Source organism: Plantactinospora soyae, from assembly GCF_014874095.1.
In the GTDB taxonomy this organism is placed as follows: domain Bacteria; phylum Actinomycetota; class Actinomycetes; order Mycobacteriales; family Micromonosporaceae; genus Plantactinospora; species Plantactinospora soyae.
On the sequence record NZ_JADBEB010000001.1, the window covers coordinates 7,289,651 to 7,346,044 of the forward strand.

The window sequence follows — 56,394 nt, forward strand, 5'->3', positions numbered from 1 at the left end:
CTGCCCGGCTGCATGTCCTTACCCGGCCGGAAAGCGGTGATCACCTCGTCGGCGACCGTCATCCGGCCCACCTCGACGGTCTCCTTGTGGCCGACCGCCCGCTCGTGGCTGTAATGCTCGATTTTGCCGTTGCTCTCGGTCTCGATCACGAAGCCGACCTCGGTGCTTTCCCGCTTGTTGAACTGGTTCACCTCGATCCGGTACTCGCCGTTGGGGACGTTGTCGGTCCAGGTGACGTTCTCCACCGGCTCGCGCGAGAACGTCCCGCCCGCGTTCATGTCGACGTCCAGCTTGTTGCGTTTGTCCTTGTACCAGATGTGGTCGCCGTTGGGTTCGAACACGTGCAGGTCGAGGTCGTCGTGGTTGAACCAGGACAGGCTCACCCGCAGCTTGCCGGTGACGTTGCCGCCGGCCCGCTTGACCTTGTCCTTGATCGAGTCGGTGACGTTGCCGTTGTAGGACCAGCCGAAATCGTTGTCCCAGGTGAACAGCCGCGGGGCGGCCGGGTGCCGGCCGGTGGTGAGACTGACGAAGTGCGGTTCGTGGCTGTTGGCGACCCACAGGTCGATCGTCGCGGCGCCGGGCAGGATGTCTTTCATGAAGGTGACCACGGGAATCTCCTCGGGCTTCGCGTCACGAAGGCGCCCACCTGCCGACCTCATGGTGGCCGCCCGCATGAGCAACCCTTCGATGCCGTCCTTCATCCGCGACTGTGTGTCGTTGTCGACCCACAGCACGTTGGTGACCGACACGTCGGACAGCCGGGCGAACCGTCGCTGCAACGACTCCTCGATGCCCAACTCGTCGATGGTCTTCATGGCAGCCTTGACCATGGCCGGGGTGATCAACGCCGTGGGGCGCTGGTAATTCTGCGGTGCCACCTTCGTCTCGAACGACCGGACCGCCTGCTCCAGGTCGACGCCCGCGGAGAGATCCTGGACGAGGGTGCCGATCACCGTGTTGCGGAACCGGGCCGCCGGGTTCATCGCGTTGGCGAAAATGAAGGCCTGTCCGTCGGCCGCCTTCGTCCACCGGTTCTGCAGTGACCGGAACTCGGTCACCGCCCGACGATGCTCCGTGCCGCGGTAGAGGGCATTGTCGTCGATCAGGTCGACGACGGTGTCCAGCGCGTGCTGGGCCAGCTCGGCCAGGCCACGCTGGAACACCTGCACTGCGGCGTCGAAGGTGCCCCGTGCCGCGCCGACGTCTTTGATGCGATGCCGCTTCTCCACCCGGCCGTACAGGTGGTGCCACACCTCGACCTGGCCGTCGCGCAGCGTCCGGGTCGTCCTCGCCCCGTACTGCGCCTCGGTGGACCGAAAAATGGTGGAAATCGGCAGCGTGCTGACGAATTCGTCCATCGCGGCGGCGACGACGGAGAAGACCGGGTCGGATGCAGACACCCCGGACCAGACGGAGCGGACCTGTCCGTTGTGGATCTCGACGATGTTACCGAAGTTCTTGATGAACCCGCGGCAGGTCGAGCAGTCGTACTCGGACCGCTCACGGAACCGGAGATTGGCGCCGGCGGGGAAGGAATCGAGAAAGGTGAGCCAGAGTGAGTCCCGGTCGAGACCGTCGCCGACGACGTACAACTCGCCTTTGGACATTGCGGACAGACGTATGGTCACATCCGTCACGAACTGCTGGAAATCGCCCACTGTGTCATCCTCCTTGATCACCGGAGATCCTATGGAGTGCCTGCAATCGGAGAAACGCATTTCCGGCTGTCCCCACGGTCACGGACGGGCGCTGGTGGCCGGTGGCCAGTCGACCGGATTCGCGTACGGCGGTAGGATGCCGAGCCGGCGGTCAGCAGTTCCGCCAGTTGGCCGGTGGCGCCGTTGAGCAGACCCGGCTCACGCCGTGTTGCCTTCCCGGGCACCGGCGGACCCGGGTGGTCGGGGCATGCTCCGCAGGATGATTTTCCTCGTCACCAACAACTCCACCGACTACTGCGAGGAGACCGGTGTCCTCGCGCTCGAACTATGTGCCGAGATCGAGAGGGTCGCCTGAGACCTGACCCGAGTAGCGGATCTCGAACAGCTTCTCAAGCACGCCAGGCTCGCACCGAGGGACCGGGTGAAGGCGGGCTTGATCAGGTGCTCGCTCATGCCGCGTTGGTGCGCGGCGGCTGCCATCACCGCAGCGAGTGACGCGACCCCGTCCAAGCTCGTACCGCATCACAGGCCCACAGGGCCTCAGCGTCTCCGGCCTGCTGACCCGATGGACTACGAGGTCAACCCTGCGATCATGAACCTTATGGCAGAGGCTGCTCGGGACGTGCCGTCATACCGCGACCGTATGGCTGGCTATCGGCGGGTACTCGAGGCGCGTTCAGCAGAAACGATCCCGGAGCGCTTGCGAGGGCTGGCCGACAGCCCGGTCCGCCCGGTTCGGCTGTGGGTGGCTCGGAACCCGAGGACGCCACCGGACGCGCTGGACCGGCTGCTGCACGATTCGGACAGCTGGGTTCAATGGAACGCGTTGCTGCACCTGGACACACCCGGCACTGCCCTGGAGCGTCTCGCCGATGACGAAGCAGCGAAATACGGCAGCCGTACCTTTCACCACCGGAGCCTCGTTGCCCACCACCCAAACGCGTCGATCGAACTACGGCATCGCCTCGTGCGGCAGGGCGCGTGCCGTTGCCCGGACTGGTGCGCTGGCCAAGTCTTCGAGCGGATCAACTCACTCCGCTGACAGTTCCCTGCCGCATTCGCTCATGCCGCAGACGGTGCACGCCGCCGCCAGCTGAAGCCGTCACGCTCCGTGGGCGACCTCAGGTTCCGGTCGATGTCCGGTCCTGCCGATGAGCAGATGTCGACAAGCGGCGGCGTTGATCGAGGGATGTGAGCCATGAGGACTTCCGAAGGTTGAGCGGGGTTCGCGGCTGACGGCGGCTTGGGCGTAGAGGGCTCACAAATGTACCGGCCCGTACCGGCTGGGCCGCCTGACGATAATGCCCGAGTGTCGGTGGTAGTTGGTGGCGTCAGCGTGCGGGAGAAGTGCATTGCGCGCTTTCCTTTATCTGCCGAATCGGGGGGCGCTGTCGCCCAGCCGGCCGTCCCTGATGCCGCTACCAGATGATGATGCCGCCGTGTACCGCCTTGGCTCGCTCCACAGCGTGCCGCACATTGGCCAGGTTATGGAGGATGCGATCCGCGTCGTATCCAGTCGCGGCGGATAGTTGCTCGACGTTCTCTGCCAGGAGTACGCACTCCTGCTCGAAGGCGTCGAGCTGGCCGGGCGGGACCTGGAGATTCCCACGGTTCTCGACCGTGATGTCAGCAAGTTGCGGCAGGAACGTCGCGCCGAGACGCCGAGCGGCTACGGAACCCCACAACTTATGACGAAAGCCTTCAGCTCCTACTCCAGTGCTGGTGCCCGGCGGATCCACGACAACGTCCCGACCGGCGTAGGCGTCGTCGTCCGGTATCCACCGAGATATCGAGGCTCATCCTCACACTCCCGCCATTTCTCGAAGCACGGCTACTGTAAGCGATGACCAGGTGCGCTGGGTGGTCTCCGACCGGAGCACGAGGAGACGGGGAAGCCAGCTCGCGAATTTGCCTGAGGCCGCCTTTGACATGTCCGGATCTGCCACTGTACGGGCGTTCAGTGGGGAAACGCGCGCGGGATACGGGTGGAGATTTCGTTCCGGAACGCCGCGATGCGCCCGATCACCTGACGCCTGCCGATGGTGTTCTCGATACGGTCGAGGTAGAGGCATCGGGCGGCGAGTTTGTCGAGGTCGACGGTGAAGTAGACCGCCATCAGCGGATTGACGAACAACGCGCTGCCGCTGGTACGCCGGGTGAACTGGACATCTCCGAACGCGCCGCTGGTGGCGGCTGCGATCTGTCCGTTGACGATGCTCGGCCGCATCGGGGTGCCGGCCTGGGCGTCGGCGACGGCGTCGCGGTACAGCACCGCCTCCCGGCTCGCGCCAGGTATGGACAACGCGCCGAGGTAACCGCCGCTGCGGTCGAGCGCGGCGATGTTCTCCAGCACCTGAACGTGGTTGACCCCGTCGTAGGCGTCGATGCCGAAGCCGAGACAGGTGACCAGCTTCACCGGGATATCGAGGCCCGCCACGGCGGCGAGGCTGGTGATGTCCTCCACCGGCGTGCCGAGGGTGCTCTCGTCGCCGCGCAGCAGGACGTCGGTGCCACCGTCGACCAGCACCACCGCGTCGATGCCCAGGCGTTCCATCAGGTACCGGTAGGCGTCCCGCAACGGCTGGACACCGAGCGGAGGGAAGGCATACACCGTCGACGGCAGGTCGTGGGCCGCCAGCCATCGGGCCAGGGTGAGCTCGGGGAAGTACCAGTCCGGACTGGTCGAGTCCGGCGTGACCGCTGCGACGTGCTCGGCCGCCCACGAGTCACGGTCCATCAGTTCGAGTTCCGAGAACGACAGGTTCGCCAGGTGCACCCGCACGCCGCTGTGCCACAGCGCGAGGGCCAGCGGCAGACCCGCGTACACGTCGAATCCGCCGCCCGCACCGGCGATCAGGACGCTCCGGGCCGGAGCCAGGGCGGCGAACAGTGGTGGGGTGGCCAACGAGAACATGTCAGATTCCACGGGAGACGCGGCAGGGCTTATCACCGGTCCATGATCAGCGACCGACGCAACCCGCCCGGTGATCCCACCACCGACCGGCTACCGGCTACCGGCTACCGGCTACCGGCTACCGGCCCAGCCGACCAGATCGGCCAGCCCGGTCCGCGACCAGGTCGATGCCGGCACCGAGACCCCAGATAGCCGACGACTATCGCCTGATAGTGAATTTCGTTTTGACCGGCAGCTCTGGCGACAGGATGCTGTATACAACATCCCGCTAGCGAATGGAGCCGACATCATGGCGAAAGTGCTCTGCGTGCTGTACGACGATCCGATCGACGGCTTTCCCACCTCATACGCCCGGGACGACCTGCCCCGCATCGACCACTATCCGGGCGGGCAGTCCACCCCGACCCCGCGGGATGTCGACTTCACCCCCGGACACCTGCTCGGCAGCGTCTCCGGCGAACTCGGGCTGCGCCGCTTCCTGGAGGAGCGCGGACACACTCTGGTCGTCACCTCGGACAAGGACGGCGCCAACTCGGTCTTCGACCGGGAACTGCCCGACGCGGACGTGGTCATCTCGCAGCCGTTCTGGCCGGCGTACCTCAGCCCGGAACGGATTGCGAACGCCCGCAACCTCAAGCTCGCGATAACCGCCGGCATCGGTTCCGACCACGTCGACCTGGACGCCGCGATCGCCGCCGACGTCACCGTCGCCGAGGTGACCTACTGCAACAGCATCAGCGTCGCCGAACACGTCGTCATGATGATCCTCTCGCTGGTCCGCAACTACCTGCCGGCCCACCGCTGGGCGAGCGAGGGCGGCTGGAACATCGCCGACTGCGTCGCCCGGTCGTACGACGTGGAGGGCATGCAGGTCGGCACCGTCGCCGCCGGCCGGATCGGGCTGGCCGTACTGCGCCGACTCAAGCCGTTCGACGTGCGGCTGCACTACACCGACCGGCACCGGCTGCCCCGGGAGCTCGAGGAGGAACTCGGGCTCACCTTCCATCCCAGCGCCGCCGAGATGGTGCCCGAGTGCGACGTGGTGACGATCAACGCGCCGCTGCACCCGGAGACCGAGGGACTGTTCGACGACACACTGATCGGCAGCATGAAGCGCGGCGCGTACCTGGTCAACACCGCCCGGGCGAAGATCTGCGACCGCGACGCGGTGGACCGCGCGCTGCGGAGCGGGCAGCTCGCCGGGTACGCCGGAGACGTCTGGTACCCCCAACCGGCCCCGGCCGACCACCCGTGGCGGACGATGCCCCACCAGGGGATGACCCCGCACATCTCCGGCTCGTCGCTCTCCGCGCAGGCCCGGTACGCCGCCGGCACCCGGGAGATCCTGGAGTCCTGGCTGGACGGTACGCCGATCCGTGACGAGTACCTGATCGTCGACAAGGGCGGGCTGGCCGGCACCGGCTCGCACTCCTACTCGACCGGAAGTTCCACACCCGCAAAATAGCCGAGCAGGTCCCAATTCTGGATCGGAACCCGGGCGGGCCCGGCGAGTGGGGCTCGGACGGGTCCGTCGCACACCGTCGGAGGCACCGCAATGAACCGAACTGACGTCACCGAGCTTATCGTCGCCAGCCGCATTCAAAAGGGGATCAGCTGGGCGAGCATTGCGGAGGCGGTTGGCCTGAGCAAGGAATGGACGACCGCCGCCTGCCTCGGACAGATGACAATTTCCGCAGAGCAGGCGGCGATCGTCGTGAGCCTCCTCGACCTGCCCGATGAGGCGGCCCTCATCCTGCAGACCGTACCGTACAAGGGTTCGCTGCCGACCACCGTGCCGACCGACCCGCTGATCTACCGGTTCTACGAGCTGGTCAACGTGTATGGCACAACCTTCAAGGCACTCATCCATGAGGAATTCGGCGACGGCATCATGAGCGCCATCGACTTCCGGATGAATCTCACTCGGGAGCCGGATCCGGCGGGCGACCGGGTCAAAATCGAATTCAGTGGCAAGTATCTTCCGTACAAGCAGTACTGAACGCACGGCCCCTACGTCCCGGTGGCCGAGGCTCGGGAAAACTCCGTAGACCGTGTCCCCGGCTGGGGTGGCCGATATCCCCTGCGCTGCGCGCGGTGTTCGGCGGTGTCGACAGAGGAGGCATGCGGCCCGGACGCGCCGGGCACCGTGCCGTCAGGAGATCTTGCGGCGGTAGACGACCATCGCGAAGACGTACGCGACGACGAGGATGCCGAGGCACCAGCCGAGCGCGATCCAGATGTCGGTGCCGACCGACTGCTGTGTGAACAGGTCGCGAATGGTGTTGACGATGGCCGTCACCGGCTGGTTCTCGGCGAAGGCGCGCACGGGGCCGGGCATGGTGTCGGTGGGCACGAATGCCGAGCTGATGAACGGCAGGAAGATGAGTGGATAGGAGAACCCGCTCGCGCCGTCCACGGAGTTCGCGGTGAGGCCGGGGATCACGGCGAGCCACGTCAGTGCGAGGGTGAACAGGATCAGGATGCCGGCGACCGCGAGCCAGGCCAGCACTCCCGCTCCCGAGCGGAAGCCCATCAGGAGAGCGACGCCCACGACGACCACGAGCGAGATCAGATTGGCGACCAGCGAGGTCAGCACGTGCGCCCACAGCACGGACGACCGTGCGATCGGCATGGACTGGAATCGCTCGAAGATGCCGCTCTTCATGTCCAGGAAGAGCCGGAACGCGGTGTAGGCGATGCCCGATGCGATCGTGATCAGCAGGATGCCGGGCAGCAGATAGTTCACATATGTGCCCGTCCCCGTGTTGATCGCGCCGCCCAACACGTAGACGAACAGCAGCATCATGGCGATCGGTGTGATCGCGGTCGTGATGATGGTGTCCACGCTGCGGGTGACGTGCGTCAGGGATCGTCCCAGCAGGACGGCGGTATCGCCGAAGAAGTGCTTGGTCATCATGGATCCTCTACTTGTCCGCGTCGACGCTGTGGGCATTGGCGGCGCCGTCCTTGCCGTCGGCCCCGACGATGGCGAAGAAGACGTCCTCGAGGGTCGGCTGCTTCTCGACGTACTCGACCTTCGCGGGCGGAAGCAGTTGCTTGAGCTCGGTGAGGGTGCCGTTGACGATGATCCGACCCTGGTGGAGGATCGCGATCCGGTCGGCGAGTTGTTCGGCTTCGTCCAGATACTGCGTCGTGAGCAGCACCGTCGTACCCTGGCCGGCGAGTTTTCTGACGGCCTGCCACACCTCGATGCGCGCCTGGGGGTCGAGCCCGGTCGTCGGCTCGTCCAGGAAGATCACCGGCGGATTCCCGATGAGGCTCATCGCGATGTCGAGGCGGCGGCGCATGCCACCCGAGTAGGTCGACACCTTCCGCGCGGCCGCCTCGGTCAGCGAGAAGCGGTCGAGCAGGGCATCCGCGATCGTGCCCGGATTCTTCAGGTGCCGTAACCGGGCGACCAGGAGGAGGTTCTCCCGACCGGTGAGGATCTCGTCAACGGCCGCGAACTGCCCGGTCAGGCTGAAGGACTCGCGTACGTCCGCCGCCTGCGTGGCGACGTCGAAGCCGTTGACGCTGGCCGTCCCGGCGTCCGCTTTGAGCAGCGTGGACAGGATCTTCACCACGGTGGTCTTGCCCGCCCCGTTCGACCCGAGCAGGGCGAAGATGCTGCCCCGCTGCACGTCGAAGTCCACGCCACGCAGCACGTGCAGCTGCTTGTACGACTTCTCCAGACCCTGCACCCGGATCGCCGGGACCTGTGGTGCTGTCATCAGACTGCCTTCTCTTCCTCGGCGCGGGCGATGGCGTCGGTCAGCCTCTTCCGTGCACGGGTGGTGACGGACATGGTCAGTTGCCCCCTTCGTGGAGCTGTTCGAGCGGTTCCGCGAGGAAGTCATGGACCGTCTCCCCCGCCGCAAGGTACTCGGTGCTACTGACTACCGGTACACAGTAACACTGAATAGCGACGCCGCAAGCCTGCACGTGACGGTGGAAGGTGTCGGCCCCAACTATCGAAAGGGCCCGAACGGCGGGAACCGCGAGGTCTTCGAGGTCGACCCCGGCAGGCGCGGCCCGGCACGGCGGCGCGGTCTGATCACGGCACTATCCCCGGCGTCGACGACGGCCCGCCGACAGCGCCCGGTGGAGTAGGTGGCATCGTCGAACGCCCTCGACGGCGCCCGCCCTCCTCGGCGCGCAGGCCCGAGGCGCGGAGGGCCTCTTGGTGGCCGGCGCTCGTCATCGCGCTGACCGGCGACGCCTTCCGCCGGGTACGCCGCGTGACGGCCCGGCGGACGGACGGCCGCCCGGCGCCGTGGTCCGGGTGGACGTCGGGCGCCGTGGCGGTGTCACTCGCAGAACACCTGCACCTTGGTGTCGGGCTGGTCGACGTCGACGCTGAGATCGTCGAGGTGCTCGACGAGGTCCTCGATGTGCTGCGGTTTGAGCTGGGTGAGGTCGACCGGCACCCCTGATTTGCTCAGTTCCGCGTTGACCTGGGTGAGCGCCTGCGGAGGGATGAGGCTCGCGAGTCGGACCCCGGCGCGCAGCAGCTGCAGTGGGACCCGGATGTTGACCCGGCCCGGCCCGTCGCCACCGGCGGTGTCCTCCGAGTTCACCACCACGCGCAGGTACTTGGGTCGGGCTTTCGGGCGGGCCAGGGTCCCCGGCGCAGCCTCGGGCTCTTCTCGTTCGAGGGCGTCAATCAACCGCTCGGCCTCGTCTGCGTTGATCTTTCCGTCGACCAGCATCTGCAGGATCTGACGGCGCTGTTCGTTCATTTGTTGCTCCTCCCCCTCCGACTCATCTGACACTCACCAGCACGGCCATTTGGCCGTACTCCATTTCGAACCGGGTGCCGGGCAGCGCGCACAACAGTTGCCCTGCGCCGCGCAACGCACCCACCAGGCTGACCCGGAAGATGAAGCAGGCGACCACGCCGGCGAGCAGGGCGACCAGCAGCAGCGGTGACAGCACCAGCACCAGCGGCACGACCGGGACGTACAGCCGCAGCCAGCGGCCATCGCGACGGCGTTGGCGGTACGTCACCAGCTGCGGGATCATCGGGACCTCTCCAGCTCGGTCAGCGCCTCCTGGACGCTGATCTCCCCGCGCCGCAGGCGGTCGACGACGTCGGCGCCGGTGGGTGCCGGGTCGGTGTCGACGAAGTCGAGCTGCTCGGCGATCCGGTTCAGTCGGGACTTGATCGTTGGATAGCTCACCCCGAAGATCCGCTCCATCTCCTTGATCGATCCGTGCGACCGTACGAACGCGGCAACGAACACCTGGTCGTCGATGCTGAGCTGCGCCAGCTGGGGCGGCTCGAACTGACCTTCGACCACGATGCCGCTGCCGGCGAGACGAACCCGCTCGACCACGAACGGCTGTCCGCGCGTCAGGTCGGTCAGTTCCTGCCAGTCCACCTTCGGCTCCCTTGCCCTCACCGTCGCGCTTACTATCAATTTTTACCTTGATTTTTTTAAGCTGTCAACGTCGGGTACTTAATTTTACTGATTTGATCTTGAATAGCTCGGATCGCACGCCCTGTCATCCGCCCTCTGCCGTGGCCTCGACGTGTCCGACAGGTCGATCACCACGCCGCACGCCTCGGCCGGCCCGCTCGGCTCGTCAAGCCCTGAATGACCGCAGGCGGCGGCAGAGGCAAATTCGCCACAGGAGTCGCTGAGGACGCCAGGCCCTTGCTGCCGCTACCCGGACACCGGACCGGGGCGGTGGGCGCCGAAGCGGAAGACGTCGGCGGGGTCGTAGCTGGTCTTGATCTGCACCAGGCGACGACGGATGGCTTCCTCCCAGGTCGACGTCATGGTGGCACCGTCGTTGACATCGTTGCTGAAGTTGGCCTGCGGACCGCGTAGGGTCCACGGCGAGAGCGCGTCCAGGACCCGGGCCGCCGCGGCCGGTATCTCCGTCCCGAACAGATCCGGCTCCGGCACACCCGCGATGATGACGACGTAGCCCGCATCCCGTCCGCTGATCGCGTCCGCCAGCCGTGGCGTGGCTGCCATCACACCGCCCAGTTGCCGAATCTCCACCTCCATCAGCGGCACACCTGAGGCGGCCCCGGCGGTCGCGAGCACGGCGGCCGCGGCGTCGGCCGGAAACTCGCGCAACTGGCCGGAGGTGAGCCAGATCGGCAACGGATCGGGTGGATCGTTGTGGATGGTCCCGATCGCCGTGTACGGCATCCGACCGATCGTGCCGAGCAGGGGCTCGCCGATCGCCCGCAGCGGGGCGACGATCGCCTCGCCAGAGGCGTCCTCGCCGATGTGCGCGACTCTGATGTGGACGACGAAGCGGTTGCGAATCTCCGGCGGCACCACGGGCTGGTCCGCCAGCCTCAGCAGGGCCACCGAGGTCGTCGTGTCCTCCGACAGGCTCGCCGCCCAGTCCGCCCACGTTCGCAGCGCGACCTCGGCGAGGTCGGCGTCGAAGTACAGCCCGCCGCCGTACAGCGAGCGCAGGGGCACCAGATCCAGGTCGACCGAGGTCACGATCCCGAGCCCGGCCCGCCCGCCGCGAAGCGCCCAGAACAGGTCTGGTTGGGACTCCTGCGTGACGTGCTGAACCGTACCGTCGCAGGTGACGATGTCCAGCCCGATGAGCCGGTCCGACCCGAAACCGAAGGTCCGCCCCACCGGACTCAGTCCCCCGCCGAGAAGCCAGCCGACCACCCCGACACCGGGCGACGATCCGGTGATGCCGGCCAGGCCATGCTCGGCGACCGCCGGCATGAGGTCCGCCCACGCCAACCCGGCGCCGACGTGCGCCGTGGCCGCCGCAGGGTCGATCACCAGGTCGCGCATTCGACCCGTGGTGATCAGCACGCCGTCGGTGAACCCGGACCCGATCCCGTGCCCTGTCCCCTGCACTCGCACCGGCAGATCGTGCCGCGTCGCGTACGCGACTGCGGCGAGCACGTCCTCGACCCGCTCGGCCCCGATCGCTACGACCGGCCGGTTCTTCGCAAACGCGTTGTAGCCGGCCACCTCATCGGCGAATCCTGGATCCCCCGGTTCCAGGACCGGACCCCGCAACTGAGCGCGCAGCCCACGAACATCGGCCATCCCGGCTCCCCCAGGGCGCTCGCCCGATCGTCTCCCGCCGTCCGCACCCTACCCAGGCCGTTGGCCACCAGCCGCCAGCTTTCCGTAACCCCACCCCCTGGGATGATTCGCGGCCTTGTCCAGCGTGCCGCGACGGCGCCGCTCGCCCCGGTGATCATGCGGTCCATCCGGGCCGGCAGGCAGGGCCTCGGGCCACACCACGGCCTTGAGCGGTGATTGCGCCGACGGACCCGGGTGTGGGTGCCGTGAGAGGATGCGTCGATGTCGACCGATGGACGGGCCCTGGTGCTGGGCGGCGGTGGCGTCACCGGCGTCGCGTGGGAGATCGGCCTGCTGCACGGCCTCACTCAGTGCGGCGTCGATCTCTCTGTCGCGGACACCGTCATCGGCACCTCCGCGGGTGCGTCGGTGGCCGCGCAACTCACCGGCGGGACTTCCCTCGCGGACGTCTACGCCGCCCAGACCGACAACGGATCCGGTGAGCTCCCCGCCCGGATCGGCTTGGGAGTTCTCCTCCGTTTCCTGGTCGCGGCCGCGTGGCCCGGCGACCGGCGGCACGGCCGGGCCTGGCTGGGACGAGCCGCACTGAGCGCGAAAACCGTCTCCGAAGCCGAACGGCGAGCGGTCATCGAACGACGAGTACCCGACCGGCGGTGGCCCGACCGCCAGCTTCTGCTGACCGCCGTCGACACCCAGACCGGCGCGGACATCGTCTTCCACGCCGACAGCGGCGTGCCGCTGATCGACGCGGTCGCGGCCAGTTGCGCCGTCCCGCTGATCTGGCCACCCGTCACGATCAACGGACGGCGGTACATGGACGGCGGCGTACGATCGGTCGCCAACGTGGACCTCGCCGCCGGTCACAGCCGGGTGGTCGTGATCGCACCCACCACTGCGGCCCTGCGCCGCGCCGATCGTCCCCAGATCCAAGCAGCGGCACTCGGGGTGCCGAACATCGTCGTGACACCGGACGCCGCAGCCCGTGACGCGATCGGTGACAACATGCTCGACCCCGCGCGGCGGCCGGCCGCCGCCCGCGCCGGACGCGACCAGGCCGCATCGATCGCGGACCAGATCCGCGAGGTCTGGTCATGACGGGCCGCCCGGGTCCGGCTCACGTCGCCGGCCGATCCGTTCCGGTACGCCTCGAACGGCCCTGGACGACACTGACCACGACCAGCGTAACCAGCAGGACGGCCAGCGCCTCGATCGACGCCGGCACCAGCGGGGTCAGCAGCGCCAGTACGACACCCAGCGGCATCGCCAGCAGCGCCGGCCCGGACTGGTGCGGACGCAGGTGCAGCAGCCAGACGAAGAACAGATAAACCGCAACCGGTACGGCGATCGCGTATCCCGCCCGTACGTCCGAGATCTTTGAATGGTGCGCCGCGTGGTCGACCGCCACGCCCAGGCCGGCGCCGACGGCCGCCGCCGACGCCAGGATGAAGTAGTGGCCGTAACTCCACAACAGCGACATACGCAACGAGGTCAGCAGGATGTGTGCGGGCCGGTCGAAGTAGAGCCACCAGAGCAGGAACACGATCACCAGGCCGGCGACCGCGACCCGCAACAGGGCGCCCACGTGGTCGCCGCCCTCGTTCAGCGCGGCGCGGAAGGCAACCGTGGACGACGCGACCGCCTCGCCCAACACGATGATGGTGAAGAGTCCGTACCGCTCGGCGATGTGCCGCGGATGGAACGTGGTCGGTCCGCCGGGGGCGGCCTCGGCCCAGATCGGCACCGCCAGTTCGAGCACGATCAGCACGGCGACGGTCGGCAGGAACAGGCCCGAGTCGGAGGCGACGAACAGGTGCAACAGCCAGAGGCTCTGGATGGCGACGACGTCGATCGCGTACCGGGTGGCGGTCTTCCTGCGCTTCTCGTCGGTGCGGGCGGCGCGCAGCCATTGGCTTACCAGCGCAAGCCTCATCACGACGTAGCCGATCGTGCTCGTCCGCATGTCGCCGGTGGCGAAAGCGGGGCCGATACCCGCGGCCAGCACCAGCGCGCCGGCGATCTGTACCAACGTGGTGACCCGGTAGACCACGTCGTCGGTGTCGTAGGCGCTGGCGAACCAGCTGAAGTTCACCCACGCCCACCAGATCGCGAAGAACACCACGAAGAACCCGCGCAGGCCGTGTGCCACGTGGTTCTCGGCGATGTCGTGGTGCAGCGGGCCCGCGGCCTGCGCAACCGCGATCACGAAGCAGAGGTCGAAGAGCAGTTCCAGCGGCGTCGAGGCGCGATGTGGTTCGTCGGCGGCACGCGCCCGCATCGGGGTCATGAGCCTGCGGTGTGGTCCGGTCATGCGCCCGCTCCTCGCTCGTTCCCGATGGGCAGGACGAACGTCGAGCGGCGACGTTCACCGATGGCCGGCAGAGTCACCCGGATCACACTGGCAACCTTCCGCCGGTGCGGCGGTGGTGCGCGTCTGCGCCCAGGCCCGAGCGCAGACGCGCGTCGCCCATGGCGAATTCCTTGAGATCGTTCACGACTGCCCCTTGAGGATCAGCTGGTGCATGGGGGTGTTCGGCCATCGGGTCGAGGAGAGGTCTGCGCGCGCGACCGAACCGCCTGGCGAAGGTCCAGGCACGGCATCCCGGCCAGCACGTCCACGGTCAGACCGTCGAGGACGACCGGTGTGGGAGCTTCTGTGGGCGGCCGGGGTTGCCCGCGCCGAGCCCGTTCGAGAGCGATACGGGTGCCCACCAATGTGGACCGCTCAACAGCGGTGTGCCGTTCATCTGATGCGGCTTCAGGCCCCGGAGTGGTCCCGGTGCTTGGCCAGGAAGTCGGCGAAGCTGAGCCAGTCCGGGTTGATCGAGCGCATCAACTCGACGTCGCGCCGCCCCAGGTACGACTCCGGGAACTCGGCGTAGTACTGGAACATGTTCCCCAGCTCGACCGCGCCCGGGAAACCCAGCGCGCGGAACTGGTCGTGGCTCAGTGGCCGGTAGGCGACCGGCTCGCCCATCACCCTGCTGAAGGCGGCGGCGAGCTGGTCGCCGGTCAGATGTTCGCCGGCGATGCCGAGGGTGACGCCGATCGTCTCGGCGGGCCGTTTGAGCGCACTTAGCACGGAGCGGCCGATGTCCTCCGAGGCGATCCCGGCGATCGGCGTGTCGCCGACCGGCAGGTGCAGCGCGAGCGTCCCGTCGGGATCGCGCTGCGGCTTCACGTCGGTGAGCAGGTTGTCCCAGTAGAAAGACACCTGCAGGTACGTGGTGGGCAGGCCCGACTCGGCGAACATCGCATCGGCGACGCCGCCCTTCACGTCGAAGTGCGGCACCTTGTAGATCTCGTCGAGGGTCGGCATCCGGTCGTCGGTGACGGGAATGGCCTCGCGGGTGTCCTCCAGCGTCGACCAGACCACGTGCTGGAGTTCGGTGGCCTTGGCGGCGCTGATCAGGTTCCCCACCTCGATCAGTTCCTTGGCCGCGGACATGTGCTCCCAGAAGGGCGTGACCAGAAACGCGCCGTAGGCCCCGTCGAAAGCCTTCCGCAGGCTGGCTTCGTCGTTCAGGGTCGCCTCGACCACCTCGGCACCGAGGGCCGCCAGGGCCTGTGCCCTTGCCGAGGACGCGTTGCGGGTGATCGCGCGAACCTCGAACGTGCCGTCGGCGAGCAGCGCCCGGGCGACCGCGCCACCCTGCACACCGGTCGCACCCAGCACAGAGATTGTGTTGTTACCGGACATAGGGGCGTCTCCGCTCGTGAAAGGCCCGGCGTCGGAGCCGCCGGGTATCTCGATGCGCCAACCGTAATAGTCCGGAAGCTTGACCGTCAAGTTTTCGGACTATCGCCCTCGCGTTACGCCGGCCACCCTCGACCCGGTGCGGGTCCAGCCCGTTCGCCGGTGCTCGCGGCCGGTCAGTCGGCGCTTACGGAGCTTCGCCCCGGGGCGGAGTCATTCCTCGTCTACCTCCGCGTCTTCGGTGATCGCCGACAGAGCCTGAAGGAACTGCTCGTACGCCTCCCGGCCGATCTTCGCTGCGTACCTGTCCTCGATCTCCGCGATGATCCGGTCGGAGAGCTCCGCCAGCCGTAAACCACGTGCCGTGGGCACGATCAGTTTGGCCCGGCGGTCGGCCGGATCGGGTACGCGCGAGACGTAGCCGAGTTTCTCCAGCTCGTCGATCATCGTGCCGATGGTCTGCTTGTTACGGCCGGCCAGCCGGGTGAGATCGGTCTGCCGCAGACCGTTCTCGTCCAGGTGGGCCATCACCGCACCGTGACGCGGGCGAAGGTCGCCGAAGCCCTCCTGGGCGCTGCGCCGGAACAGCTCGGACTGCAACCCGAACAACAGGCGGGTGGCCAGCACACCGAGATCCGCGGCGCGGGTGCTCCGTCCCATGTAACCCCCATCACGATAGTCCGATAATCGGACGGTCCAGTCTTTGGACTTATTCTCGTCACATTACGCACCGCAGGTTCTGATGACCACCGTCGAACCACCCGCTTCCGGGGTCGATCCCGTACGCGAGAACGACCTGTTGCGGGCCCGGCCCCGGATACGGGCGAGGCGTGGTGCGTGGGCGGGCCACCTGGCGTCAGCTCCGGCAGGAGCCGTTCAGGAATCCGTTGACGTCGAGATCACGCGGCCTCATCTGCGGTAACCCGCCACCCGGGCGCCGCCTGAGCCCCGGGACGGCGCAGCGCGGTCGACACCTGTGCCGGCGCCGACAGCCCGGCGGGTGCAACGACTCATTTCGGCAAACCCCGCCGAGTGAGATCCAATTCCGGGCAAGATGGAACAGATTCGCCCAGCGAAACGGTAAGCGGGGGTCGTCTGTGAACGAAGGATTGATGACCAGGCGCAGCGCCCACGGTGTCGACGAGACGGTCTCCGCTCTGCGGGCCGAGGCGGAACGTGTGGGCGCCGTGGTGGCGGTGGTGGTCGACCATGCGGCGGCCGCCCGCAAGGTCGGGCTGAGCATGCCCGACACACAGGTGATCATCTTTGGCAATCCGCAGGCGGGCACTCCGCTCATGCAGGGCTGTCCCGAGATCGCCATCGACCTGCCGATGCGGCTCATGGTCCGGGACGACGGCCAGCCCGGATCGCTGGTCACCTGGCAGGACCCCGCATACCTCGCCCAACGGTACGGGCTGGGCGAGGATCAGCTGGCACCCCTGAACGCCCCCGCCAAGATCGCCTCTGCGGTTGGCGCGGGCTGAGCACGGCGCTGAGCACGGCCCGGACCGACCACTCACACAGCGTGCGAAGCCACCCCGGCGCCGCCTCGTCGCGGGCTCGGCGGCGGCCCTCGGCAGCGTGCACCCAAGGCTCTAGCAGGGAGGTCCCCCGATGGCTGCCGTCCGCGTCCCGCCGAACTTCTTCGGCATTCCGTTCGGGCTGGCCGGGCTGGCGGGCAGTTGGGTGGTCGCGGCGGGCAACGGCAACGCGCCGAGCTGGGTCGGCGATGCCCTGCTCATCCTCGCGGCGGTGGTCTGGCTGGCCACCACGGCCGGCTACGCGGCCTACGCCTGGTCGGTCCGCCGCACACTCGTCGCCGACCTGCTCGACCCGGTGCTCGCCCCGTTCCTCTCGCTCGCCTTGATCACGCCAATCCTGCTCGCCGCGCAGGGCCTCACGCCGCGCAACCTCGGCGCCGCCCGGATCGTCGTCGACGTGTTCCTCGTCCTCACCGTGCTGTTTGGCGGATGGATAACCGGCCAATGGATCTACGGCCCGCTCGACCTCGACCGCATGCACCCCGGCTACTTCCTACCCACCGTGGCCGGCGGATTCGTCGCCGCCGCCGGCGCCGCGGTCGTCGGACAGCGCCTACTCGCCGTGCTCATGCTGGGACTCGGGCTCGTCTGCTGGCTCGTCATCGGCTCGCTGACGCTCAACCGGCTGTTCTTCCGGCCGCCGCTGCCGCCGGCGCTGATTCCGACGCTGGCCATCGAGGTGGCGCCCGCCGCGCTGGCCAGCGTGGCGATACTCGCCCTCAACGGGGAGCGGATCGACTTCTTCGTCTCACTGATCTCCGGGTACGGGCTGCTGATGGTCCTCGCGCAGGTCCGGCTCCTGCCCGCGTACCTGCGCCTGTCGTTCGCCCCCACGTTCTGGGCGTTCACCTTCCCGTTCGCGGCGGTGGCGACGACCACGTTGCACTGGATCTCCTACTACCGGCCGTCCGGGCACCGGATCTACGCGTACCTGGTGCTGGCCGCGATCACCGCGCTGATCGGTGGCATCGCCGTCCGGACGGTCGTCGCCGCGGCCCGTGGGCAACTGCTGCCAACGCCTCCGGCACCCACCCGACCGCAACGCTGAACACCCGGCCCGGCACAACGAGGAGGGCACGCTCCGGGTGCAACGGTCCGGATGCCGCGACCGAGGTCCTGGCGTACCGGGATCACCCGCCTCCGCCGCTCCCGCAGCCCCCGCCTCCGCCGCAGCCGCTGCTCCCACCGGAGTCGCCGCTGCGCCGTAGCCGCTGCTCCCACCGGAGTCGCCGCCTGCGCCGTAGTCAACGGGCGAGCCGCCGTAGTAGCCGCCGCTCCCGGCAACGCTGCTGTCGCCGCCCGAACCGCCGGAGGCGGCGCCGACCCGATGGGGGATCGCAGCCCTGGCAGCGAACTCCGGATCGGTCGCCATCTCCGTCACCGACTTCGTGCACGGGACCCAGCCGGAACTCGGGACGATCTCCGGCGACGCCGTGACGTACTGGTCCGGACCGGCACTGGCCACCAGCGGCACCGGCACCTTCGTCGCCCAGTCCGGCCTCGTCCTCTCGGCGCCCCAGACCGCAGCCCAGTGGTTCGGCCCGATCGAGGAGAACTCCGCCACCTGGAACCCCAGCGTGGTGGTCGCGTTTCCGCCCGGCGTCATCGCCGGCGACTATCAGGGAACCGTCACCTTCTCGGTCGCCTGACCCATACCCACGGCCGGTGGAAGCCGCCACCCATGGCGACCCGCCACCGGGATCCAGTGACGGGCCACGGTCAGCGACCCGACATCGGGAACATGCGACTCAGGCGTGGGTACCGTCGAGCCATCTCGCCCTGATCACGGAAGTTCCACTGTTCGTCCTGCGGATCGGGTGAGGACTGACGGAGGAGGTGACCCCGAGCCTCCAACGCGTCGTCGAGCGCGTCCGCCCGCGCTATTGCCCGCTCGTGGGCCTCGTCAGCCACGCAGTCCAACAACTCCCAGGCGGGCCACTCGTCGTCGCTCAGCTCGCTCAGCCTACGGCCTACGAGTTGCTGCACGAGAGGCACCTCGGCCAGCAGGTCCGGATCCACGGCGACCCGCTCGAACTGCTCCCGTCCCAGACCCACCAACCAGCACTGGAAGTACCAGAACCCGTCGTCGGAGCAGAGGCCGTGGCGGATCCGGTCGGCGGCACCCCACATGTGCCAGGTGTCGACCCGTTGCCGCACGACATCGAGATGGATCTGAAAGTCCTCGATGTCCACCGTCGGCATTCGCGCGAGCCGATCGGTCAGCCACTCGGCACGTTGATCCTGATCAACGGTTGCGGCCCTGCTTTCCTCGATGAGGCGCCAGAACGCGTCGATATCCACGCCGGGCAGGATCGCACCCGGGTACGACATGTCGACGCCGCAAGTCGGCACCGTTCTGCGGCGGACGCTGGAGCTGTGCCGCCGTCCTTACCGCCGTTTGCGCGGCAGGGCGCTGAAAAGCGGCGGGGTCTCCCAGGCGGGTTCGCCTCGGCCCTGCCAGCGCTCCAGGTCTGGCGTTTCCAGACGGGGCCGGCCCGACAGGTACAGCGCGGTAGCACCGACGAAGCCGATCGCGGCAATGCCGAGACAGATCCAGAGCGCACCGCGGGTGCCGGTTGCCTGGTCATCGCTCAGGGTTCCGGCGAGGAACACGAGGATCGGGGCGGTGAGGAAGGCAGTCACGGCCCGCAGCAGCTCGATCAGGGCGAAAACCCGCTGCAGCATCTTCGACCGCAGGGAGAGACCCGCCAGGAACAGGGCCGGTGATACCGCCGCTGCCACGCCCAGCCCGAGCAGGCCGGTGGCCACCGCGAGGGCGGGACTGACCGTGGGGAACGTGGCTATCAACAGTGCCGCGGATGCCACGACCATCAGCAGGCCACCGGCGGTCAGCAGCGGGGTGAACCGGGTCCGGAACAGTAGCGCGAACAGTACGGCGACGGCGACGGCGGCAACGAGTTCGGGGATGAAGATTTGCGCGATGATGCTGGGTTTGCTGCTGGTGTGCAGCGCGGTCAGGAGGAGTTCGGTGGCGCCGATGGCGGCGGCACTGGCGGTGAGGGCGGCGAAGATCCCTGCCAGGGGAACCGAGGTGGCGAGTTGCTTGACCGGTACGAGCGGGTTGGGCAGCCGGTACTCGTAGACGACCAGGAACGCGATCAGGGCGGCTCCGGCGGCCAGGGGAACGATCGACTGCACGTCGGCGCTCATGCTGGCCTGCAGTTGACCCGCGCCGTAGAACGCGGCACCGCAGCCGATCACACCCAGACCCAGCGCGACGAAGTCCCAGGGCGCGCTGGGATCTTGAGGCGGGACGTCGCGGAAGGTCAGGACGGAGAACAGCAGCGCCAAGCCGGCTATCCCCGCCACGCCCCAGAACAGCCACCGCCAGCTTCCCCCGGTGGCTTGCAGCGCGCCGATGGTCGGGCCGGCGGCCACGGCGCCGAAGATGCACAGGTTCAGGAGGCCGGCACTGATCGGCATCTTGGAGACGGGCCAAGAGGTGACCAACGGCGGTAACGCGGCGATCAACATGAGGCTGGTCAGCAGCCCCTGGGCGATGAAGGCCGCGATGAACACCGTCGCGTTCGGCGCCGCGGCAGCGAGGATGGATGCGACGAAGAAACAGACCTCATAGATGATCAGCATGCGTCGCGGCGGAAGGTGCATGGCGAGCTGCGCGGCCAGCAGCGTGCCGACGGCGTACGCACCCGCGGACAGGCTTGCCGTCACCTGCAACGTTGCGCGGGACATGCCGAGGCTGGTGGAGATGATCTCGCCGAGCGGGATGACGGCCACCGTCAGGACCAGGTACGGGGCCAGGGAGAAAACGACGAGTGCCACCGCGCCCAGGTAGCTTTTTGCAAGGGGCCCCTGACGCATCTCGCCTGTTACCCGCGACAGACTTCGATAAACCCGGCAGCGACGGCACCGGGTTGTGGGCCGATCTTGTATCGTTACACTACTGGAGTGCCAGCCATTCCGCGCCCGCTCTACCGTGACCCCGTCTTCGATGGCGCGGCCGATCCGGTCCTGGTGTGGAACCGCGCTGAGCAGGCATGGTGGATGGTCTATACCAGCCGCCGGGCCAAGGCGCCCGATCTGCCCGGTGTGAGTTGGATCCACGGCACCGACCTCGGTGTGGCCTCGTCGACGGACGGTGGCGCGACCTGGCTCTACCGCGGCGTCATCCAGGGTCTGGACACCGAGTGGGGCCGGCACACGTACTGGGCTCCCGAGATCGTCGATGACGGCACCACCTACCACATGTACGTGTCGACCATCCGGGGCGTGCCGGCGCAGTGGGCCGGACACGAGCGGCACATCCGGCACTACTCCAGCCCGGACCTGGTGACCTGGCGCTACCACGCCACCCTCGCCCTCTCCTCGGACTACGTGATCGATGCCTGCGTCGCCGCACGGCCCGGTGGCGGCTACCGGATGTGGTACAAGGACGAGGCCGACCGTTCGCACACCTGGGCCGCGGACAGCGACGACCTGTACGCGTGGCGGGTCCGCGGGCCGGCGGTACGCATCTGCGCGCACGAGGGCCCCAACGTGTTCACCCTCGGCGGATTCCACTGGATGCTCGTCGACGAGTGGCACGGCCAGCGTGTCCTGCGATCGGACGACATGGACAGCTGGCAGCCGCAGGGGCTGATTCTCGACGCGCCGGGTCGGCACCGCGACGACGCCACCGTCGGTCTGCACGCCGACGTGGTCGTACGCGGGGACGACGCACTGGTCTTCTACTTCACGCACCCCGAGCGGCGTCCGGACACCGCGCCGGCCACGTACGCGACTCGGCGCACGTCGATCCAGGTGGCCCGGGTGGCGGTCGAAGACGGCCGGCTCGTCTGTGACCGTGACGAGTCGCTGTCGGCGCCGATCCTTCCGCCGGGTCCGGGCGATGGCCTGCAGTAACATGAACCCGGGCGGGTCCTGAACGGTTTACCGGGAGCAGACGTGGCGACGATTCAGGACGTGGCGAAGGCCGCCGGGGTCTCACCGATGACCGTGTCGCACGTCATCAACGACCACCCTCACGTGCGCAAGTCGACGCGGGAAAAAGTCCTTCTCGCGATGGCCAAGCTCGACTACCGCGTCAACGTCGCGGCCCGCAATCTCCGCAAGGGCCGAACCGGCACCATCGGACTGGCCGTCCCCGAGGTCAACCGCCCCTACTACGGCCAGCTCGCGGCCCTCATCATCGCGGCCACGGAGAAGTACGGCATCAGGGTCAGCATCGAGCAGACCGGCGCCTCGCGGGAGAACGAACTCGATGCCCTGTCCCTGTCCCGCAACCGGCTCTACGACGGACTGATCCTGAGCACGGTGGGGATGGGCCCGAAGGATGTCGAACGCCTCAAGGTGGACTACCCCGTGGTCATCCTCGGCGAGCGGATCTTCGACGGTCCCGTCGACCACGTCGCCATGCCGAACGTCGATGGGTCACGAGCGGCCACTCGTCACCTGATCGACCGCGGCTGCCGGCGCATCGCGATGCTCTCCGGACAGGTCGGGGACGAGGTTGACGTGTCGAGCCTGCGGCGTTCCGGTTACCGGCTGGCACTGGAGAGCGCGGGCATTCCCTACGATCCGGCCCTCGTGCACGAACTCGGGTCGTCCACCATGAGGGCTGGCGCCGAGCGGATCCGGGCGATGCGCGACGGGGGCGCGGACTTCGACGGTGTGTTCTGCGTGACGGACACCGTGGCGGTAGGAGTGCTGCGCGGGCTGGCCGACCTGGGGATCCGGGTACCCGACGAGGTCAAGGTGATCGGCTTCGACAACGTCGAGGAGGGCGAGTTCCTCGTGCCGTCGCTGTCCACCATCGATCCGGACCACGTGATGATGGCGACCCGGGCGGTGGACCTGCTGGTCCGGCGGATCGAGGGATCCACGTCGGTTGACGGCCACGAGGAGTTCGTCAGCCACTTCTCCCTGGTGGCGAGGGAGTCGACCGGCGGCTGATTCCGTCGCGTACCCGTAGGTCGGGTGGGTCCCGAGTTCCCTATTGTGCAACATTACGGAAACATGTAACGATACAAAACATGGTCGAGGTCACATCCCCGCCTCCGGGCGGCGCGGTGATCGGGGTCAGCGGCAGGACGCCCACCCGCCCCCGGAGACGTGGCCGTGACCGAGGGCAGGCCCCTCCCCCGGCCGATCCACGATGCCGCCGACTGTCTGTCCACACGAACATTCGGGTAGCGAAAGGATCCTGACGATGCGACGACCCCTTGCCGTGCTGACCACCGCGCTCGCCGTGACCGCGCTGTCGCTGTCACTGTCGGCGTGCTCCGACGACGACGGCGGCGGGGGCAACACCCTGTCGGTGCTCTCCTGGGACAACGAGACCACGATGCAACCGGTGCTCGACGCCTTCCGGGCCGCGCACCCCGACATCACGCTCGAGATGTCGTACTCCCCGCCCGTCGCCGAGTACATCCAGACACTGCAGACCCGGGTGTTGTCCGGCAAGGCTCCCGACGTCTTCCTCATCGCCGCCGAGAACAAGACCAACCTCATCAACGGTAAGCACGTTCTCGACCTGTCGAACGAGCCGTTCATCAAGGGCCTACCGGAGATCAACACCAAGACGTACGGACGGGACGACGCCGTCTACGGCCTGTCGGTCAGTTCCTGGGGCGCCGGCATCATGTACAACAAGGACCTGCTGGCCAAGGTCGGCGCGACCGAGCCACCACAGACCTGGGACGAGTTCCTCGCCCTGTGCGCCCGGCTCAAGGGTGCCGGCATCACCCCGTTCCTGGAGGCGCTGGACGGCATGCCGACGGTGCTGTCGGCGTTCCTCGGTGCCCACAACGTCGCGCAGGGCCTCCAGATGGACACCAGAATCTTCAACGGGGAGTCGACGTTCGCGCGCGAGTGGGCGGAACCGCTCAGGCAGTACAACCGCATCTTCGCCGACGGTCTGGAACCGTCGTCGGTGGCCGGACTCAAGCCTGACCAGGTGGTCGACGAGTTCGCTACCGGCCGGGTCGCGATGTTCCCGTCCGGCCCGTGGAACATCGCGAGCATCCGGCAGAAGGCGCCCGACCTGAAGTTCGCGATGGTGCCCGTTCCGGCCGCGCCCGGGGGCAGCGTCTTCCTGGCCGGCGCGGCGGGCCCCGGCTGGGCGATCAGCGCCAAGTCCGAGAACGTCGACGCCGCCCGGACGTTCCTGACGTTCCTGGCCTCGGAACAGGGCATCAAGCCCTATCAGAAGGCCAGCAACGCGATCACCGTCACCGAGAACTTCGAGCCGCCGATCGACGAGGCGCTTCAGCCGATCGTGGCGAACGTACGCGCCGGCAGGTTCTACCTGCCGCAGATCGCCTGGACCCGGGCCGAGGACCTGCTGAACGTCGAGGCGGTGGCGCAGTTGCAGCTCATGGCGCAGAAGCAGGCCACACCCGAAGAGGTCGCCGCCGCCCTCGACCGCAAGCTCGCCACGTCCTGACCCTCGCCGGTCCGGTGGCGGGCCCGGTGGCCCTCACCCCGTCCACAGGAGGAGACAGCCATGTCTACGCTCGCACCTCCCGGCTCGACGGCGGCCGCCACGTCCGCCGTGGGCCAGCGGCGTCCGGGTCGCCGCGGCAGACGGGACGGGCTCACCGCACACCAGTTGTTCCTGATCCCGGTCGCCGCGGTCTTCGTGGTCCTGTTCGTCATTCCGCTCGGCCAGACCGCCTACTGGAGCTTCACCGATTTCAGTGGCTACTCGACCGACGTCACCTTCGTCGGCCTGAAGAACTACCGGCTGATCCTCTCCGACGCCTCGATGTTGGCAGGGCTGACGTTCACGATCCTGTTCGCGATCGGCACGACCCTGCTCGTCACCGTCGTCGCGGTCCCGCTGGCCGTCGCACTCAACCGTCGCTTCCTCGGCCGCAACCTGGTCCGGTCGGTGTTCTTCTTCCCGTCGGTGCCGAGCCTGGCCATCCTGGGACTGGTCTGGGGGTACATCCTGTCCCCGCTGGGCTCCGGCGTGCTCAACTCGGCGCTGGAGAAGCTGTTCGGTGCCGGGCCGGTCCCGTGGCTGTCGGACGCCAACCTGGCACGGGGATCCGTGATCGCCGTCGCCGTCTGGGGCACCGCAGGCTGGCACGCCGTGCTGTACCTGGCCTACCTCCAGTCCATTCCGGCGGAGTACTACGAGGTCGCCACCCTGGACGGCGCCTCGGCCCTGCAGCAGTTCCGGCGGATCACGCTGCCACTGCTGACACCGGCGATCGTCATCAGTCAGTTTCTGCTCATGACCGGCGGGCTGAAGGTGTTCGACCTGCCCTACACGCTGACCAAGGGCGGGCCGGGGTACGCCACCCAGACCATCACCCAATCGATCATCACCAGTGGCGTCGGGCAGGGCCGGTACGGCCTGGCCTCGGCGCTGGCCGTCGTCTTCACGATCGCCGTCGCGGCGTTCTCCATCGGCCAACTGCTGGTGTCCCGCCGGATCGAGAGGAGTGTCCTGTGACCCGCGCCCGGCGCGTACTGCTCTCGCTGGTAATGATCGCCCTCGCCGGTGTGGTCGGGCTGCCGCTGTACTACATCGTGGTCAACACGTTCAAGACACAGCCCGACATGACGGCCACACCGCTCGGGCTGCCCTCGCCGTGGTACTTCGGCAACTACACGGAGATCTTCGACCGCGTCCAGATCCTGCGCAGCTTCGCCAACACCCTCTACGTCACGATCGGGTCGGTCCTCGTGCAACTGGCGGTGGGCGCGATGGCCGCGTACGGCATCGTCATGCGCGCCACCCGGTTCAACCGGGTGGTCGGGGTGGTGCTGCTGATCGCCTTCGTGGTGCCCACCCAGGCCACCCTCATCCCGCTGTACCGCACGCTGGTCGAGGTGGAGCTGGTCGACTCGCTCAACGGCCTGATCGTCATGTACGCCGGCGGCGCCATCTTCTCGTTCTTCCTCATCCACGGGTACATGAAGACGTTGCCCTTCGAGATCGTCGAGGCGGCGCGCATCGACGGTGCGGGCGTGTGGCAGATCTTCTGGCGGATCGTCCTGCCGCTCATCAAACCCATCCTGATCACCGTCGGCGTGTTCCAGACCATGTGGGTCTGGAACGACTTCATCACGCCCAACGTGTTCATCTCCTCGCCGGACAAGCGCACCGTCGTCCTGCAGGTCTACAACGCCGTCGGCGAGTTCACGACCGACTGGCCGGCGTTCATGACGCTCTCCGTCGTCGCACTGGTCCCGATGGTCGTCTTCTTCGTCTTCACGCAGCGCCACATCGTCAACGGCCTGCTCTCCGGTGGTGTCAAGGGCTGACCGGACACCGCGCACCCGACAACCACTTCCGAGGAGCACAGCAGTGACCACCGCGCCCATCCACGCCGTCGTCAACCTCGACCTGCCCGGCCCCACCATCAGCCGCCACGTCTACGGCCACTTCGCCGAGCACCTCGGACGGTGCATCTACGACGGGTTCTGGGTCGGCGAGGACTCCACGGTGCCGAACGTCGGCGGGATCCGCGCCGACGTCGTCGAGGCGCTACGGGCGATCGCGATCCCGAACCTGCGCTGGCCCGGCGGATGCTTCGCCGACGAGTACCACTGGAAGGACGGCATCGGCCCGCGCGAGCAGCGACCCCGGATGGTGAACACGCACTGGGGCAACGTCGAGGAGAACAACCACTTCGGCACGCACGAGTTCATGGCGCTGTGCGAACTTCTGGGCGCGGACCCGTACGTCAACGGCAACGTCGGATCCGGCACCGTCCGGGAGATGAGCGAGTGGGTCGAGTACCTGACCCGCGACGGTGACTCCCCCATGGCCGCGCTGCGCAAGGCGAACGGACGTGACCGGCCATGGCGGGTGCCGTTCTGGGGCATCGGCAACGAGGCGTGGGGCTGCGGCGGCAACATGCGCGCCGAGGCGTACGCCGACCTGGCCCGCCGGTACGCCACGTTCGTGCGCGACCACGACGGCAACCAGGTCTACCGCATCGCCGCCGGCGCCAACACCGACGACTACGCGTGGACCGAGACCCTGATGAAGACGCTGAACTGCCTGGGGTGCTCCCGCCAACCGAAGGGCCCGTTCCAGGCACTCTCGCTGCACTACTACACCCACAACGGCGAGGGCGCCAAGCGCGGAACGGCGACCCGGTTCACGACCGACGACTACTACCTCACCATGCTCCGGGCCCGACACATCGAGGAACTGGTACGCGGACACGCCGCCGTCATGGACTGTTACGACCCGCACCGGGCGATCGGGCTGGTCGTCGACGAGTGGGGCACCTGGTGGGACGTGGAGGAGGGAACCAACCCCGGCTTCCTCCACCAACAGAACACCATGCGGGACGCGCTCGTGGCCGCGGTTCACTTCGACGTCTTCCACCGTTTCGCGGGACGGGTCGTCATGGCCAACATCGCGCAGACGGTCAACGTTCTCCAGGCGATGCTGCTCACCGACGAGCGGACCGGCGCGCTCGTCCGCACTCCGACGTACCACGTGTTCGCGATGAACACCGGGCACCACGACGCGCGGGCGCTCACCGTACACCTGCGCGGTGACCTGCCCCGGGTCGATGTCGAGGGCGCCGAGCTGAGCGTGCTGTCCGCGTCGGCGTCCACCAAGGACGACTCCGCGCTGGTGTCGCTGACCAACCTGCACGCCACGCAGGCCCAGACGGTCGTCCTGGACCTGCGCGGGCGGGAGTTCACCGGCCACGAGGCGCACCTGCTCACCGCCCGGTCGCTGACCGACCACAACAGCGCCGAGAACCCCGACGGGGTCGTGCCGACACCACACACCGGTGTACGTACACACGCCCGCGGGCTCGAGGTCGACCTGCCGCCGCACGCGTACGTGACGGTACGTCTGCGGCTCACGGCGATCTGACGGTGTGCGTCCCGCAGGTGTCGGCCGGGTGCCGGGACGCGGAGGATCCGACTCGGGGAGCGGCTGTCACAGCGGCGGCCAGGCATTGGTCGATTCATCGTGTCATCGTCCCGTGCCGTCCGCGCATGATTGTCGACCGCCGGCGATGCGTCGGACGTCAGGATGGCCGCGAGGTCTCCGGTATCTCAGGTTCTCGTTGATCGGTGAACCCTCTACCGGAGACCTCGCGGCTCAGACATCCCGGTGCAACCGGATCAGTCGATGGGCTCGGCCACGATGAGTTGGAACTTGTCGAAGGTCAGCCTCACCGTGTTGTGCCTGGCGTCGACGGTGCCGAGGGAGACGCCGTTGAACGGGTCGGTCAAGCGGTACCTGGTCCGGCCCAGACCACGCAACTCGACCGTCCCGTCCCATTGGTCGGCGTAGAAGGCGTAGTGCAGGGCCCTGCCCTTGGTCACGACATGCGCCTCGGGCTTGTCGAAGCCGACGTCGTACAGCTCGCCCCGGTACTCGCCGGTGGGCAGCATGTTCTCGTTGTACAGGCGCACCCATTTGCGCCAGAGAGCCTCCTTCTCCGAGGTCAGCAGGGTGTCGTTGTCCGGGCCCGCCGGGTAGGTGAACTTGGTCGACAGGACGGCTCCCACGCCGTAGCTGGAGGCGAAGTCGTCGCCGTTGTCGCTCAGTTCGACATGGTCGCCGGCGTAACTGCCGCCCTGACCCATCAGCGCCTTCATCGTCTTGCCCTTGGTGCGGACCTGGTAGGACGAGGTCGGGTCCGAGCCCGGGTACTGGTCGATGTAGGGCAGGTTGTGGAAGGCGAAGGCGGTGCCGCAGGGGCAGAGCTCGACGACGGCGTCGCGGTTCGCCTTGTGTGCGGCGTCGTACACCGCCTTCCAGAACTGCGCCAGGCCCTCGGTCGACTCCTCGGGGCGGGCGTGCCCGTGCGCCGGGTTGTAGCAGGGTGTGACGCCATTCAGGTGCTGACCGTCGATCTTGAGTCCCTCGTAGCCCCAGTCACGGATGAACGTCCTCACCTGATCGACGAAGTAGTCCACGGTGGGCTGGTACGCCGGGCACAGCGTCCAGGCGTTCCACCAGGTCACTCGCTGCATCTTGCCGTCGCGGTCCAGCAGAAGCATGTCGGGGCGTTCCTTGAACAGGTTGCTCTCGGGATCCGCCGCCAGCGGGGCCCACCACAGCCGCGGCCGCAGGCCGGCGTCCCGGATCTGCTTGGTGAAGGCTCGCATGTCCGCCTCACCCCGCGGGAACTTCTGCAGGTTGATGTCCCAGTCGCCCTCGTTGGTCTGCCAGCCGTCGTCGAGCCCGGCCCACTTGAGGCCGACCTCACGCACCTTGGGCAGCGTCGCGACGACCTGCTCGACGGTGAAGTCGCGCTCGTACCCCCAGGCGCACCAGATGGATTCATAGGCCGACTTCGGCGTCTTCGGGGCACGCTGGCCGACGTCACTCATGTAGTCGCGGTAACGCTGGAGCGGCACGAAGTGGTCGCCCGAGTGCGCCGTCAGGAACGTGGTGTCGGTGGTCAGCCGCTGGCCCGGCTTCAGGGTGCGGGTGGCGTCGCCTTCGACGGCGATGCTCGCTCCGTTGGCCGTCTGGCGAACCGGGAGGCGAAGGATCCTCGCCACCGGCTCGACGTGCCCGACGGAAAGGCCCGCGCCCGGACGCCAGACGCTCGCCATCGGCGTACCGCCGCCGTAGTCGGAGGAGTCCATCCCCAGCGAATTCTTCTGGTCGAACCCGTCCGTCAACGGCTGCACCCAGTCGCGACGGTCCTCATAGGTACTACCGGAAAAGGTGTAGAAGCCACTGGGCTTGGTGAGGAGTTCGTGGGCTCCGCTGCGCCATCCGGTCACCTTCAGGTCGGCACCGGACATGTTGGTGTAGGTCACCTTCATCACGATCATCGCGGTCAGGCGCTGGAAGGAGGTCAGTTCCACCGTCTTCCGTACGCCAGTCCCGGAGTCGCCCCGGACGATCACCTCGACGCCCGCGCCATGCCGGGGGTGCCTGGTCTTGCGGGTCTCGTGTCCACGGTAGGTGAACTCGTCGATTGTGGTATCACCCACCAGCAGGGCTTCGCTGGCGTCGAAGCGCGTGACGTTGACGTCCCGCAGGGCCACCCGGCTGCGCAGTTTGTCGTCGAACTCCACGGTGATCGAGGTGTCGCCGACCCCGACGACATCGGGATCACGGTTCGGTGCGGCGGCTGCGGGTGTGGCGCCCACGCCCACGGTCACGGCAGGGACGGCGGCCAGGCCGGCGCCCCCCAGTGCCAACTTCAGTACGCTCCGCCGCTTCATGTCGGTCATGTCGGAACTCCCTTCGGGCTCGTTGCGCAGCTCTGACGACCAGGCCGCACCCTTCGCTCGTCGCTTGTGGATGATCGAGATCGAGCCACCGCGAACCTGTCGACGCGTTCTGCGGTGTCGAGGACGAGGTCACGGAAACCCGTCGGCTACCCGCCCTGGTAGCCGACGGGCCGGTAGACCTGGTTCGACGTCGCATCCACCGGCTGCGGGGCGCCATCGTCGAAGGACTGCGACACCGCCGCCTCGATCATCAGTGGATGCACAGAGCAGACCAAAGGGATACCAACCGCCGACCCGGCAGGCTGGCGCCGGGCAAGATCGAGCAGAAGCTCACTCATCGAGCGTTCCCCATTCGCTGCGGGATGGTCTGCTCGACGAACGTAGGTGGTATACGATTGGCTTGTCAATGGTCGGTTCCCGGTAGGTTCTTGGTTTGGTCACCGTGGCGTAAGCCGAGGCGGCGGGCCGGCCGCGGGCGACGGACTTCAAGGATCGATAGAACTGGTATGGTCGCCTGGTATGACTGTTGCGAGGACGCGGATGCCCCGTGGCCTGTTCGCTGACGACGCGCTCCCGCTCTACGAGCGCACCGCCGGGCAGCTACTCGACGACCTGCGCGCCACCGCAGCCCGCACCGGCGACCGGCTGCCCTCCGAGCGGGCGCTGGCAACTCGGTACGCCGTTTCGCGCGTCACGCTGCGAGCCGCCCTCGCCGACCTGGAGTCGCGAGGCATCGTACGACCCTCGTCGACCCGCGGCTGGTTCGTCGCCGACCTCGACCAGTTCCCCGACCCGGCGATGGCGTCCACTTCGGCAGCCCCCCAGGTGCAGGGCCTCGCCGACTTCGCCCGCGTCAACGGCCTGACGCCGAGCAGCCGGGTTCTCTCTGCCGCGGTACGCCCGGCAACGGTGTCCGAGGCCGAGGACCTCCGCATCGCCCCCGGCGCCGACCTCTTCGAACTCCACCGACTGCGCTTCCTCGACGACCTGCTGGTCGTACTCGAACACAACCGGCTCCCGTTGGCGGCCTGCCCGGCCCTGGCCGAAACCGACTTCAACAGCGCCTCGCTGTACGCCACACTGCGCGAGGCGGACCCGCCGCAGCTGCCGCGCGTTGCCGACTACTCGGTCGAAGCCCGCCACCCGACGCCACGGGAGATCGAACTGTTCGGCATCGCGGACACCATGCCGATGCTCGTCGCGACCCAGCTGACCTTCAACCAGGCGGGCCGCCCGATCGAGCTGACCGTTCAGGTCTACCGGGGGGACCGCTACCGCTTCCGGGCCTCCATCACCAACCGGCCCTGATCAGCATCCATCCCGGCACCGCCTCGACCTGACCAGCATCCATCCCGGGCGGTGAGTCGGCGATCGCCGACTCACCGCGTAACCGCGGAGATGCCTGACCGCCGGCCACCGCCATGGGTCGGCCGGCGGTCTCCTCGACCCGCGCCGACGAGAGGTTCACTCACAGCCGCCGGGCGATGGCCAGGAGCAGGGCGAGGGCGGTAGCTGGCTCTTCTCCGGCAGGACGACAGGCCGTCGAGGTAGTACGGCCGCCGCATCCCGCGCAGTTCGGCGCCGGGGTGCGGCCGTCGCTCGTGGTCATTCGGGGTGAAAACCAGCAGCGCTCCGATGTCGGGGTGACGGCTCCCTGGACGCCGAGATGAGCCGGCGGTCCGGGGCCCGAAGCGGTGGCCGAGATCGAGGTTGGAGCGTACCAAATTTAATACCAACTAGACAGTAGCCGGCCACATGAAATACCAGTAGGGTCCAACCAGCTTCGGAACGGCGAGGAGGAGGAACCACCCCGTGAGTAACCCGCTCGACACCGTCGTCGCCCTGCACAAACAGGGGGAACCGGTCGGCATCACGTCGATCTGCTCCGCCCATCCGCTGGTCCTGCGGGCCGCGATGGCCCAGGCCCGGGAAGACGGCGACCCGGTGTTGATCGAGGCGACCTCGAACCAGGTCGACCAGGACGGCGGCTATACCGGTATGCGACCGGCGGACTTCCGGGACCTGGTGCACCGGGCCGCCGACCGGGCCGGGCTGCCTCGGGAGCGGGTCGTGCTCGGCGGTGACCACCTGGGCCCGAACCGGTGGCGTTCGTTGCCGGCAGAGCAGGCCATGGCCCGCGCCGACGTGCTCGTGGCGGCGTACGTCGAGGCCGGCTTCACGAAGATCCACCTTGACTGCAGCTACCCCTGCGCGGACGACCGGACCCCGTTGACCGACGAGGTGATGGCCGCCCGCGCCGCCCGGATGCTCGCGGTCGCCGAGAAGACCGCCGCCGCCCTGGGGCGGGCCGGGGAACTCCGGTACGTCATCGGCACCGAGGTCCCGGTTCCCGGTGGCGCCGAGGAGACGATCGAGGAACTCCTACCCACCACCGCCGGGTCGGCCCGTGGCACCCTGGCCCGGCACCGGGCGGCCTTCGCCGAGCAGGGCCTCGAGCACGTGTGGCCGCAGGTGATCGCCCTGGTCGTGCAGCCGGGCGTCGAGTTCGACCACCTCCGGGTCGTGGACTACGACCGGGACCGGACCAAGGACCTGCAGCGGGTCCTGGACGACGAGCCGGCGATGGTCTTCGAGGCCCACTCCACGGACTACCAGACGGTCCCGCGACTCGCCGCCCTGGTCGAGGATCACTGGGCCGTGCTCAAGGTCGGGCCCGGCGTGACCTTCGCGCTGCGGGAGGCCCTGTTCGCGCTGGCCGCGATCGAGGCCGAACTCGTGCCGGAGCACGACCGCTCGAGCCTGCCGGAGGTGGTCGAGCAGCGGATGTGCGCCGAGCCCGGGCAGTGGGCGAAGTACTACACCGGCGACGCCGCCGAGCAGCGCCTGGCCCGGCGGTACAGCTACAGCGACCGGATGCGCTACTACTGGCCGGACCCGGAGATCCAGGCCGCCGAGCGGCGCCTGCTGGCCAACCTGACCGACCGGATCATCCCGCTGCCGCTGCTCAGCCAGTACCTGCCCGACCAGTACCAACGGGTCCGCGACGGCACCCTCGGCAACGACCCCGTCGAGCTCGTCCTCGACCGCGTCCGCGACGTCCTGCGCGGCTACCGCCACGCGGTCACCCCGGCCCAGGGGCGGCGGGCGGCATGAGCGCCCTCCTCGACCTGCAGCCCGACTATCTGCGCCGGCGCGGCGCCCTCGACACCAGCCGCGAGATCGCCCAGCAGCCGGCCGTGTGGCGCCAGATCGGCCGGATGGCGACGGAGTCGGACGCGGCGACCGCCGCGTTTCTGAAGCCGCTGCTCGAACGGCCCGACCTGCGCATCGTCCTCACCGGCGCGGGCACCTCCGCGTACGTTGGCGAGGTGCTGGCGCCGTCGCTGCGTCGGCGGCTCGGCCGCCGGGTGGACGCCGTCGCCACCACCGACATCGTGGCCGATCCGCTGGCCTGCTTCGCCGAGGACGTCCCGACGCTGCTGGTGTCGTTCGCCCGCTCGGGCGACAGCCCGGAGAGCGTCACCGCCCCCGAGCTTGCCACGCAGGTGCTGACCGACTGCTGGCACCTGGTGGTGACCTGCAACGACCGGGGCCGGCTGGCCGGCCAGCACGCCGACCGGCCTACCTCGCAGGTGCTGCTGCTGCCCGAAGCGGCCAACGACCGGGGCTTCGCGATGACGTCCAGCTTCACCGGCATGGTGCTGGCCGGCCTGCTGACCCTGGGCGGCCCCGACGAGGACCTGGTGGAGCGGCTCGCCACCGCGGCCGAGCGGATCCTGGCCACCCGGCCGGCCGCGGCGGCCGACCTCGCCGCCCGCGGTTACTCCCGGATCGTCTACCTCGGCAGCGGGACGCTGCACGGGGTGGCCCGGGAGTCCGCGCTGAAGGTCCTGGAGCTGACCGCCGGCCGCGCGGTGGCCCTGGCCGAGTCCGCGCTGGCCTTCCGGCACGGACCGAAATCCGTGCTCAACGACCAGACCCTGGTGGTCAGCTACGAGTCCAACGACCCGTACACCAGCCAGTACGACCGCGACATGGTGGCCGAGCTGCTGCGGGTCATCCCGGAGTGCGACCTCGTCACCGTCACCGGCCACAGTGGGCAGCCGGCCAGGGACAACGCCTGGACCCTGCCCGGTCTCGAGGACGTGGACGACGCCGCGCTGGCGCTGCCCGCCGTGATCTGCGCGCAGCTGATCGGACTGCACTTCTCCCTGGCGCTCGGGCGCACGCCCGACAACCCCTTCCCCGGCGGGGAGGTCAACCGGGTCGTCCAGGGCGCGATCATGCACCCCCTGCGCCGCTGATTCGCGGCCAGACCCAACAGGTCCAGATCAGGGCCGCCCCGGCCCGGACGGCGACGTCAGCAGTGACGCCAGACGGAGGTGAGACGAATGTTCCTCGGCGTGGACGGTGGCGGCACCAAGACCGCCTTCTGCCTACTGAGGGCGGACGGCTCGGTCGTGGCCCAGGCCACCACCGCGAGCAGCTACTACTTCAGCGAAGGCATCGACCTGGTGACCCGGGTCCTCAAGGAGGGCGTCGGCGCCGTCTGTGCGACGGCCGGCATCACCCCGGCCGACATCGACTTCGCGTTCTTCGGGATCCCCACCTACGGCGAGGTCAGCGACGACGTCGCCGCTCTCGAGGCGGCGCCACGGGAGGCCCTCGGCCACGAACGGTACCGGGTCGACAACGACATGGTCTGCGGCTGGTCCGGCTCGCTGGGCGCTGCGGACGGCATCAACGTGATCAGCGGCACCGGATCGATGACCTACGGTGAACGTGCCGGTTCCGGCCTGCGCGTCGGCGGCTGGAGCGAACTGTTCGGCGACGAGGGCTCGGCGTACTGGATCGCCATCCGCGGCCTGCAGGCCTTCTCCCGGATGAGCGACGGTCGACAGCCCGCCGGTCCGCTCCTGGAGGTCCTGCGCAACCACCTGGAGCTGTCCGCGGACCTCGATCTGATCGACATCGTGCTGAACCGGTGGCAGGGTGACCGCGGCCGGATCGCGGCGCTGAGCCCACTGGTCACCCGCGCCGCCGACCAGGGCGACGAGGCGGCCGTGGCGATCCTCGCCGAGGCCGGCCGGGAACTCGCCCACCTGGTGGAGACCACCCGCCGCCGACTCGGCTACGCCGTCGACGAGCAGGTGCTGGTCTCCTACTCCGGCGGCACGTTCCACGCACGGCAGGTGCGCGAGGCATTCCGACAGCACCTACACACGCTGCACGACCGGTACGACCTTCGTCAGCCCTTGTATCCACCGGTCGTCGGCGCGGCGCTCTACGCCGCGAAACAGGCCCGCAGCCCGCTGAGCGCCGACGCGCTCGAGCATCTCCGGACCACCCCGCCCGCCACCGCCGCCTGAGGAGGCGCAGATGCCAACGACTATTTCACGCATCAGCCGTAGCTGGATTCCGTACGCGGCACTGCTCGTGCTGTTCTGGGGCGTATGGGGAGCCTTCTCCGCCGTCCCGACCAGGGACTACGGCTACCCCGACGGCATGGTCTACGTCGTCTGGTCCCTCACGATGATCATACCGGCCGTCGTCGCCCTGCGCGGCAACCGGCTGGACCGCCGCCCGATCGCAGCCGTGTACGGGCTGCTGGTCGGCCTGACCGGCGCCGGCGGCCAGTTGCTGCTGTTCAAGGCGCTCACCATCGGCCCGGCCTACCTGATCTTCCCGCTGATCGCGCTGTCTCCGGCGATCACCGTGCTGATGGCCACGGCGCTGCTGCGCGAACGCATCCCCCGGCTCGCCGTGATCGGCGTGATCACCGCGCTGGTCGCGGTCGTGCTGTTCAGCGTCAGCGACGGCGACGGTTCCGCCACCGGTGGTACCTGGTTGATCCTGGCCATCGTGGTCTGCGTCGCCTGGGGCGTGCAGGCCTACTTCATGCGTAAGGCAGCCACGGTCGGCGTCAACGACGCCACCACCTTCACCTGGATGACGATCAGCGGCCTGCTGCTGGTGCCGATCGCCATCTGGATGGCCGGTGGCCTGGCGCTGGACGCGCCGTGGCAGGCGCCGACCCTCGCCGCGGTCACCCAACTGCTCAACGCCGTCGGCGCGCTGTTCCTGGTGATGGCGTTCAGCCGGGGCAAGGCCTCGATCGTGGCCCCCACGACCAACGCCCTGGCGCCCGTGCTGACCGTGATCCTCTCACTGATCGTCTACCAGACGGTGCCGACGATCTACGCCACGATCGGCATCGTGCTCGCCATCGTCGGGTCCACCCTGATGGTCTACGCCGACGAGAAGCGCGGCGAGGCCGCGGCGGCGAACGTGGCCGACGCGGCCAGCCGCGACCGGGACGGCGCGCCGGACGTCGCCGTACCGTAATCGCCAGATCGACATCGACGGCCGCCGGTCCGGACCCCAGTCCGGGCCGGCGGCCTTTTTGCGGCTGTGGCGTGGCCATGAGTACTGAGTCGCCCGGCCCCGACGAACGCGTATATGCCCGGTCTTGTTTGCGCCACGGAAGCCCGCCGGTGGTCGGGAGGTCATCAAGGTCGGCGACCGTGGCGGACCGGGCCCGATTCGGGCCTGACCCGGGAGCCGGCGGCCCCGGTCGGGCGGCAAGCGGGGCAAAGCGGGGTGTTTTGCCTAACACTTGAGGTCATGAGCTGCTCAGCTCGATCGGTACGGCGATACCGTATCCCCGTGCCGAAAGGTCGTCCGGGACTCGGGCGGCAGGACGACGGCCCCTGGGGCCGGTGGCCGCGGCATCGACGAGGTTCGGCGGCGTTCTCGGTCCGCCTCCGACGGCAACTCGCCCGTGTCCCAACGCCGTGACCAGGTCAAGAAAGGCTTGATATGTCCCACCCCTCAGGCATTCCATCCGCGCTGGCCGCTGTTCGGGGACCCGTCCTCTTTCCGGGCGACGACGGTTTCCTCGGCGAGGCGGCGGTGTTCAACACGACCGTCAGCCACGAGCCGTACGTGATCATCGGGGCCACCGACGTGAACGATGTCCGCTCGGCGGTCCGCTTCGCGCGGGAGGAGGACCGCTCCGTCGCGGTCCTCAACACCGGACACGGCCCTTCCGTGTCCGTTTCTTCCGAGGCGGTCATGATCACTACGCGTCGGATGACGGGCCTGACTATCGACGGGGAGCGGCGGACCGCCCGGGTCGAGGCGGGCGTCAACTGGGGGCAGGTGGTCGAGGAGGCCGCCAAGCTCGGACTCGCGCCGCTCGCGGGTTCCTCACCACAGGTCGGCGTCGTGGGTTACACGCTGGGCGGTGGCGTGAGCGTCACGATCGGCCGGGCCTTCGGTTACGCGGCCGACCATGTCCGGGCGATCGAGATCGTGACTCCCGACGGCGAAGTCCGCCACGTCGCGCCGGATTCCGAGCCGGAGCTGCTCTTCGCCCTGCTCGGCGGGAAGGGCAACTTCGGTGTCGTCACCGCGATGGAGTTCAGCCTCTTCCCCGTCCCGGAGCTGTACGCGGGATTCCTGCAGTTCGCGGGCGAAGACGCCGGTGCGGTGCTGGAGGCCTACCGGTTGCTCGCCGCCACGGCGCCCGACGACCTGACTTCGTCGATCGTCTTCCTGCGCGTACCCGACCTGCCGTACATTCCCGAATTCATGCGGGGGAAGCTCAGCATCTTCGTCCGATTGTCGTACCTGGGCCCGGCGGCCGACGGCGAAACGTTGATCGCCCCGATGCGGGCTGCCGCTCCGGTGCTCGTCGACACCGTGGCCACCATGCCTCTCGCGCAGATCGCCACCATCACCAACGATCCGACCGATCCCGGCACCGCCGTCGAACACTTCGCGATGCTGGACGAGTTGTCACCGTCGGCGGTGGACGCGATCCTCGAACTCGCGGGTCCGGACTCCGAGGGGCACCTCACGCTCGTCAACCTGACCCAGCTCGGCGGCGCGTTCGGGAGGCCACCGGAACGGCCGAACGCCGTACGACGCGACGTCGCCTTCGCCGTGATCGCGTTGACCGTCCTGCCGCCCGGCGAGCCGACCACCGGCAAGGACCTGGGACTGGAGCTGACCGGTCGGCTCACCCGGCTCAACGGCCGGAAGCACCCCAGCTACCTGTCGCCGGCTGACACTTCCGTCGAGAACGTACGGCTGGCGTACGACGAGGCGACCTACGAACGGCTTCGGACGGCGAAGACCGAGCGGGACCCACGGAACATGTTCCGCTGGAACTACAACATCCCGCCTCGGGCATAGGGACATGGCGATTCGGAGAAGCCGTGCCGGCGGCGCGAAGCGGGCCGTCGTGCTGGACGCCGTGGCAGGTGTGCTCGCCGCTCGCGGCTACGAGAACACGCGGTTCACGGACGTGTCGGCGGCCAGCGGTGTCGCGGTCAGCACCCTGCAGAACTACTTCGGCTCGCGCGAGGACATGATCATCGAAGCCATGGAGGTCTTCACCGACCGGGAAGTAGACGCCCAGGCAACGGTGGCCGCCGCCGAGGCCGATCCGTGGCGACGACTCGTCGCGCTGGTGGACCGGAGTCTGCTCAACTCGGAGAGCAGCAGGCAGATCCTCGTCGAGTTCTGGCGATCCGCCATGCGTGACGACGACCTCCGCGACTACAGCGCGGAGGTGCAGACGCGTTACCGCGCGCCCTTCCTGACCGCTGTGCGGGAAGGCAGCGAGCGGGGTGAATTCAGGCTGGCCCAGGACGCCGAGGCCGTAACGGATCTCCTGCTCGCTGCCCTGGCCGGGCTGATCGTCTCTCGCGTCCAGCACCACCCCACGCCGTCACCCGCGCAGTTCCGCGACGTTCTGCTTGCCCAGCTCAGGCTGATGCTTGGCATCCAAGGCTGAATGTCCCGTACCCGAACGGATCGAGGAGCCATGGCTACCGTTGAACTCACCCGCTTCCACGTGCCCGCGGAACGCGCCGACACCCTGCTGGCCGCACGGCCCGCGATGCTGCGCGACTTCGAGGCCGACCGCACCGGCTTTCTCGGCGCGCAACTGATCCGGCTGACCGCGGACGTCTGGCTGGACATCGTCTTCTGGCGCTCACCCGAGGACTTCGCCGAGTCCCGGCGCCGGGGCGCCGACCGGCCCGGCATCCAGGCGTTCTTCTCGCTGATCGACAAGGTGATCAGCGTCGAGGAGGGCACCACCACCGAACCGGCAGGTGCGTGATGCGCGCGGCGTGGTACGACCGGCAGGGCCCGGCGCGCGAGGTGCTCCAGGTCGGGAAGTTGCCCGATCCGTCGCCGGGCGAGGGCGAGGTCCGGGTCCGGGTGTCGATTTCCGGGATCCACGTCGGTGACCTGGGCAAACGGCAGGGCTGGTGGGGGTCCACCATGTCATTCCCCCGGGTCGTCCCACACGGTGACGGTGCCGGGACGATCGACGCCGTCGGACCCGGCGTCGACCCGTCCCGGATCGGCGAACGGGTCTGGGTCTACCTCGCCCAGTCGTACCGCCCGTTCGGCAGCGCCGCCGAATACACCGTGGTACCGGCCCGGCACGCCGTAACGTTGCCTGCCGACGTGCCGTACGAGCAGGCCGCCGGCCTCGGCATCCCCGGCATCACCGCCCACCGGGCGATCTTCGCCGACGGGCCGGTGACCGATCAGCGGGTACTCGTCACCGGAGCCCTCGGCGCGGTCGGCCGGGCCGCGGTGGCGGTCGCCCGCCGGGGCGGCGCCACCGTGATCGCGACAGTACGGACCCCGGACCAGGTCGAACAGGTACTGGCCGCAGGGGCGCACCACGCGATCGACACCGCCGGCGGCGACCTGGCCACCCGGATCCTCGAACAGACCGGTGGGGAGCTGATCGACCGGGTGGCCGAGCTGGCTTTCGACGTCAACCTGGCGACCAACCTGGAAATTCTCCGGTACGGCGGCGTGATCGCCACCTACGCCACCGGTGCGGCCGAGCCACGCATCCCGTACTGGCCGCTGGGGTTCAAGAACATCACCGTCCGGTTCCTCAGCAACGACGACTTCCCGGAGCCCGCGAACGAGGCCGCCGCCACCGAACTGACAGCCGCGCTGGTCGCCGGTGACCTGCGCTACCCGATCGCCGCCCGGTTGCCGTTGACGGAGATCGCGCAGGCACATGAACTGGCCGAACACAGCTCGGCCAGGGGTCGGATCGTCCTGGACATCGAACAATGACCGTCGCGATCACCGGCGCGAACGGCGCCGTCCGGCGGCACGGACCTGTGGAACGACCATGATCTGGACAGCCGGTTTCCGCACCGCGGTCATCAGTCCCTACGAGCAACTCCAGTTCAGCGAACCCTGTGGCTTCGCCGACCAGACCGTACGTCAGGTCCTGCACATGGCCGGCGGTGGAGAGGCTTTCCGCGTACGCCTGACGAACCGTTACGGCCGCACTCCGCTGACCATCGGCGCCGCGACGGTCGCCGTCGGCCACCGGCAGGCTGCCCTCACCTTCGACGGCGGCGCCGAACAATGTGTCGTCCCGGCCGGCGAGGAGGCCGTCGGGGATCCGGTCGATCTTCCTGTTGCCGCCGGCACAGACCTGGTCGTCAGCCTCTATCTTCCGGAGAAGACCGGTCTGGCCACCTATTCCCACAGGCCGGCCGAACTCGCTCGGATAGTCGACGGGAACCACGTCACGTCTGACGCGCTTTCTCGGGCCGAGCAGGTGGAATCCAGGTTCTACATCTCGGGTGTCGACGTGCTGGCCCCGGACACCGCGATCGCCGTGGCCTTCGGCGACTCCTGGTTCGAGGGAGTCGGCACCAGGACCAGCGCGAACCATCGCTCCGTCGACTTCCTCAACCGGCGCCTTCAGCGAGGGTGGGTCGTCAACCAGGGCATCGCCGGGAACCGCCTCCTGCGCGACGGGATCGGCGAACACGCGCTGGCGCGCTTCGACCGCGATGTGCTGCCGATACCCGCCCTGACCCACGTTCTGGTGCACTTCGGCATCAACGACCTCGCCCTGCCCGCCATCCTGGGTGAACCTCCCGCCACCGCCGAGGCACTCATCGAAGGCTTCACCGCCCTGGCCAACCGCGCCCACGAGGCGGACCTGAAGATCCTCGCCGGCACCATCGGTCCCTTCGCGGGCGGCGGCCCCGGGGTCGGCACGCGGGAGGCCCTTGCGATCCGACGCGAGGTGAACGACTGGATCCGTACGGCGGGCGCCTTCGACGCCGTCTTCGATGTGGCCCGAGCCGTCGCCAACCCGCACGCCCCCGACTACATCCACCCCGGCCTGGACAGCGGCGACGGCATGCACCTGAACGACAACGGCGCCAAGGCGATGGCCGACGCGGTCAACCTGGACGACCTCGCACTCCACACTTCTGGTGCTGACCGACCGTCGACGCCGGACGGGCCGTAGGGTGCTGAGCACGCCATGACACAGCGGTGAGAGCGGATTGATGAACTTCAGCGAGAACGTGCGCGCGGCGTTCCGGCGCGGTGAGACCGACGCCGTGGTACGCATGAGCGAGGCCGAGATCGTCCGGGCCCAGGCGGCCGGAGACCCGGCGGGCGAGGTGGAGGCCCGGTACAGCCTGGCCCGGGTCGCCATCCGCGGCGGTGACCTCCCGGGCGGCCAGGCCCGGGCCCGGGAGGCGCTCGCGGTCGCGGTGCGCTCCGGTGACCGGAGCCTCGAGGAACGGCCGAGGCACGTGCTGGCTGCCGTGGCCCGGATGTCCGGCGACCTGCTCCGGGCCCGGGAGCTGTACCAGGAGAGCATCGCACTCAACGAGGCGCTCGACCAGCCGAAGACAGTCAACTCCGAATATCACAACCTCGCCTTCTGTGAGCTGGGTCTGGGCAATCTCGACGTGGCGAGGAAACTGTTCGCCGAGGGCCGTGAGCGGGTGTTCCACCACGGCTGGGCCGACTTCGTGCCGTACGTCTGCGTGGCGGGCGCCGCGCTCGCCTCGGCCGAGGATGACTACCTGCGGACGGCACGAATGATCGGTGTCGCGGATGCCGCCTTCGCGTCGCTCGGCCAGGTACCGGATCCCGACGACGCGGCCGACCTCGCCAAAGCACGCGCCGCCGCGACCGAGGCGCTCGGCCCGGCCGCCTTCGCCGAGGAGTACGCACGAGGGCAGCTCCTCGACCCGCGGGCGGCCTTCGCCGACGATCGACGCTGACGCAGCGCTACTCAAAGCCTGGCCGCCGTGGCCCGGCCGACGGCGCTCGATGCTGGGAAGGCTCCGTGCCGGGGCGCTCAGTGCCGGGGGCGGAGGAAGTCGAAGACGAGGAAAGCGCGCCCGGGTAAGGGCTCGCCGCCATCGGGGTGCCCAGAGGTCCTCCCCGCGCAGCCGCCGGAACTCGGCCCGCATCGCCGGGTCGTCCTTGAACATGTGCCGCACGACGGCGCGGATGATGGGGCTCGCCATGATGGCCCCGGCCAAGGGCTCTGCCACGCCTCACCTGACACCCTGTTCGGACCCATGCCGTCGCGTCGTGTCGCGGCCGGCTACCCATGACGGTCACGGAACCGGTCACCTCGGCAGGAGCTGGCCGACGAAATCCTGGACTGCGTGATTCAGCTGGGTGAGGCCCGGCTCCTCGATCGGCAGGTGCCCGGCTTCGTCGAGGAGCCGAAGGCGCTTGGTCGCGGCGATGCGTTCGTAGAACGGCAGGCTGAGCTCCAGGGGGGTCCAGCGGTCGGCTGCCGGGTGCGTCATCAGTACCGGGCAGGTGGTGAACTCCTCGGGCTCGACCGCCGGGGCTGAGCACAGGAAGGTACGCAGGAACCTCATCGGGACCAGGTTGCCGCCGCCGCAGGGATCCGTGGCGACCAGGGTGGTCAGCGACGGGTTGTTGCTCATCGCAGCCATGTTCGCCACCCAGCGCATGGGGATGCGGAGCCGATCCAGCGCACGCATCTGGTGCAGCGCCGGCACCGCGAGCCGACCCATGATCGGCAGGCGGGTCATCCGCATCCGGACCGCGACGTCGCGTGGGTCGAGCAGGCACGTCACGATCAGCCCGGAGACGCCGCCACGCGCGGCGACCGAATAGGCCAGCATCCCACCCATGCTCGCCCCGAACAGGATCACCGGTCGGCCATCGCGCGCCTGCTCCGCCGCCACCAGGTCGGCGAGGCAGTCGATCCAGTCCTGATAGGCGACCGGTCGCTTCCCGGCCCCGGTCAACCCGTAGCCGATCAGGTCCGGCGCCACCACCTCCACCGGTGAGGTGTGGGCGAACAGACGGGCGTACGGGGCCAGCATCCGTCCGTAGCCGCCGGCGCCGTGTACCAGGATGAGCTTGACGGGCGCGTCCGGTGCGACCAGGCGATCCAGATGAACGTCTGTGCCGCGCCACCTCCACCACTGCTCGCGCGGGGCCTTGCCCGGGTCGTACCGCAGATGTGCGGCGTAGAACCGCTGGTAGCCGCGCCAGTGGGTGACCTCGTCGTAGCTGCGTTGTGCGCCGTTCACCGTTGTCCTTTCAGGTCGGTCCAGCGCCGAAGGCCGAACCTGCTGCGCTGCGGGATCCAGTGTTCTGCCCGCCCTCGGCTATGATATGAGGAATTACTCATGTTCATGTACTCGCATTTCGGGGGTTGTGTTGCCTTCTCGGCCGTCGCCGCATCAGCCCAGGAAGACGCCCCAGCAGCAACGCGCCCGGCAGACCCGACAGCGCATCCTCGACGCGGCGGCTCGCGTTTTCACCGAGTACGGGTACGCCGCAGGCACCACCGACCGCATCGCCGAGGCCGCGAAACTGTCCGTTGGTTCGGTGTACCAGTACTTCCCGAACAAGGACTCGATCCTGCTCACCCTGACCCTGGCCCACATCGACGAGGGCATCGAGGCCGTGCGAGCGAGCCTGACCGCCGTCGCCACCTCGCCGGTGCGCCCGGAGCAGTGGCTGCCGGCGATGGTCGGCGCGTACGCCGACCTGCACAGCCACAACCCGCGCCTGCACAAGGTGCTGTTCGAGGAGTCTCCGCGCCCTCCCGAACTGCTCGATCGATTTCACCAGGCCGAACGGGACGCCGCCGACGCCGTCGAGCAGTTCCTGCGTTCCGACCCCAGCCTCGACCTCGCCGACCCGACCCGCAGCGCCCGCGTCGTGGTGGCGGTCATCGAGTCCCTGGTCCACCGGTTCGTCAGCCAACGACCAGACGACGTCGACAGCCCCCACCTGACCAGTGAGATCGTCGACCTGCTGGTCGCCTACCTACGCGCGGAACGCGTTTAGGGATTGGTTACGGGATGGCTGCGGCGGCTACGGTGGACCGGCGTCGATCATCTCGCCGGAGGAGACGGAACTGTCATGCCGAAGCAACGCGTACGGCGCATCGTCGTCGATGGCGGGATCTATCGATGGCGCGTACGCCCGGTCGATCCGAACTGGCTCATTGTGCGCGTATGGCGCGACGGCGAACGCGTCCCCCTGGCTGACCTGCGGGTTCCCTTTGATGACCCGTGGGTGAACTACCCTCAGATGCTCATCGCCGCCAGACACGCACCAGAGCGCTTCGACGAACTGTTCGCGCGCGAACCAGTGGGTCCGGGCCACGTCGCCGATCTGATCCGGGCGTGCGCCGGCCAGGGCTGGCGGCGCGGTGCGTTCGAGGTCGTCGAGGGAGAAATCAGGCCGCTGCCCACGCCGGCCGTGCGGCCGATGCTCGATGCCGACGGCTGACGGCTGACGGCTGACGGCTGACGGCTGACGGCTGACGGCTGACAAGCGATCCTGTCGACGCATCCTTCGTACACGGTGATGATGGTGGGGTGGACGCGGCGTGCCGGGATCTGCTCGGGCGACTCGGAGGGATGAGGATCGGGGCTGGGCGTACCGCCATGCCCTGAGCCGTCCGACGAAGCCGGAAAGGTCCGCCCGGCACCGTATGCTCGCCGCCATGCTCGACGGACCAGGATCACGGGACCACTATCCACAGCGCGTCGCGCGCGTCCGTGACCTGGTCGCCGTCGGCGACGACGCCATGCTCGCCGTGGAACTGGTCGACCTCGCCGCGCGCAACGAGGACGTGTGGCGCTTTGACGGGGCGCACGTACGCACGGTGGTCGAGGTGCTTCCGCCGGCCCGCCGGCACGCCCTCATCCTCGATGTCCTGGACCGGGCGGCGGCTGCGGCACAACCCGTGCCGGTCGACGCACTGCTCGGCTGGCTCGCCCGTGGACTCGAGCCGGGCGTGCTGTCCTGGCGCGCCGGCCGGTACCTCATCGACGCCGCCGCGGCAGCCGAGGTCAGAGCCCCCAACGACCTTCGCGTCCTGGCCGAAGTCGCCGTCCGCGAGACCGGCATCGTCCCGCCGCGGCTGTTGGCCGTGATGCGACGAACGGAGAAGGCGTATCGCCTCGGCGCGGAGGCTCTGCGGCCGTGGCTGGAGAAGGCGCTCGACCCGCTCAACGTGGGCGAGCCGTGGGCCGAGGCCGCCAACGCCGAGGCTCCCGACCCGCGACTGCTCCCCCACGCGCTCACCGCGACCGGTGGGCGTCCGGCCGCCGGCTGGTCCCGCCACGCCGCCGCCCTGGCCGCGGGTCTCGGTACGTCGGAGTGCCGGGTACTGATCCACCACTGGTTCACGCTGGTGTCGCAGCCACGCACCATCCGGCTGCGCCGCCATGCGCTGTACGACGCCAACGAGGTCCTCGACCCGCACAACGCGCTGGCGCTGCGCGGCCTGGTGTACCTACTCGCGGTCATCCCCCCGCACCCGAGCGACCCGTCGGCCGTCGGCCGGCTCGCGCGGGACGCCGCCGAGAAGGTCCCCGGCCACGGTCCGCGCAGTCAACTCGTCATGTACGCCGCAGCACACACCCTGGAACGCCTCGGCTCCGTGCCGGCGCTACGCGAACTCGAACAGCTACGCGCCCGGAAGTTGCCGGATGGCTTCGCCCGCCGCGTCGACGCCGCGATCGCGCGTCGCAGGGCCGCTCTGGGCCATCCCCAGCCAACCCGCTAGTCCGGGCATCCTTTTCGGACGGACCCGCCGCGCGGGCCTCCGGTGATGTCGGCGACCGGCTATCCCATCGACCTGGCCCCGTCGATGGCCTCCCGGATGATGTCGGCGTGTCCGGAGTGCTGTGCCGTCTCGGCGATGATGTGCTGCAGTACGCGCCGCGCGCTCCACCGCGCACCGGGCTCGAACCACGGCGCGGACGGCAACTCGTGACCGGCATCGAGGTCCGGCAGCGTACGCACCAGCTCGTCCGTACGCCGCGCGACGTCCTCGTACGCCTCCAGCACCCCGACCAGGGTCTCCCCTGGCAGCAGGCGGAACCCGGCCGCGTACGCCTCGTACGCGGCGGGATCGTCACCGGTCGGCATCGCCGCGGCTCCCTCGACGATGAACCGGGCCCACTGCCGCTCCACCATCGTCACGTGCTTGATCAGCCCGCCGACGCAGAGTTCGCTGACCGTGCTCCGGGTGGCCGCCTGCTCGTCGCTGAGCCCGCGGGCGGTGGAGCGGAGGAAGAACCGCGCCTTGTCCAGGGACTCCAGCAGGTCGGCCCGCTCCCCGGTCACCGTGTCCTCGAAGATCGTCGCCATGGTCATCATCCTTCGTCTCGACGTCAGCTCCGCCGTACTGGCAACCCCGACGCTACGACCAATAGCGGCCACTTTCTGACCGCTATTGCGGAGCGTGGCCAGCCGATCCACCCGCCGCCAGACGCCGGCTCGCGACCAGAATCCGCTGTGGCGACACCGGTACCGACGGTACGATCCCCATTCCGGTCCACCGGGACGAAGCTGGCGTCATCGGGAGACAGCATGCTTAAAGCCTTTTCCCTTGCCAAGCGGCACGACGGTGACGCGCTCTTCGCCTCGCTCAACCTGGTCCTCGACCGGGGCGACCGGATCGGCCTGGTGGGACCGAACGGGTCCGGCAAGTCCACCCTGCTGCGCGTGCTCGCGGGTATCGAGCCGCCGTCGGCCGGTCAGGTGGCCCGCTCGCCGGACATCACCATCGGATACTTCGCCCAGCAGACGCCGGACCCGCAGCTACGGGTCGGGGACTTCCTCGCCGAAGGGATGGGCGAGTTGGTCGCGGTGACGAACCGGCTCGACGCCCTCCGGGAGCAGATGTCCTCCGGCGCGACCGACCAGGGGCTGTTCACCGAGTACGGCGACCTGGACGACCGGTGGACCCAACTGACCGGCTGGCAGGCGCCGACCTGGCTGGCGCAGGTACGTCAGCGGCTGGATGTCGAGCACATTCCGGACGCCGCGACCCTGGGCGAAGTCAGCGGCGGCGAACAGGCGCGGCTGACCCTCGCCCGGGTGCTGCTGGAGTCACCACAGTTGCTGCTGCTCGACGAGCCGACGAACCACCTCGACGCGGACGGGATCGCCTGGCTCGGTGACTGGCTGGCCCGGTTCCCGGGCGGGGTTCTCGTGGCCAGCCACGACCGGGACTTCCTGGACCGGGCGGTGACCCGGATCGTCGAACTGGACGGCATTCACGAGGAGCCGCAGTTCTACACCGGCGGGTACACGGACTACCGGGCGGAGAAGGCGCGACGCTGGGCACGCCTGCTCAGCGACTACGAGGCGCAGGAGAAGGACCGCCGTCGCTGGGAGGAGGACATCGGCCGGACCAAGGCCCAGGCCCGCGAGGTCGAGGAAGGCGGGGTCAAACGCGGTCGTGATCAGCAGAACCGGTATGCCAAGAAGGTAGCCAAGAAGGCGAAGGCGCGGGAGCGTCGGCTACGCCGGCAGATGCTGGCCGCCCGCTGGTTGGCCGAGCCGCAGACCCGGCCGCCGCTGGTGCTCGCGTTCCCGGCGGTCGCCCCGGACGACGACACATCCGCCCCGCAGGACGGGCCGGCCGACGGAATCGGCTCCACCACGGCGGCCACGGCTCCGGTGCCGCCTGACGTGCCGGTGCTCCAGGTCACCGGTCTGACCGTCGCCCTCGGCGGGCGCACCGTCCTACGCGACGTCGACCTCACCGTGGGCGGAGGGGACCGCATCCTGGTCAGCGGTCGCAACGGTGCCGGGAAGTCCACTCTGCTGCGCGTGTTCGCCGGCCGGCTGACACCGGACGGCGGCCAGCTCTCCGGCCGCGGGCTCCTACTGCCGCAGACCCACGACACCGTACGCTCCGACGTGCGGGTCTTCGACTACTTCCGGTCCCGCGTACCGGTCTACGCCGAGGACGCGGAACGCCTGCTGGAGGGCTACCTGTTCGGTCCCGACCAGTTGCGCCGTCCGCTGCGTGCACTCTCCGCGGGTGAACTGCGCAGGCTACTGCTGGCGATCATGGCCAACTCACCCGCCCGGGTTCTGCTGCTTGACGAGCCCACGAACTTCCTCGACCTCGATGCCCTGGACGTGACCGAACGAGCGCTCGCCGAGTTCCGTGGCACCCTGCTGGTCGTGACGCACGACGCACGCTTCGCCGCCGCGATCGGCTGCGCGCGGCGCTGGGAGGTCGCCGACGGCCGCGTCACCGAGGTGTAGGCCAAGCTCCAGGAATCGCCCCACCCCACCACGTACGCGTGATCAGGGCTGCTGCGGAAGACCGGTCCGCCGGCTGTTTGCGATCGACTCGTCGACGATCTCGGCGAGTCGGTGAACTCCACGAGTGGTCGCCATCCGCTCGGCGATGCGGCGCGCGGCGTCCCGGTACCGCTGGTCGTCGAGGACGGCGCGGACCGCACTACGGATGGCCGCCTGCGTCGGGGTCTCGGTCGTGATGCGACGTCCGACTCCAGTCCAGGCCACCCGGGCGATGACCTCGGGTTTGTCCTCATGGGTGCCGGTGGCCACGATCGGAACGCCGTAGCGCAGTGCGTACTGCACGCCGCCGTATCCGCCGTTGGTGACGTAGACGTTGGTCTTCGGCAGAAGGTCGTCGTAGGGCAGGAACTCGGCCGCGCGGGCGTTGGAAGGCAGCGGCGGCAACGACTCCACCGGGCGTCCACCGGTCGCGACGGCGATCAGCACGTCGTCGTCGGCGAGGGCTTCGAGCGCCGGTGCGATGAGCTGTCCGAAGTCGTTGTTCGCGGCGGTGCCCTGGGTGAGGTGGACGACGGGTCGTGAGCCGTCGAGTTCGTGCCACCACGGCGGGAGCGGCGCGTGCGAGCCGGAGGCCGAGATCGGTCCCGCGAAGTGCAGGGTCGCGGGGGCATCGGATCGCGGGTACTCGAACTCGGGCACGGTGAACTGCACGATCGCCTCGGCGTGACGCGGCCAGTCGAGTACCGGAAAGGGCATCGGGCGGCCGTGCAACTGCTGGAATATCTGCTGGGCGATCCGCTCGACCGGCGGGAACACGACCTTGCGGGTGATCGTGGCGAGCGTGGCGTTGCGGAGCCGGCCGAGCGGGCCGCGCAGCGGAGTGAGCCCCATGCCGAAGGGCGCGGTGTCGCGACTGGAGATCATCAGCGGGCAGATGCCGCACATCACGATCGGTGGCCGGACGCCGAGCGGGTGGCCGAGCAGGAACCCACCGCCCACCACGGCCGGGTCGGCCAGTACGGCATCGGCCGGCTCGGCAGCGTGCGCCGCCATGACGGCGTCGTGTTGCGGCAACCCGGGGCGTACGAAGACGTGCTCGATGTCGTGTGCGACCGCCTTCGTACGCCTCAGGGCGGCGCGCTCGGGAAAGGTCTCGTTCCAGTCCTGCCGGTCGTCGAAGTCTGCTTCGGCGGGCAGGGGTACATGCTCGGCGCCGGTTGCCGCGATGGTCTCGGCGAATCTGGATCCGCTGATGAAGCGGACCCGGTCTCCTCGCGCGACGAAGTGCCGCGCCACCGCGAGCAGGGGCGTGACGTGTCCGTGGATCGGCATCGTGACGATGATGATCGACGACATGAGGACTTCCCTCGTGGGTGGCCTAATATTGGATCTTATGAAGCAGTATTCATCTGCATGTGACAGTAGTCAATATGTCAGGTGTTGAGAGCCGCACCCGCACGTACCGTTCGGAGCTTCGGCAGCACCAGGCGGCGCAGACCAGAAGACGCGTCGTCGAAGCCGCCATCGAGGTGTTCGGCGAGAACGGTTATCAGGCCGCCACGTTCGCCCAGATCGCGAAGCGGGCCGGCGTATCGGTCGAGACGGTGCGGACACACGGTCCGAAGACAGCGATCCTGTGGGCCGCGGTCGAGGTCGCGTCGTTCGGCGTCGAAGGGCGTGACCTCGACTTCTTCGCCACCGGACACGGCACGGCCATGCTCGAGGTCACCGACTCGAACGGGTTCGCGGCCCTCGTGGGCGAGACGACGCTCGCGATCAACGAGCCGTCGGCCGGCGTCTGGACCGCGGCCACTGGTGCGGCGCCCGGCGACAGCGAGCTCCGGCGGCACCTGCTGGAGAGACTCGCCGAGATCAGGAGGCAGGTCGAGAACGTCCTTCGAGTCGTCGCCGAACGCGGCTGGCTGCGGACCGACGTACCCTTCGACGATCTTGTCGAGGCCTTCTGCGTCATCATCAGCGTCGAGAGCTACGTACGCTTCGTGCAGCTGGACGGCAGGTCCCACGAGCGGTACAAGGCGTTCGTCGCGCGAACGATCCGCGACACGGTCCTCGTGCACTGAGCCGGCAGGGGCCTCAGGTCGCCAGCCCGGTGCGGTAGGCGTAGACCACCGCCTGGACACGGTCGCGCAGGTCGAGCTTGGTGAGGATGCGCGACACGTACGTCTTGACGGTCTCCTGACTGATCACCAAGGTCGCGGCGATCTCGCTGTTGGACAGGCCGTCGGCGATGAGGCGCAGCACCTCCAGCTCGCGCGGGGTCAGCGGCATGCCGGCGGGCATGCCCCCGGCGGGACGGATCCGTTCCGCGTACCTGCCGACGAGTTGGCGGGTCACCTCGGGCGCCAGCAGCGCGGCACCCATGGCGACGGTACGGATGCCGTGCAGCAGCTGCGCCGGTGGGGCGTCCTTGAGCAGGAATCCGCTCGCCCCCGCGCGGAGTGCCTCGTAGACGTACTCGTCCAGGTTGAACGTCGTCACCACGAGCACCTTGACCGGATGGACGACCCCGGCACCGGCCAGCAGGCGGGTCGCCTCGATGCCGTCGAGGACCGGCATCCGTACGTCCATCACCACCACGTCCGGACGCAGTCGGCCGGCCAGGTCAACCGCGGCACGCCCGTCGCCGCACTCGCCCACCACCTCGAGATCGGGCTGGGCGCCGATGATCGTCGCGAACCCGGTGCGGATCAGCGCCTGGTCGTCGCAGACCAGGACCCGGAGCGGCGCGGTCACCCGGGGCTCCCGACCGGGATGCGGGCCCGTACGACGAAGCCGCCGCCCGGCTGCCGCTCCGCGCTGAACTCGCCGCCCAGGACGTGGACCCGTTCGCGGAGCCCGGCGAGGCCCCGCCCGCCCCCGCCGGGGTACGCGGCGTGCGCGCCCGAGCCGTCGGTGCCGACCGTCACGGTGATCTCCCTTGCGCCGTGCTGCACCTGGACCACGGTGCGGCTGCCGTGGGCGTACTTGAGGGCGTTCGTCAGGGCCTCCTGCACGACTCGGTAGGCCGTGAGCTCGGCGCTGCCGGTCGTCTCCTGCGGGACGCCCTCCTCGGTGAACTCCACCGGCTGCCCGGCCCGGCGGGTCTGCTCCACCAGCGTGGGCAGTTCGCCTACCGACGGCGTCCTGACGTCGGTGCCATGGTCGGGGTTGAGCAGGTCGAGCAGGTGCCGCAGGTCGGCGATGGCCCGTCGGCCGGTGTCGGTGACGGCGGCCAGGGTCTGGTCAAGGCGGTCGGGGGCGGCGGTCAGGTACCGTGCCGCCTCCGCCTGTACGACCATCGCCGTCACGTGGTGGGTCACCACGTCGTGGAGTTCACGCGCGATACGGGTGCGTTCGGCGGTGCGGGTGGCCTCGGCGAGACGGCGGCGGTGTTCGTACTCGGCTGCCCGGGTGGAGCGCAGCCATGACCCGATGCCCCAGGCGAATACCAGCGCCAGGTAGAACGTTCCGAATTCGACCGGCCGCTCGCCCGCGCCGAGCCGGTCGAGCGCGATCGCCAGCGGCACGTACGCCACGGAGATGAGGACCGCCGTGGTGCGCCGGTGACGTTCCAGATGGGCTCCCGCGCTCAACAGCGCGATCGGCAGTGCGGTGCCCGCGACCAGGTGGTAGCCGCGGAGCTGGTCGACGGCGAAGCCGAGCGACACCAGGGCGAGGCAGGCGGCCGGCCACCGCCGGCGCACGGCGAGCGGAAGACACTCCAGGGCGAGCGCCACGACGGCCAGCGCGTCGAAGGGGCGGGCGGGCAGGTCGCCGATCCGCGTTCCGTAGCCGTGCAACGCCGGCGGGTACGACGCGACGACGAGCAGCAACGCGATCGGCAGATCCCGGACCGTGACGTCACACCGCCGCCACAGGTCCGGGACCCGGCGAAGGTCGATCACTCGGAGAGCGTAGCGGTGGCCGAGGCCCGGGCGCCGCGCCGGCGGCGGGGCACCACGTGGCCTCGGCGGCGGGCCAGCACCATGAACACCAACGTCAGCACCGCGCCGGCCAGTACCGCGTACAGGCTCGCCTCCGGCCCGAAGTCGCCGCCGCTGAGCAGGGTCGGACCCGACAGCACGCCGTCCAGCAGCCCCGCCGGCCCGTCCATGCCCGAGACGGTGGCCCCGAAGATGCCGGCCGCGGCGAAGTTCCAGCCGAAGTGCAGGCCGATCGGCAGCCACAGGGTGCGGGTAGCGGCGTAGGCGGCGGCGAGCATTCCGCCGGCCTCGACCGCGATGGCGATCGCACCCCACAGGCTCGCGTGCGGGTTGAGCAGGTGCACCAGGCCGAACAGCAGGCCGGTCAGCGCCAGCGCGCCCCAGGTGCCGGCACGCTCCTCGACGATCCGGAACAGGATGCCGCGAAAGATCAGTTCCTCCGTCACGGCAGCGGCGGCCATGAAGCCGAACAGTGCCAGCGCCCCCGCCGCCGAGCCCGGGCCGTTGATCCGGTAGCCGCCGAGCAGGGCGATGTTCGCGATGACAGCCGCGAACAACGCGACACCGATCAGCACACCCCGGCCAGTTGCGGCGCCGGCACCTTCTGCGGCCACCTCGGTCGGCGCGCGACGCTCGGTTCGCCGTACCACCCATGCGTACGCGACCAGCGCGAGCACGGCCGTCGCAACGCCGAGGACCAGGGTGAGCACCGTGTTCCCCTGCACCGCACGGACGCCCATGCTCCCGGCGAGCGCGACCGCCGCGACGACTCCGAACTGCTTCAACAGTCGCATGACGACTCCTCCACGAGATTGCCCGGCGAAGCGCCGCGGCTACCTCAAACGCTATGGATCAGCCGGTCCGGAATCGTCACCGCATGGTGGACATCGCGGGTAGCTCGCACGGGGGACAACCGCCGTCGACGCACGCCGAGACCCCGTGGCGGAAAACTGGCTAACCGTCCGTCGCGTCCAGGCGTCCGGTGCCCGCGATCCTGGCGAAGGCGTGGGCGCTGGGCTTGGGAATCCGTGCGAAGTCGTCGGCGTGGTCGACGGCGATGAGACCGAACGTCGGCCGGAACCCTTCGCTCCACTCGAAGTTGTCGAAGGCGGACCAGTGCAGGTAGCCGCGCACGTCGACACCTTCGGCGCGGGCCCGGGCGAGCTGCAACGGTCGGGAGGCCGAGGCAAGGTCACCCACGCCATGATCGACCGCAGCATGGACGGCCTGATCCTCATCGCGCCGATCTCGACGCGCGCCCACCTCGACCACGTCGCCGCGACCGTGCCCACCGTCGTCGTCGGCCGGCACGGCCGGTCCCGGGCCTACGACAGCGTCGCCGACGACGACTTCGCCGGGGCCGCGCTGGTCGTGGACCACCTCGTCGACCTCGGCCACACCCGGATCGCGCACATCGAGCACCACGAGACCGACCGGGACTGCCTCGCCGAGATGCCCAACGCCATCCGCGCCGCGGGCTACCAGCAGGCGATGCGGGCCCAGGGCCTCGCGGACGAGATCGACATCGCCTCCACCAGCTACAGCCAGGAAGGCGGCTACCTCGGCGCCCAGCAACTGCTCGCCCGGCCGGTCCGGCCGACCGCCATATTCGCCGGCGCGGACATCGTCGCCATGGGCGCCCTCGACGCGATCGCCGAGGCCAGTCTGCGGGTGCCCGAGGACGTCTCGGTCGCCGGCTACGACAACACCACCTTCGCCGCCTTCCGGCCCATCTCGCTGACCAGCGTGGACCAGGCCGGTCACCAGATCGGCGCGAACGCCGCCCGGCTGCTGCTCGACCGCATCGCCGACCGGCAGCGGCCCGCCGCGCAGGTCAGGCTCTCCCCCACTCTCGTCGTCCGCCGCACCACCGCCCCGCCACCCGCGCGGTAGCGGCCGTCACCTGGCCGCGAACCGTCGCACGAGGTCCACCGGCTGCTCCGTGGATGCCAACCCCCGACCACGCAAAACGATCATGGATAACGTTACCCACGGCATCCACGCCGGCTTACGCCCCCTCGCGTACCGCCTGACCAGGTCCGGCGGTTCGGTGAGCGGCAGCACCAGCTGAGCGGGGACGGTGCCGCGGCCCCCACCCTCAGGACCGGGTGCGGGCATGCTCCTCCACCAGGGTGGCGAAGCCGTCGAGATGGCGTGCGAGACCGTACTCGAACAGTCCGCCCAGGTCCGAGGCCGTCTCCGTCGGGATCGTCGCCAGCAGTGGGAACCGTCCACTTTCGAGGAGTTGGGCGGCCCGCTTCTGCTGTGCCAGCCGCCACCCGTCGAGCGTGACACCGGTTTCCTGCTCCGACTCGACCTCGGCCGCCAGGGACAGCGCGACGGTGACGACCACTCCATGGAGGGTGAGCGCCTCGCGGATCCGGGTCGCCATCGGCAGCCCGAGCCCGTCGAGCGCGCGCAGGGTCCACTCGGTGTGCATCATCATGTTGGGCACGAGCGCCGGGCGGGTGAACGAGACGGCCCTGGGCAGCCAGAGGTGTCTCCGGCACAGATCCCACTGTTGGCGGGAGATCAGTTCGAGTTTCGCCCGCCACCCGGGCGGTCCCGGGACCGGCAGTTCGCATTCGCCGAAGACCTCGTCGGCCATCTGCGTCACCAGCTCGTCCTTGTTCGCCACGTGCCGGTAGAGCGACATCGGGCCGACGGCGAGGTCGGCCGCGAGTCGTCGCATCGACACCGCGTCGAGTCCCTCGACATCGGCGATCGCGACGGCGGTGCGGAGCACGTGCTTGCGGCTCAGTGGCTGCTTGACGGTGCCCGCCTGCCGGGGCCGCCGCGACTCGGCCGGGCTGAGCGGATGTTTGCGGCCCGCGCGGCTGCTGACCACCGTGCCGGAACCGACCGTCGCCTCGACCAGCCCGTTGTCGCGCAGAGTCGCCATCGCTCTGGTGGCGGTCGCGACCGCGACACCCCAGCGCTGGGCGACCTGCCGGACCGACGGTATCCGGTCACCGGGCCGCAGGTCGCCGGCCAGGATGCGGCCGCGGATCTCCTCGACGATCCGCCGGTACGGCGGTTCCGGGCGCGGTGTCGGCGAAGGCACAGAGTCGCTCCGATCTACTTGGGACGGTGTCGCGGATTTGGAGTGTACTAGTTCAATCCTTTCCCGGCCAGTACACTTCCTCCACCTGACCAGGCCTGAATGCGTCATCTTCGCCGATGCGCCGATACGGTGTACGCATGACACAGGACATACCGCACGCACTCGTGCGGCGGGCGGATGACGCAGACCGGCAGGTGGTGTCGGACGTCCTCACCGAGGCGTTCATGAACGATCCGGTCGCCTGTTGGCTTTTTCCGGTACCGGGTGAACGCGGTCGTCTCCAGTCGCACTTCTACGGTCAGCTGCTGGATCAGAGCGCCGCCGAGGCGTACCTGGCCGGCCGTGATGAGGGCGCCTCGGTGTGGCGGGCGTTGACCTCGGGCCAGGAACCCGACGAGGAGCATCCGGACGCACCCGACGAGGAGCAGAACTCGGTCTTCGGCGAGAACGGCGCGCGGCTGCGGGCTCTGGGGCAGGCACTGGCCGAGCGGCATCCCGGCCGGGAACCGCACCTCTACCTCGCCTGCATGGGAGTGGTCGGCGGGCGGCAGGGCGCCGGACTCGGCTCGGCCATGTTGCGGCACCGGTTGGAACGAGCCGACGCCGACGGACTCGCCGCGTACCTGGAGGCGAGCTCTCCCCGGAGCCGAACCCTCTACCTGCGGTACGGCTTCGAGGAGCTCGGCGCTCCGGTCCGCGTGGCGGACAGCCCACTCCTGTGGCCGATGTGGCGCCACGCCCGCCGCTGACCACTGACCACTGACCCCGATTCCACCAGCACAAGGGAGAACCTCGATGACGATGAAGGACACCGCCGGCGATCGGCGAGCGCCGAGCCTGGTCTTCGTACACGGCACCAACTCCTCGTCGTACTTCTGCTCGGGACTGATCAGCGAACTGACCTTGCGGGGGCACCGGTGCGTCGCCGTCGACCTACCGGGACACGGCACTGAAGGGTTCTTCCCCCGCTCGTACCAGGCCCCGCAGGACCCGCAGGGGCTGGCGACCGAGCCGTCAC

The 56,394-nt window shown here is 69.0% G+C and carries 57 protein-coding genes (2 of these 57 only partly in view); 33 read left to right on the forward strand and 24 right to left on the reverse strand.

What is annotated here, in order from left to right; all coding sequences use genetic code 11:
• On the reverse strand, positions 1-1,661 hold the 5' portion of the coding sequence (locus H4W31_RS31965; protein WP_192772551.1) for a hypothetical protein. 349 nt of this gene lie to the left of the window's left edge; 1,661 of the gene's 2,010 nt are visible here — the first part of the coding sequence; its start codon is at positions 1,659-1,661; its stop codon lies off the left edge, out of view.
• A gap of 565 nt (positions 1,662-2,226) precedes the next feature.
• On the opposite strand from H4W31_RS31965, the gene H4W31_RS31970 reads away from it, so the two are divergent.
• Positions 2,227-2,703, forward strand: coding sequence for a hypothetical protein (locus H4W31_RS31970; protein WP_192770023.1), 477 nt, complete (start codon positions 2,227-2,229; stop codon positions 2,701-2,703).
• 376 nt (positions 2,704-3,079) lie between these two features.
• Here the strand turns inward: H4W31_RS31970 and H4W31_RS31975 are convergent, their stop codons facing one another.
• Together H4W31_RS31975 and H4W31_RS31980 are read right to left on the reverse strand one after the other, a co-directional pair.
• Positions 3,080-3,346 carry a hypothetical protein gene (locus H4W31_RS31975; RefSeq protein WP_192770024.1) on the reverse strand — a complete coding sequence of 89 codons (267 nt, stop codon included), beginning with the start codon at positions 3,344-3,346 and terminating at the stop codon, positions 3,080-3,082.
• 272 nt (positions 3,347-3,618) lie between these two features.
• Positions 3,619-4,575: a DUF1152 domain-containing protein gene (locus H4W31_RS31980; RefSeq protein WP_192770025.1), complete on the reverse strand. Its 957-nt coding sequence runs from the start codon at positions 4,573-4,575 to the stop codon at positions 3,619-3,621.
• A gap of 289 nt (positions 4,576-4,864) precedes the next feature.
• On the opposite strand from H4W31_RS31980, the gene H4W31_RS31985 reads away from it, so the two are divergent.
• Together H4W31_RS31985 and cynS are read left to right on the forward strand one after the other, a co-directional pair.
• Entirely contained in the window at positions 4,865-6,040 is a 1,176-nt protein-coding gene (locus H4W31_RS31985) for an NAD-dependent formate dehydrogenase (protein WP_192770026.1), read from the forward strand.
• A gap of 90 nt (positions 6,041-6,130) precedes the next feature.
• Complete coding sequence (gene cynS / locus H4W31_RS31990; RefSeq protein WP_192770027.1) at positions 6,131-6,574, forward strand: cyanase; 444 nt, start codon at positions 6,131-6,133, stop codon at positions 6,572-6,574.
• Between the two features lie 153 nt (positions 6,575-6,727).
• Here cynS and H4W31_RS31995 read toward each other — a convergent pair whose 3' ends face one another.
• Together H4W31_RS31995 and H4W31_RS32000 are read right to left on the reverse strand one after the other, a co-directional pair.
• On the reverse strand, positions 6,728-7,489 hold the full coding sequence (locus H4W31_RS31995) for an ABC transporter permease (RefSeq protein WP_192772552.1): 762 nt from the start codon (positions 7,487-7,489) through the stop codon (positions 6,728-6,730).
• A 10-nt stretch (positions 7,490-7,499) separates the two neighbouring features.
• Positions 7,500-8,306 carry an ABC transporter ATP-binding protein gene (locus H4W31_RS32000; RefSeq protein WP_192770028.1) on the reverse strand — a complete coding sequence of 269 codons (807 nt, stop codon included), beginning with the start codon at positions 8,304-8,306 and terminating at the stop codon, positions 7,500-7,502.
• A 91-nt stretch (positions 8,307-8,397) separates the two neighbouring features.
• Here H4W31_RS32000 and H4W31_RS32005 point away from each other — a divergent pair, with 91 nt between their 5' ends.
• On the forward strand, positions 8,398-8,685 hold the full coding sequence (locus tag H4W31_RS32005) for a hypothetical protein (RefSeq protein ID WP_192770029.1): 288 nt from the start codon (positions 8,398-8,400) through the stop codon (positions 8,683-8,685).
• Positions 8,686-8,882: 197 nt separating this feature from the next.
• Here the strand turns inward: H4W31_RS32005 and H4W31_RS32010 are convergent, their stop codons facing one another.
• The 4 genes from H4W31_RS32010 to H4W31_RS32025 all read right to left on the reverse strand — a co-directional run bounded on the left by H4W31_RS32010 (position 8,883) and on the right by H4W31_RS32025 (position 11,618).
• Complete coding sequence (locus tag H4W31_RS32010) at positions 8,883-9,314, reverse strand: SHOCT-like domain-containing protein (protein ID WP_192770030.1); 432 nt, start codon at positions 9,312-9,314, stop codon at positions 8,883-8,885.
• A gap of 22 nt (positions 9,315-9,336) precedes the next feature.
• The gene (locus tag H4W31_RS32015; protein ID WP_192770031.1) at positions 9,337-9,597 is read right to left on the reverse strand and encodes a hypothetical protein; all 261 of its coding nucleotides are present in this window, start codon (positions 9,595-9,597) and stop codon (positions 9,337-9,339) included.
• Complete coding sequence (locus H4W31_RS32020; protein WP_192770032.1) at positions 9,594-9,956, reverse strand: DUF2089 domain-containing protein; 363 nt, start codon at positions 9,954-9,956, stop codon at positions 9,594-9,596. The genes H4W31_RS32015 and H4W31_RS32020 overlap by 4 nt, the downstream gene beginning before the upstream one ends.
• A gap of 285 nt (positions 9,957-10,241) precedes the next feature.
• The gene (locus H4W31_RS32025; protein WP_192770033.1) at positions 10,242-11,618 is read right to left on the reverse strand and encodes an FAD-binding oxidoreductase; all 1,377 of its coding nucleotides are present in this window, start codon (positions 11,616-11,618) and stop codon (positions 10,242-10,244) included.
• 261 nt (positions 11,619-11,879) lie between these two features.
• Between H4W31_RS32025 and H4W31_RS32030 the strand changes: the two genes are divergently transcribed.
• Positions 11,880-12,713, forward strand: a complete 834-nt coding sequence (locus H4W31_RS32030; RefSeq protein WP_192770034.1) for a patatin-like phospholipase family protein — start codon at positions 11,880-11,882, stop codon at positions 12,711-12,713.
• A gap of 19 nt (positions 12,714-12,732) precedes the next feature.
• Here the strand turns inward: H4W31_RS32030 and H4W31_RS32035 are convergent, their stop codons facing one another.
• From H4W31_RS32035 to H4W31_RS32045, 3 genes are all read right to left on the reverse strand, one after another.
• A complete protein-coding gene (locus tag H4W31_RS32035) occupies positions 12,733-13,926 on the reverse strand; it encodes a low temperature requirement protein A (RefSeq protein ID WP_192770035.1) in 1,194 nt (397 codons plus the stop codon).
• Between the two features lie 447 nt (positions 13,927-14,373).
• Positions 14,374-15,315 (reverse strand): NmrA/HSCARG family protein, encoded by a 942-nt coding sequence (locus H4W31_RS32040; protein ID WP_192770036.1) that lies wholly within the window; start codon positions 15,313-15,315, stop codon positions 14,374-14,376.
• Positions 15,316-15,525: 210 nt separating this feature from the next.
• A complete protein-coding gene (locus tag H4W31_RS32045; RefSeq protein ID WP_192770037.1) occupies positions 15,526-15,972 on the reverse strand; it encodes a MarR family winged helix-turn-helix transcriptional regulator in 447 nt (148 codons plus the stop codon).
• Between the two features lie 452 nt (positions 15,973-16,424).
• Between H4W31_RS32045 and H4W31_RS32050 the strand changes: the two genes are divergently transcribed.
• From H4W31_RS32050 to H4W31_RS32060, 3 genes are all read left to right on the forward strand, one after another.
• Complete coding sequence (locus tag H4W31_RS32050; protein ID WP_192770038.1) at positions 16,425-16,796, forward strand: DUF302 domain-containing protein; 372 nt, start codon at positions 16,425-16,427, stop codon at positions 16,794-16,796.
• Positions 16,797-16,926: 130 nt separating this feature from the next.
• Entirely contained in the window at positions 16,927-17,901 is a 975-nt protein-coding gene (locus H4W31_RS32055) for an SLAC1 family transporter (protein WP_192770039.1), read from the forward strand.
• 340 nt (positions 17,902-18,241) lie between these two features.
• Entirely contained in the window at positions 18,242-18,502 is a 261-nt protein-coding gene (locus H4W31_RS32060; protein ID WP_192770040.1) for a hypothetical protein, read from the forward strand.
• Positions 18,503-18,572: 70 nt separating this feature from the next.
• Here the strand turns inward: H4W31_RS32060 and H4W31_RS32065 are convergent, their stop codons facing one another.
• Both H4W31_RS32065 and H4W31_RS32070 read right to left on the reverse strand, forming a co-directional pair.
• Complete coding sequence (locus H4W31_RS32065; RefSeq protein ID WP_225945776.1) at positions 18,573-19,184, reverse strand: DUF4240 domain-containing protein; 612 nt, start codon at positions 19,182-19,184, stop codon at positions 18,573-18,575.
• A 57-nt stretch (positions 19,185-19,241) separates the two neighbouring features.
• Positions 19,242-20,612, reverse strand: coding sequence for an MFS transporter (locus tag H4W31_RS32070; RefSeq protein ID WP_192770041.1), 1,371 nt, complete (start codon positions 20,610-20,612; stop codon positions 19,242-19,244).
• 171 nt (positions 20,613-20,783) lie between these two features.
• On the opposite strand from H4W31_RS32070, the gene H4W31_RS32075 reads away from it, so the two are divergent.
• The 6 genes from H4W31_RS32075 (at position 20,784) to H4W31_RS32100 (ending at position 27,690) form a co-directional block, all read left to right on the forward strand.
• Positions 20,784-21,737: a glycoside hydrolase family protein gene (locus tag H4W31_RS32075; protein ID WP_225947835.1), complete on the forward strand. Its 954-nt coding sequence runs from the start codon at positions 20,784-20,786 to the stop codon at positions 21,735-21,737.
• Positions 21,738-21,779: 42 nt separating this feature from the next.
• Positions 21,780-22,787 carry a LacI family DNA-binding transcriptional regulator gene (locus H4W31_RS32080; protein ID WP_192770042.1) on the forward strand — a complete coding sequence of 336 codons (1,008 nt, stop codon included), beginning with the start codon at positions 21,780-21,782 and terminating at the stop codon, positions 22,785-22,787.
• 256 nt (positions 22,788-23,043) lie between these two features.
• Positions 23,044-24,279 carry an ABC transporter substrate-binding protein gene (locus H4W31_RS32085; protein WP_192770043.1) on the forward strand — a complete coding sequence of 412 codons (1,236 nt, stop codon included), beginning with the start codon at positions 23,044-23,046 and terminating at the stop codon, positions 24,277-24,279.
• Positions 24,280-24,339: 60 nt separating this feature from the next.
• Complete coding sequence (locus tag H4W31_RS32090; protein ID WP_192770044.1) at positions 24,340-25,296, forward strand: carbohydrate ABC transporter permease; 957 nt, start codon at positions 24,340-24,342, stop codon at positions 25,294-25,296.
• A complete protein-coding gene (locus tag H4W31_RS32095; protein ID WP_318783524.1) occupies positions 25,293-26,111 on the forward strand; it encodes a carbohydrate ABC transporter permease in 819 nt (272 codons plus the stop codon). Before H4W31_RS32090 ends, H4W31_RS32095 begins: the two co-directional genes overlap by 4 nt.
• 43 nt (positions 26,112-26,154) lie before the next feature.
• Entirely contained in the window at positions 26,155-27,690 is a 1,536-nt protein-coding gene (locus H4W31_RS32100; protein ID WP_192770045.1) for an alpha-N-arabinofuranosidase, read from the forward strand.
• 254 nt (positions 27,691-27,944) lie between these two features.
• Here the strand turns inward: H4W31_RS32100 and H4W31_RS32105 are convergent, their stop codons facing one another.
• On the reverse strand, positions 27,945-30,020 hold the full coding sequence (locus tag H4W31_RS32105; RefSeq protein ID WP_192770046.1) for a glycoside hydrolase family 36 protein: 2,076 nt from the start codon (positions 30,018-30,020) through the stop codon (positions 27,945-27,947).
• A gap of 146 nt (positions 30,021-30,166) precedes the next feature.
• On the reverse strand, positions 30,167-30,358 hold the full coding sequence (locus H4W31_RS32110; protein ID WP_192770047.1) for a class II D-tagatose-bisphosphate aldolase non-catalytic subunit: 192 nt from the start codon (positions 30,356-30,358) through the stop codon (positions 30,167-30,169).
• Positions 30,359-30,539: 181 nt separating this feature from the next.
• Between H4W31_RS32110 and H4W31_RS32115 the strand changes: the two genes are divergently transcribed.
• The 11 genes from H4W31_RS32115 (at position 30,540) to H4W31_RS32165 (ending at position 42,070) form a co-directional block, all read left to right on the forward strand.
• Positions 30,540-31,328 carry a GntR family transcriptional regulator gene (locus H4W31_RS32115; RefSeq protein ID WP_225945777.1) on the forward strand — a complete coding sequence of 263 codons (789 nt, stop codon included), beginning with the start codon at positions 30,540-30,542 and terminating at the stop codon, positions 31,326-31,328.
• Between the two features lie 504 nt (positions 31,329-31,832).
• The gene (locus H4W31_RS32120) at positions 31,833-33,134 is read left to right on the forward strand and encodes a D-tagatose-bisphosphate aldolase, class II, non-catalytic subunit (RefSeq protein WP_192770048.1); all 1,302 of its coding nucleotides are present in this window, start codon (positions 31,833-31,835) and stop codon (positions 33,132-33,134) included.
• Positions 33,131-34,285: an SIS domain-containing protein gene (locus H4W31_RS32125; protein WP_192770049.1), complete on the forward strand. Its 1,155-nt coding sequence runs from the start codon at positions 33,131-33,133 to the stop codon at positions 34,283-34,285. The genes H4W31_RS32120 and H4W31_RS32125 overlap by 4 nt, the downstream gene beginning before the upstream one ends.
• A gap of 87 nt (positions 34,286-34,372) precedes the next feature.
• The gene (locus tag H4W31_RS32130) at positions 34,373-35,350 is read left to right on the forward strand and encodes a BadF/BadG/BcrA/BcrD ATPase family protein (RefSeq protein ID WP_192770050.1); all 978 of its coding nucleotides are present in this window, start codon (positions 34,373-34,375) and stop codon (positions 35,348-35,350) included.
• A gap of 10 nt (positions 35,351-35,360) precedes the next feature.
• On the forward strand, positions 35,361-36,326 hold the full coding sequence (locus tag H4W31_RS32135; RefSeq protein WP_192770051.1) for a DMT family transporter: 966 nt from the start codon (positions 35,361-35,363) through the stop codon (positions 36,324-36,326).
• Positions 36,327-36,800: 474 nt separating this feature from the next.
• Complete coding sequence (locus tag H4W31_RS32140) at positions 36,801-38,180, forward strand: FAD-binding oxidoreductase (RefSeq protein WP_192770052.1); 1,380 nt, start codon at positions 36,801-36,803, stop codon at positions 38,178-38,180.
• A gap of 4 nt (positions 38,181-38,184) precedes the next feature.
• Positions 38,185-38,784, forward strand: coding sequence for a TetR/AcrR family transcriptional regulator (locus tag H4W31_RS32145; RefSeq protein WP_192770053.1), 600 nt, complete (start codon positions 38,185-38,187; stop codon positions 38,782-38,784).
• Positions 38,785-38,814: 30 nt separating this feature from the next.
• On the forward strand, positions 38,815-39,114 hold the full coding sequence (locus tag H4W31_RS32150) for a hypothetical protein (protein ID WP_192770054.1): 300 nt from the start codon (positions 38,815-38,817) through the stop codon (positions 39,112-39,114).
• Positions 39,114-40,100 carry an NADPH:quinone reductase gene (locus H4W31_RS32155; protein WP_192770055.1) on the forward strand — a complete coding sequence of 329 codons (987 nt, stop codon included), beginning with the start codon at positions 39,114-39,116 and terminating at the stop codon, positions 40,098-40,100. Before H4W31_RS32150 ends, H4W31_RS32155 begins: the two co-directional genes overlap by 1 nt.
• A gap of 58 nt (positions 40,101-40,158) precedes the next feature.
• Positions 40,159-41,301, forward strand: a complete 1,143-nt coding sequence (locus H4W31_RS32160) for a GDSL-type esterase/lipase family protein (protein ID WP_192770056.1) — start codon at positions 40,159-40,161, stop codon at positions 41,299-41,301.
• Positions 41,302-41,341: 40 nt separating this feature from the next.
• Positions 41,342-42,070: a tetratricopeptide repeat protein gene (locus H4W31_RS32165; protein WP_192770057.1), complete on the forward strand. Its 729-nt coding sequence runs from the start codon at positions 41,342-41,344 to the stop codon at positions 42,068-42,070.
• 354 nt (positions 42,071-42,424) lie between these two features.
• On the opposite strand, the gene H4W31_RS32170 is transcribed toward H4W31_RS32165, so the two are convergent.
• On the reverse strand, positions 42,425-43,369 hold the full coding sequence (locus H4W31_RS32170) for an alpha/beta hydrolase (protein ID WP_192770058.1): 945 nt from the start codon (positions 43,367-43,369) through the stop codon (positions 42,425-42,427).
• A 127-nt stretch (positions 43,370-43,496) separates the two neighbouring features.
• Between H4W31_RS32170 and H4W31_RS32175 the strand changes: the two genes are divergently transcribed.
• From H4W31_RS32175 to H4W31_RS32185, 3 genes are all read left to right on the forward strand, one after another.
• Positions 43,497-44,135 carry a TetR/AcrR family transcriptional regulator gene (locus H4W31_RS32175; protein WP_192770059.1) on the forward strand — a complete coding sequence of 213 codons (639 nt, stop codon included), beginning with the start codon at positions 43,497-43,499 and terminating at the stop codon, positions 44,133-44,135.
• Positions 44,136-44,210: 75 nt separating this feature from the next.
• Entirely contained in the window at positions 44,211-44,582 is a 372-nt protein-coding gene (locus H4W31_RS32180; RefSeq protein ID WP_192770060.1) for a hypothetical protein, read from the forward strand.
• Positions 44,583-44,799: 217 nt separating this feature from the next.
• Entirely contained in the window at positions 44,800-45,867 is a 1,068-nt protein-coding gene (locus H4W31_RS32185) for a hypothetical protein (protein ID WP_192770061.1), read from the forward strand.
• Between the two features lie 59 nt (positions 45,868-45,926).
• Here the strand turns inward: H4W31_RS32185 and H4W31_RS32190 are convergent, their stop codons facing one another.
• Positions 45,927-46,454 (reverse strand): DinB family protein, encoded by a 528-nt coding sequence (locus tag H4W31_RS32190; protein ID WP_192770062.1) that lies wholly within the window; start codon positions 46,452-46,454, stop codon positions 45,927-45,929.
• A gap of 222 nt (positions 46,455-46,676) precedes the next feature.
• On the opposite strand from H4W31_RS32190, the gene H4W31_RS32195 reads away from it, so the two are divergent.
• Positions 46,677-48,368, forward strand: a complete 1,692-nt coding sequence (locus tag H4W31_RS32195) for an ABC-F family ATP-binding cassette domain-containing protein (protein WP_192770063.1) — start codon at positions 46,677-46,679, stop codon at positions 48,366-48,368.
• 42 nt (positions 48,369-48,410) lie between these two features.
• Here the strand turns inward: H4W31_RS32195 and H4W31_RS32200 are convergent, their stop codons facing one another.
• A complete protein-coding gene (locus H4W31_RS32200) occupies positions 48,411-49,724 on the reverse strand; it encodes a glycosyltransferase (protein ID WP_192770064.1) in 1,314 nt (437 codons plus the stop codon).
• A 74-nt stretch (positions 49,725-49,798) separates the two neighbouring features.
• Between H4W31_RS32200 and H4W31_RS32205 the strand changes: the two genes are divergently transcribed.
• Positions 49,799-50,449: a TetR/AcrR family transcriptional regulator gene (locus H4W31_RS32205; RefSeq protein WP_192770065.1), complete on the forward strand. Its 651-nt coding sequence runs from the start codon at positions 49,799-49,801 to the stop codon at positions 50,447-50,449.
• A gap of 13 nt (positions 50,450-50,462) precedes the next feature.
• Here H4W31_RS32205 and H4W31_RS32210 read toward each other — a convergent pair whose 3' ends face one another.
• The 4 genes from H4W31_RS32210 to H4W31_RS32225 form a co-directional block, all read right to left on the reverse strand.
• Positions 50,463-51,122, reverse strand: a complete 660-nt coding sequence (locus H4W31_RS32210) for a response regulator (RefSeq protein WP_192770066.1) — start codon at positions 51,120-51,122, stop codon at positions 50,463-50,465.
• Positions 51,119-52,273: a sensor histidine kinase gene (locus H4W31_RS32215; RefSeq protein WP_192770067.1), complete on the reverse strand. Its 1,155-nt coding sequence runs from the start codon at positions 52,271-52,273 to the stop codon at positions 51,119-51,121. Before H4W31_RS32215 ends, H4W31_RS32210 begins: the two co-directional genes overlap by 4 nt.
• A complete protein-coding gene (locus H4W31_RS32220) occupies positions 52,270-53,106 on the reverse strand; it encodes a CPBP family intramembrane glutamic endopeptidase (protein ID WP_192770068.1) in 837 nt (278 codons plus the stop codon). Before H4W31_RS32220 ends, H4W31_RS32215 begins: the two co-directional genes overlap by 4 nt.
• A gap of 160 nt (positions 53,107-53,266) precedes the next feature.
• A complete protein-coding gene (locus H4W31_RS32225) occupies positions 53,267-53,512 on the reverse strand; it encodes a family 1 glycosylhydrolase (protein ID WP_404825639.1) in 246 nt (81 codons plus the stop codon).
• A 3-nt stretch (positions 53,513-53,515) separates the two neighbouring features.
• Here H4W31_RS32225 and H4W31_RS32230 point away from each other — a divergent pair, with 3 nt between their 5' ends.
• The gene (locus tag H4W31_RS32230) at positions 53,516-54,205 is read left to right on the forward strand and encodes a LacI family DNA-binding transcriptional regulator (protein WP_192770069.1); all 690 of its coding nucleotides are present in this window, start codon (positions 53,516-53,518) and stop codon (positions 54,203-54,205) included.
• Between the two features lie 205 nt (positions 54,206-54,410).
• On the opposite strand, the gene H4W31_RS32235 is transcribed toward H4W31_RS32230, so the two are convergent.
• Positions 54,411-55,376 carry a GntR family transcriptional regulator gene (locus tag H4W31_RS32235; protein WP_318783525.1) on the reverse strand — a complete coding sequence of 322 codons (966 nt, stop codon included), beginning with the start codon at positions 55,374-55,376 and terminating at the stop codon, positions 54,411-54,413.
• Between the two features lie 137 nt (positions 55,377-55,513).
• Here H4W31_RS32235 and H4W31_RS32240 point away from each other — a divergent pair, with 137 nt between their 5' ends.
• Together H4W31_RS32240 and H4W31_RS32245 are read left to right on the forward strand one after the other, a co-directional pair.
• Positions 55,514-56,125, forward strand: coding sequence for a GNAT family N-acetyltransferase (locus H4W31_RS32240; RefSeq protein WP_192770071.1), 612 nt, complete (start codon positions 55,514-55,516; stop codon positions 56,123-56,125).
• A 46-nt stretch (positions 56,126-56,171) separates the two neighbouring features.
• Positions 56,172-56,394: the 5' portion of an alpha/beta fold hydrolase gene (locus tag H4W31_RS32245; RefSeq protein WP_192770072.1), read on the forward strand. Its footprint extends 656 nt past the window's final position; 223 of the gene's 879 nt are visible here — the first part of the coding sequence; its start codon is at positions 56,172-56,174; its stop codon lies off the right edge, out of view.

Coding starts and splice junctions, on each gene's coding strand:
- H4W31_RS32205 (WP_192770065.1), top strand. CDS start 49,799: ATGTCAGGTGTTGAGAGCCGCACCCGCACGTACCGTTCGGAGCTTCGG.
- H4W31_RS32040 (WP_192770036.1), bottom strand. CDS start 15,315: ATGTCCGGTAACAACACAATCTCTGTGCTGGGTGCGACCGGTGTGCAG.
- H4W31_RS32025 (WP_192770033.1), bottom strand. CDS start 11,618: ATGGCCGATGTTCGTGGGCTGCGCGCTCAGTTGCGGGGTCCGGTCCTG.
- H4W31_RS32145 (WP_192770053.1), top strand. CDS start 38,185: ATGGCGATTCGGAGAAGCCGTGCCGGCGGCGCGAAGCGGGCCGTCGTG.
- H4W31_RS32230 (WP_192770069.1), top strand. CDS start 53,516: ATGATCGACCGCAGCATGGACGGCCTGATCCTCATCGCGCCGATCTCG.
- H4W31_RS32130 (WP_192770050.1), top strand. CDS start 34,373: ATGTTCCTCGGCGTGGACGGTGGCGGCACCAAGACCGCCTTCTGCCTA.
- H4W31_RS32050 (WP_192770038.1), top strand. CDS start 16,425: ATGACCAGGCGCAGCGCCCACGGTGTCGACGAGACGGTCTCCGCTCTG.
- H4W31_RS32220 (WP_192770068.1), bottom strand. CDS start 53,106: ATGCGACTGTTGAAGCAGTTCGGAGTCGTCGCGGCGGTCGCGCTCGCC.
- H4W31_RS32115 (WP_225945777.1), top strand. CDS start 30,540: ATGACTGTTGCGAGGACGCGGATGCCCCGTGGCCTGTTCGCTGACGAC.
- H4W31_RS32155 (WP_192770055.1), top strand. CDS start 39,114: ATGCGCGCGGCGTGGTACGACCGGCAGGGCCCGGCGCGCGAGGTGCTC.
- H4W31_RS32195 (WP_192770063.1), top strand. CDS start 46,677: ATGCTTAAAGCCTTTTCCCTTGCCAAGCGGCACGACGGTGACGCGCTC.
- H4W31_RS32125 (WP_192770049.1), top strand. CDS start 33,131: ATGAGCGCCCTCCTCGACCTGCAGCCCGACTATCTGCGCCGGCGCGGC.
- H4W31_RS32065 (WP_225945776.1), bottom strand. CDS start 19,184: ATGTCGTACCCGGGTGCGATCCTGCCCGGCGTGGATATCGACGCGTTC.
- H4W31_RS32185 (WP_192770061.1), top strand. CDS start 44,800: ATGCTCGACGGACCAGGATCACGGGACCACTATCCACAGCGCGTCGCG.
- H4W31_RS32180 (WP_192770060.1), top strand. CDS start 44,211: ATGCCGAAGCAACGCGTACGGCGCATCGTCGTCGATGGCGGGATCTAT.
- H4W31_RS31980 (WP_192770025.1), bottom strand. CDS start 4,575: ATGTTCTCGTTGGCCACCCCACCACTGTTCGCCGCCCTGGCTCCGGCC.
- H4W31_RS32090 (WP_192770044.1), top strand. CDS start 24,340: ATGTCTACGCTCGCACCTCCCGGCTCGACGGCGGCCGCCACGTCCGCC.
- H4W31_RS32200 (WP_192770064.1), bottom strand. CDS start 49,724: ATGTCGTCGATCATCATCGTCACGATGCCGATCCACGGACACGTCACG.
- H4W31_RS31995 (WP_192772552.1), bottom strand. CDS start 7,489: ATGACCAAGCACTTCTTCGGCGATACCGCCGTCCTGCTGGGACGATCC.
- H4W31_RS32085 (WP_192770043.1), top strand. CDS start 23,044: ATGCGACGACCCCTTGCCGTGCTGACCACCGCGCTCGCCGTGACCGCG.
- H4W31_RS32010 (WP_192770030.1), bottom strand. CDS start 9,314: ATGAACGAACAGCGCCGTCAGATCCTGCAGATGCTGGTCGACGGAAAG.
- H4W31_RS32015 (WP_192770031.1), bottom strand. CDS start 9,597: ATGATCCCGCAGCTGGTGACGTACCGCCAACGCCGTCGCGATGGCCGC.
- H4W31_RS32190 (WP_192770062.1), bottom strand. CDS start 46,454: ATGGCGACGATCTTCGAGGACACGGTGACCGGGGAGCGGGCCGACCTG.
- H4W31_RS32160 (WP_192770056.1), top strand. CDS start 40,159: ATGATCTGGACAGCCGGTTTCCGCACCGCGGTCATCAGTCCCTACGAG.
- H4W31_RS32110 (WP_192770047.1), bottom strand. CDS start 30,358: ATGAGTGAGCTTCTGCTCGATCTTGCCCGGCGCCAGCCTGCCGGGTCG.
- cynS (WP_192770027.1), top strand. CDS start 6,131: ATGAACCGAACTGACGTCACCGAGCTTATCGTCGCCAGCCGCATTCAA.
- H4W31_RS32150 (WP_192770054.1), top strand. CDS start 38,815: ATGGCTACCGTTGAACTCACCCGCTTCCACGTGCCCGCGGAACGCGCC.
- H4W31_RS32055 (WP_192770039.1), top strand. CDS start 16,927: ATGGCTGCCGTCCGCGTCCCGCCGAACTTCTTCGGCATTCCGTTCGGG.
- H4W31_RS32045 (WP_192770037.1), bottom strand. CDS start 15,972: ATGGGACGGAGCACCCGCGCCGCGGATCTCGGTGTGCTGGCCACCCGC.
- H4W31_RS31970 (WP_192770023.1), top strand. CDS start 2,227: ATGGACTACGAGGTCAACCCTGCGATCATGAACCTTATGGCAGAGGCT.
- H4W31_RS32030 (WP_192770034.1), top strand. CDS start 11,880: ATGTCGACCGATGGACGGGCCCTGGTGCTGGGCGGCGGTGGCGTCACC.
- H4W31_RS31985 (WP_192770026.1), top strand. CDS start 4,865: ATGGCGAAAGTGCTCTGCGTGCTGTACGACGATCCGATCGACGGCTTT.
- H4W31_RS32135 (WP_192770051.1), top strand. CDS start 35,361: ATGCCAACGACTATTTCACGCATCAGCCGTAGCTGGATTCCGTACGCG.
- H4W31_RS32105 (WP_192770046.1), bottom strand. CDS start 30,020: ATGACCGACATGAAGCGGCGGAGCGTACTGAAGTTGGCACTGGGGGGC.
- H4W31_RS32165 (WP_192770057.1), top strand. CDS start 41,342: ATGAACTTCAGCGAGAACGTGCGCGCGGCGTTCCGGCGCGGTGAGACC.
- H4W31_RS32035 (WP_192770035.1), bottom strand. CDS start 13,926: ATGACCGGACCACACCGCAGGCTCATGACCCCGATGCGGGCGCGTGCC.
- H4W31_RS32240 (WP_192770071.1), top strand. CDS start 55,514: ATGACACAGGACATACCGCACGCACTCGTGCGGCGGGCGGATGACGCA.
- H4W31_RS32000 (WP_192770028.1), bottom strand. CDS start 8,306: ATGACAGCACCACAGGTCCCGGCGATCCGGGTGCAGGGTCTGGAGAAG.
- H4W31_RS32140 (WP_192770052.1), top strand. CDS start 36,801: ATGTCCCACCCCTCAGGCATTCCATCCGCGCTGGCCGCTGTTCGGGGA.